This window comes from Methylobacterium amylolyticum (genome assembly GCF_030700245.1).
Classification (GTDB): domain Bacteria; phylum Pseudomonadota; class Alphaproteobacteria; order Rhizobiales; family Beijerinckiaceae; genus Methylobacterium.
In genome coordinates, this window is sequence record NZ_JAUYZI010000022.1 from 1 (window position 1) to 54942 (window position 54942).

A 54942-nucleotide genomic window follows, 5' to 3' on the forward strand; every position below is an offset into this window, starting at 1 on the left:
CGCAGCGCCGTCGGGTAGGCGTCGTTGGTCGACTGCGCCATGTTGACGTCGTCGTTGGGGTGGAGGCTCGCGTAGTCGCCGGGCTTCTTGCCCATCAGCCCGAGCGCGACGTTGGCGATCACCTCGTTGGCGTTCATGTTGGTGGAGGTGCCGGCCCCGCCCTGGATCGCGTCGACCACGAAGCTCCGGGCGTACTCGCCCTCTGTGGCGACCAGGGTGCAGGCGGCGTCGATCGCGTCGGCCTTCTCCGGTTCGAGGTAGCCGAGCCGCCGGTTGGCGCGGGCGGCGGCCTGCTTCACGAGCGCCAGCGCGCGGACGAATTCGGGGAAGTGGCCCACGGGCACGCCGGTGATCGGGAAGTTCGTCACCGCCCGCTTGGTGTGGATGCCCCACAGCGCGTCGGCCGGCACGTCACCGTCGCCCAGCAGGTCGTGCTCGGAGCGGGTCTTCGCCCCCTCCAGCGGCACGCTGTGGACGGTGGCGACCGACATCGCCTCCCCGGCGGTGTCCGTGACCTTCGGGCCCGGCCCCGCGGTCCCCCGCTTTCTCGTCGCCATCCGTCCGCCCCCGCGGTGAGTCGAAGTCGCCGCGCATCGGGCGCGCGGTGCGGGTGCGGTGCAAGCCTCGGTTCGCGGGCGGGCGCGACAGCCGGGCCGCATTGACAGGCGGACGCCGGGCGTGATCGGTGCCGCGAACCCCCAGGACCCTTCGATGCCCGAGATCGCCGACCCCCGCGACCGCCTGATCGTCGCCCTCGACGTGCCCGGCGTGGCCGAGGCGGAGGCGCTGATCGAGCGGATCGGCGACGCCGCGACGTTCTACAAGATCGGCTACCGGCTGGCCTACGCGGGCGGCCTCGCGCTGGCCGAGCGGCTGGCGGCGGGGGGCAAGAAGGTCTTCCTCGACCTGAAGCTGCACGACATCGGCAACACCGTCGAGGAGGGCGTGCGCTCGGCCTCCGCGCTCGGGGCCACCTTCCTCACCGTCCACGCCTATCCGCAGACCATGCGCGCGGCCGTGCGCGGACGCAGGGCGGGCCTCAAGATCCTGGCGGTGACGGTGCTGACCTCCTACGACGACGCCGATGCGGCCGAGGCCGGCTACAGCCTGCCGGTGGCGGACCTCGTCGCGCGGCGCGCGGATCAGGCGGCCGAGATCGGGATCGACGGCCTCGTCTGCTCGGCGGCCGAGGCTGGCGCCGTGCGGGGAATCGTCGGGCCGGACCGGCTGATCGTCACCCCCGGCATCCGCCCGGCGGGCGCGGAAGCCGGCGACCAGAAGCGGGTGATGACGCCGGGGCAGGCGCGGGCGGCGGGCATCGACCACGTGGTCGTCGGCCGCCCGATCACCGGCGCTGCCGACCCGCGAGCGGTGGCGCGGGCGATCGTCGCCGAGATGGGTTGAGGAGGAACGCCATGACCAAGGGCTACTGGATCGCGCGGATCGATGTCCGCGACGCGGAGGCCTACAAGGACTACGTCGCGGCCAACGGCCCGGCGTTCGCCCAGTTCGGAGGCCGCTTCCTCGTGCGCGGCGGCCGCCACGAGGCGGTGATGGGCGAAGCCCGCGCGCGCAACGTGGTGATCGAGTTCCCGAGCTACGACGACGCCCTCGCCTGCTGGCACTCCGACCTCTACCAGGCGGCCAAGGCCAAGCAGCGCGGCGGCGTCGAGGCCGAGATCCTGGTGATCGAGGGCTACGACGGCGCGCAGCCCACCGCCTCGGAGCCGCCGCCGCCCGCCAACCCGGCCTCGGAATAAGTTTTTTCGGACCGCCCGCGGGCTTGGTGCCGGCGGTTGATCCCCTCTCCCCGCCCGGCGGGGAGAGGGAAACGCGCTACCGGACCATGCCAGGCTCCGCCTTCGACCCGCTCTCCGGCGCCAACCCCCGGAGCAGGAAGGCGATCATCGCCGGTAGCGGCGGCACCGGCGGCAGGGTCGGCTGGCTCACCAGCAGGGGGTGGGTGTAGCGGGCGATGCCGGCGTGCAGGCAGCCGGCGGCGAGCGCCGGATCGTTCGTGAAGAACTCACCGCACGCGACGCCGTCGCTCACGATCCGCTCGAACACCGCGGTGATCCGCGCCACGTGGTGGCGGCACACCTCCCAGCTCTCGCCCATCGCCGCCTCGATCATCTCGTGGACGCGGGGGAACTCCTCCAGGCGGCGCAGGCTGTCGTCGTGCAGGGCTTCGATCGCGGCCACGAGGCGCGCCGTGGCGCTCAGGCCCGGCCGGTCGGCGATGCCGGCCACCAGCGCCTCGACCTCGCCGATCAGCCGCTCCAGCACCGCCTCGTTGATCGCCTTCTTCGAGTCGAAGAAGCGGTAGACGTTGGCCGGGCTCATCTTCAGCGCCCGGGCGATGTCGGCCACCGTGGTCTTCTGGTAGCCGATCTCGCGGAAGTGCTCCGTCGCCGTCGCGATGATGCGGCAGCGGGTGGTCGGCGCGGTCTCCTCCGCGAGCGGCAGGGCTGGATCGTCCGGGAACATGCCCCTTCCCTAGTGCGCCCACCGCCGGAGTGGAAGCCGGCTCGCCCGAGGGCGGCCCCCCGCCGGATCAAGGACTTATCCCGGACCGCCCCCGCAACCCCCGCGGGAGGGCGCGCCGTGTCGACACCCGGACGTTTCAGCGCAGCCGGAACCCGGCGGGCGCGCACCGATTGCCCCGGCAACCGGCCGCCCTGCCGCGGCGCACCATCCCGGACCGAGCGATGACCTTCACCGACACCCGCGCGCTGATCACCGGCGCCGATTCCGGCATCGGTCGGGCGACCGCCGAATTGTTCGCGCAAGCCGGCGCCGACGTGGCGATCACCTACCACACCGACGCGGACGGCATCGCCGAGACCGCCCGGGCCGTCGAGGCGGCCGGCCGCCGCGCCGTCGTCGTGCAGATCGACGTCGGCGATCCGGCCTCCGTGGCCGCCGCCTACGACCGGATCGGCAGCGAACTCGGCGTGCTGGACATCCTCGTGGCCAATGCCGGGCAGGCGATGGACGGCATGCCGGTGGCCGAGATGGACGACGCGGTGCTGGAGCGGATCCTGCGGGTGAACCTGATGGGGCCGCTGTTCTGCGCGCGGCCGTTCATCGGCCTGCGCCGGGCCCAGGGCGGGCGCGGCAAGATCGTGTTCGTCTCCTCCGTCGCCCAGCACCTGCCGACCCCGGAGAGCGCGCCCTACGGCATGTCGAAGGCCGGGCTCGGCTCCCTGTGCCGCAGCCTGTCGCGGGAGCTGGCCGGCGACCGGATCAACGTCAACAACGTCGCCCCCGGCCTGATCGAGACGCCGATGACCGCCGACCGGTTCGAGCGGCCCGAGGTGCTGGACCAGTCCCTGGAGCGGATCCCGTGGCACCGGGCGGGCCGGCCGGAGGAGATCGCCAGGGCGATCCTCTACCTCGCCTCGGACGCGGCGGATTACGTTACCGGCCACACCCTGGTGGTCGACGGCGGCCTGACCATGCAGTGGGGCGGGGCCTGATCCCGGGCCGGAGGTATCTCAACCGAAGATTGGATTCTGCGCTGTTACAATTTTCAGGCGCGGAATAAGCGCGCGTTAACCGTGCTCGGCGCGAATCCGGCCATGCTGAGACCGTTCTTCCGCCGCCCGCCGATCGCGCCCGCCTCGGAGCCGGAGGTCCCGGCCGCCGAGCCACCACCCGCCGAGCCACCCCGCGCCGAGGCGCGGCCGGCGACGGGCGGGGCCGCGGTCCTCGACGTGATCGAGACCGACGTGCTGGCCGCGATCGGGGGCGTCAGCGCCTCGATCACGGCCGCCCGGGGCGAGGTCTCGGCGGTGCAGGCGGGGCTCGCCGGGATCCGGGCGCAGATGGGCGGGCTGGCCGCCGCGGCCCGCGAGGCGACCGGCGCCAGCGCCGAACTGACCGGCCATACCGACGCCCTCTCGGCGACCAGCACGCGGATCGGTGCCGCCATGCGCCGGGCGGAGGCGCAACTCGACGCCGCCGACGGGCGCGGCGCGGAGGCGCGGGCGCAGATCGAGGCCCTGGCGCGCGCGGGCGCCGAGATCGCCGGGATCATCGACGCCATGGCGGCGGTGGCGCGCCAGACCAACCTGCTCGCGCTCAACGCCACCATCGAGGCGGCCCGCGCCGGGGCGGCCGGCCGCGGCTTCGCGGTGGTCGCCGCCGAGGTCAAGGCGCTGTCGGTGGAGGCGGCGCGGGCCGCCGAGGCGGTGCGGACCCGGCTGACCGGCCTGTGCGACGGCGCGGCGGCCTCGGCCTCGGCGATCGGCGCGCTGGCCGAGGCGCTCGACGCCGCGCGCCCCTCCTTCGCGGCGGTGCAGGCGATCTCCGCCGAGCAGGCCGACCTCGTCGCCCGCGTGGCGGCGGAGGCGGGCCGGGCCGGCGGCCTCGTGGCGGCGGTCGATGCCGAGGCCGGGCGGGTCGCGGTGTCGAGCGCCGCCCTGGAGACCGGCGCCACCGCGACCGAAGCCTCGGCGCGCGAGGCCGCCGATCAGGCGGCGGGCCTCGGCCGCCGGTTCGTCGCCGTGGTCCGCCAGAGCGAGATCGGCGACCGGCGCCGCCACGACCGCTTCCCGGTGGAGCTGCCGGTGCGCCTCGCCGACGGACGGCGCACCCGCAGCGTCGACCTGTCCGAGGGCGGCATGCTGGTGACCGCGCCGGAGGGGACGGTCCCGGCGGTCGGCGCGCGGATCGATCTGGAGGTCGAGGGCGTCGGCACCCTGCCGGCGACCGTCGCGGCGGTGAGCGCGATGGGCCTGCACTGCGCCTTCGGCGACCTGACGGCGGCCGCGCGGGCCGGGCTCGGCGACCGGCTCGACGCGGTGCGGGCGGAGTACGCGCCGCTGATCGTCCGCGCGCAGGACATCGCCGGGCGGATCGGCGACCTGATGGAGGCGGAATGCGCCGCCGGGCGCCTTCGCGTCGAGGCGCTGTTCGACACCGCCTACCGGCCGCTGCCCGGCAGCGACCCGCGCCAGTTCACGACGGACGGGGCCGCCCCGCTCGCCGCCCTGTTGCAGGATCTTCTCGACCGGGAGGTGGCGGCGGATGCGCGGATGCTGTTCTGCATCGTCACCGACCGCAACGGCTTCATCCCGGTCCACAACCGGGCGGTGTCGCAGCCGCAGCGGCCGGGCGAGCGGGCCTGGAACGACGCCCACTGCCGCAACCTGCGGATCTTCGACGACCGCACCGGCATCACCGCCGCGCGCTCGCAGCGGCCGGCCACCGTGCAGGTCTACCGCCGCACGGTGGGCGAGCGGATCGTGATGGTGCGGGAGGTGGACGCGCCGATCCGCGCGGCCGGCCGCCCCTGGGGCGCCTGCCGCACGGCCTATCGCTACTGAGGTGCGCGTCGGGCCCTACGAGCCGAACTGCGAGCCGAGCCGCTCCAGGTATTCGGCGAGGTCGACGCCGCCGACGCGCTTGCCGTAATCGAAGCGCATGCCCTGGCGGATGTCGACGCTGGCGGCCTTCGTGGTCAGCGTGAACGGCCGCACGCAGACCCAGGCGCCGTCGCGGCGGTGCTCGAAGAAACCGAGGATGTCGTGCTTGGCCATGGCGTCTCTCCCGGGGCTTGACAGTGACATAACGGTCACGCCTGTCCCAGGTTCACGCGTTGCGGCCGATTATCGCGGTCGTCGGGTCGTCTCCCAATGGACGAGCCTGCGGGTGATGCGGACGCAGCGGCGCTGGGGATCGCATCGTTCTGGGTATGGGCTCGTGGATCGTATGACCTTTTCTCGATCGATAGGGTTCACTCATCGAGTGCCGCCATCAGTCGGCTAGCGTGCCGCCATCGGTAGACATCTTGCGTCTCGTTGAAATTTTAATTTGTCGCGGGGCGATATAGTTTTGAAAATCCATATTTGAAAAAATAATCTTGAGTTGATAGGACTAGATCATACGCTCCTTGCGTGTATGAGTGCCGATTTCGCTTCGCGCCGCGCAGAATTTTCTTGATTTTTTGCTCATATTCCTATAGAAGGTAAAAAATCTAGACGGATTTGCGATAATGACGAGACAAAACGAATACATGCGGCTGGGACGGCTACGTTATCGAATTGCTGCAACAAGTGTAAAAATCGAATTGTTAAGGCTCATCGTGGGTCTGAAGGGGTTTAATCCAAATCAACCGCGTGTGCCTGCTGGTAGTCGAGATGGAGGGCAATGGGCGAATGGCCGATTGCATCCTGAACTGGAAGACGCACCCATAAGGCCTTCTGATCGCCCGATTGAACCTCATCGAAGAGAAGACTTTGCACAATCGTATAGCATGGGAGATCTGGTTGCTGAAATACCAAGACATGTGGGACGAGATTGTGTCTATAGATTCGATTTTGGATTGGTAATGGCCCCAGGGCCAACAAATCTCCGCTGCCCTCAGATAGTTCCTTCCTCCGCCGTTCGCCACGGTGTGCTTCTCAATGATAATTAATGAGGTTGGTAAAATGAGAGCGGAGTATTTTGTTCCGATAAACTTTCTAATCTCCGGGAGCGCTTGGGCGGAAATCGGACGTTTGCAGGAGTTCTGGAACGAGACACGCGCCGACACGGCCGACGCCCTGATGATCGGCTGGGGCAGGACCGAGCTTCACTCGGGCGCCTCGTGGGATCATGTCGTGGTGAGTTTCTACGGACGATCGGAGCGGAGCGGCATCGCCGACGCGATCCAGCGTCTCGATGGGCGCGATGTCGTGTTCTTCGTGCTGGAGACGGACAGCCGGCGCTTCGCCGGAAAGGTGATCGATTTCCAGGCCGAACGGGGGTTCTTCCTATCGTGACGGCATGGGTCCCGCCGGGGGGCGGGCCGAACGCGCGCCGTGACGCCAAGCGCATCGTCCTGGATATCGGATCCAGGACGATGCGCTTGGCCTTTGATGTGCGTCATCTTTTCCGAAAGCCGGTGACCACCTTTCGGGACGATGCTCGAGTCCCGGGAGACGTGCGGCATCCGGCATTGCGGTCCGCGGCGCGGACGGATCGGAACGAGGTGCTCCGCGGCGCGGTTGCAGCAGCCGTGACCGGAGCGATGCGCGCGATGCCGGAGGCCGGCCTGTTCCGATCCGATGGGCCGATCCTGCTGATCGGCGATTCTCTGACGGAGAGCTGGGGTCTCGGCCGCCGCGCGTTCTTCCTGCGGCACGGCCTCGTCGCCCACGGCGTCGGCGGCGAGACCAGCGGGCAGATCCGCTTGCGGTTCGATGCGGCGCTGGCCGCGGCGAGGCCGCGCCGCGTCCATCTCTGGTGCGGGCTCAACGACATCTTCGGGCCGGACGGGCCGGTGACGCTCGACGAGATCGCCGCCAACGTCGCCGCGATGCTGGACCACGCCCGCGCCCGCGGGGTGCCGGCGTGGCTCGGGGCGGTGACGCCGACGCGGGCTCGGCTGCGGGCCTCCGACCCGCCCCCGGCACCCCGCATCATCGCCCTGAACCGGCTCCTGCGCCGGCTCGCGGACGCCCGGGGCGTGCCGGTCATCGACTACCACACGCCCCTGCGCACGGGGTCGGGCGGGATCCGCCCCGCCCTCACCTGGGACGGGATTCATCTGAACGCCGCCGGCACGGCCGTCGTCGAGGCCTGCTTCCTGGCCCGGCTCGGCGGCGCGCCCGCCCGGCCCTCGGTGCGCGCCCGCGCCTACCGGTGCCGCGACGCCCTCGCCGCCGGCCTGACCCGGATCGCCGGATCCGCCGCCAGATCCTGAAACCGAGCCCTGACATGCGCGCGGGCGCCCCGGCCGGGACCGGAGCGCCCGCGGCTCATGGCGTTTCCGGGTGAACCGTTCGGGGATTCCGGCCTAAGCCGTCATCGCGAGCCGAAGGCGAAGCGACCCAGGGCAGCGCGCGTTCTCCGGACGTTGGCGCCGCTGGGTTGCTTCGCTCCGCTCGCAAGGACGGGGAGGTTCGATTCCGAACCCTTCAGCCGGAAGCCGTATCAGGCGGCCGCGGCGGTCTTCAGCGCGCCGGTCCGGTCGTGGAAGTCCGGCCCGTTGACGGTCCGCGCCACGTGGCCGGCGCGGATCAGGAAGTCGCCGAAATGCTCGCCTTTCTTGCGGCCCTTCGCGTAGTCCGCGAACAGCGGGTCGAGGGTCTCGACGATCTCGGCGGGCGAGGCGTCCTCGCGGTAGAGCTTGCCCAGCCGCGAGCCGTCGAAGGCGGCGCCGAGGTAGAGGTGGTAGCGCTCGGGGCCGCGGCCGACGAGGGCGATCTCGGCGATGAACGGCCGGGCGCAGCCGTTCGGGCAGCCGGTCGAGCGGATCGTGATGGGCTCGTCCTGGAGGCCGTGGCGGGCGAGGCTCGTCTCCAGCTCGTCCATCAGGCCCGGCAGGAACCGCTCGCTCTCGGACAGCGCCAGCCCGCAGGTCGGCAGCGCCACGCAGGCGATGGAGTTGCGCCGCAGCGCCCCGGCTCCCTTGGTCAGCCCGTACTCGTCCACCAGCGCCTCGATCGCGGCGCGCTGCGCCTCCGGCACGTTGGCGATGATGACGTTCTGGTTGGCGGTCAGCCGGAAGTCGCCCTCGTGCACCTCGGCGATCCGCCGCAGCCCGGTGAGGAAGCGCGGACCGCCCTCCACGTCCTTGATCCGGCCCGAGGGCACGTAGAGCGTCAGGTGGTGGCGCCCGTCCTCGCCCGGGGTCCAGCCGAAGCGGTCGCCGTTGCTCGTGAACGTGAACGGCTTCGGGTCGGCGAGTGTCTTGCCCACCCGCTTCTCGACCTCGGCGCGGAAGGCCGCGAGCCCGTAGCGCTCGATCGTGTACTTGAGCCGGGCGTTCTTGCGGTTGGTGCGGTTGCCCCAGTCGCGCTGGACGGTCATCACCGCCTCGGCGACCTTCACGGCATCGGCGGGCGCGCAGAACAGCATCACGTCGGCGGTGCGCGGGAAGGTGTCGGTCTCGCCGTGGGTCATGCCCATGCCGCCGCCGACCGTGACGTTCCAGCCGGTCACCGCCCCCTTCTTGTCGAGGATGGCGATGAAGCCGAGATCGTGGGCGAACACGTCGACCTCGTTCGAGGGCGGCACCGCCACGACGATCTTGAACTTCCGCGGCAGGTAGGTCTTCCCGTAGATCGGCTCGACCTCGGCCGCGTCCTCGCCGCCGACCACGCGCTCGCCGTCGAGCCAGATCTCGCGCCACGCGTTGGTCTTCGGCAGCAGGCTGTCGGAGATGTCCTTGCCGAGCTGGTAGGCGGCCTTGTGCGCCTGGACCTGGGCCGGGTTGGTGGCGGCCATGACGTTGCGGTTCACGTCGCCGCAGGCGGCGATGGTGTCGAGCAGCGCCGAGTCGATCGCCGCCATCGCCCGCTTGAGGTTCGACTTGATGACCCCGTGGTACTGGAAGGTCTGCCGCGTGGTCGCCCGCAGGGCGCCGCCCGCGTAGGTGGTCGCGATGTCGTCCAGCACCAGCCACTGCTTCGGCGTCACCACGCCGCCGGCGATGCGCAGGCGGATCATGAAGCTGTAGGCCTTGTCGAGCTTCTTCTTGGTGCGCTCGGGCCGCAGGTCGCGGTCGTCCTGCAGGTACATCCCGTGGAACTTGACGAGCTGGCCGTCGTCCTCGGAGATCGCGCCGGTGGCGTGCTTCAGGAGCCCGTCGGCCAGCGTGCCGCGCAGGTAGCCGCTGGCGATCTTGATGTGCTCGTTGGCCGCGAGCTTGGCCGCGCGCGCCGCCTCCGCCTCGGTGATCGGGCGGTCGGTCGGCGGGGTCTCGTAGACGCGTCGCGACGGATCGGGCTTGGCGTCGGTGGGCGCGGCGTCGGTGGGCTTGGCGTCGGTCATGGATCGTACTCGGTTGGTGCTGTCTGCCGGCGCCCGTCCGACCCGCGCACCTCATCCTGAGGTGCCGGAGCGCAGCGGAGGCCTCGAAGGAGCCCTCCAGGGATCGCGCGGCCGGCTGGAGGTCTCCTTCGAGGCCCGCTCGCGCGGGCACCTCAGGATGAGGGCGCGGGTGGGAGCGATGTCCCTCGGGTCAGTAAACGTCCTGCTGGTACCGCTTGGTCCGCTCCAGCCCGGCGACGTGCGCTTCTGCCTCGGCCGCCGACAGGCCCTTGGCGGTCTCGAACGCCCGCACCACCGCGGCGCGCACGTCCTTGGCCATGTGCTTGGCGTCGCCGCAGACGTAGAGATGGGCGCCGCCGTCGAGCCACGCCACCAGCTCCCCGGCGTTCTGGGTGATGCGGTCCTGCACGTAGATCTTCTCGGGCTGGTCGCGCGAGAACGCCACGTCGATGCGCGTCAGCGCGCCCTCCTCCAGGGCCTCCTGCCATTCGAGCTGGTACAGGAAGTCGTGGGTGAAGTGCCGGTCGCCGAAGAACAGCCAGGAGCGACCGACTTCGCGACCGGGCGCCTCGGTCGCGCGGCGCTCCTGCACGAAGGCGCGGAACGGGGCGATGCCGGTGCCGGGGCCGACCATGATGATGTCGGTGGCCGGGTCCTGGGGCAGGCGGAAGTGCCGGTTCGGCTTCAGCCGCACCCGCAGCTTGGCCCCGTCCCGGATCCTGTCGGCGACGTGGGTCGAGGCGACGCCGGTGCGGGCCCGGCCGTGGGTCTCGTAGCGCACCGCCGCGATGGCGAGGTGGACCTCGTCGCCCACCTCCTTGCGCGAGGAGGCGATGGAGTAGGCCCGCGGCGGCAGCGGCCGGGTGATGACCCCGAGATGCTCGGCGGTGAGCTGGGCCGGGAATTTCTCCAGCAGGTCGATCAGGTGGCGGCCCTCGATCCAGGCGCGGACCTCGCCGCCCTCGACGAAGGCCTGCGCGTCGGCCGAGCCGGTGGCCTTGGCGAAGCGCTCGATGGTCGCCGGCGACAGGGTGGTGATGTCGCGCTCGGCGAGCAGCGCGTCGCGCAAGCCCGCGTCGCCGGACAGGCCGGTGGCGGCCAGGATCTCCTCGACGAGCTGCGGGTCGTTCTCCGGGTAGAGTTCCAGCGAGTCGCCGGGCTCGTAGGCGGGCGCGCCGTCCTCGAAGGCGAGCGCGATGTGGATCGTCTCCTTGTCGGAGCGCGAGGAGTTGAGGTTCACGTGCTCGACGACCTCGGCCACCACAGGCTCGCGGCTCGGCTCCTCGTCCTCCCCCGAAGCCTCCCCGGGCGTGCGGGCGAAGTCGACGGCCACGACGTTGTCGGCGGCCGCCTGCGCCGGGGCGAGCGCCTGGAGCGCGCCCTTGATCCAGGCGGCGGCCGGCTTGTCGAAGTCGAGGTCGAGGTCGGCGCGCTCGGCCGCGCGCTTGGCCCCCAGCGCCTCGAACCGGGCGTCGAGCGCCTTGCCGATCGCGCAGAACTCCGCGTAGCTCGTGTCGCCGAGCGCCAGCACCGCGAACTCGACCCCGTCGAGGCGCGGGGCGCCCTCCCCCATCAATTCGCCGTAGGCCCGCACCGCCCGGGCCGGCGGCTCGCCCTCGCCCCAGGTGGCGGCGATGGCGATCAGCTTGCCGGCCTTCGGCAGGGTCGCGAGGTCGAGGTCGGCGAAATCCACGACCTTGGGCTTGAAGCCCTGCTTGCGCGCGAGCTTGGCGACGCTGCCGGCCAGCGCCTCGCAGTTCCCCGATTCGCTGGCGAAGATCACGGTCAGCGGCTCGGCCGCCTTCGGGGGGGCGGCCGGCACCGCCGCCGGCTGGCCGCCCGCCGCGTCGAGCCCGGCGAGGAAGCCCGCGAGCCACGCCCGCTGGAGGGGGGTGGCGGGCCCGAGCACCGCGTCGAGGCTGGCGCGCTCGCCGTCCCCGAACGGGGCGGTGCGCGGCAGGAGGGCTGGGGCTTGGCTGGGTCGAGACATCAGGGGACCATGTCGTGGGGCGCGGGGCCGGTGTCAATCCAAAACGTTCGTTTTGCAGAACGGTCGCGCGCTAGGAGATCTGGTTCGTTGCGGTGCGAAGAAGGAGAAGATCATTCTCCGACCACCGCCAGCACCGGGGCGGTCCCCGGCAGGTGGCGGGTGGTCTTGGGCGGGGCCGGCAGGGGCAGGGCGGTGGTGGACTTCACCTTCTCCATCGCGAAGCGCGAGGTCACGTTCTTCAGCGGCAGCGTGGCGATCAGCCGCTTGTAGAAGGCGTCGTAGGCCTGCATGTCGGCCACGACGACGCGCAGCATGTAGTCGACGTCGCCGGCCATCCGGTAGAATTCCAGCACCTCGGGCATGCTGGCGACGGTGTCGGCGAAGCGCTCCAGCCAGTCCTGCGAGTGGTCCGCGGTCTCGATCGACACGAACACGGTCAGGCCGAGCCCGAGCTTGACGGGATCGAGCACCGCCACCCGGCGGTCGATCACCCCGTCGGCCTCGAGGCGCTGGATGCGCTTCCAGCACGGCGTCTGGGACAGGCCGACCCGCTCGCCGATCGCGGCGATCGACAGGGTCGCGTCCTGCTGGAGGAGCCCCAGGATCTTCAGGTCGATCGCGTCCAACGGCCTCTCCGTGACGGTTTCCGCGGGGAAGATTTCCGCGGCTCTACAGGCGCAGGCAGCCTGATCATAGAAGAATCTTTTACGACGCACAGGATGCGGCCCCGCGCGGTGTGTGCGCCACCGCACCGGACGCCGCCCCGTTATGCCCCGCGGGCCGCCCGTCCAGCCTTGACTTCGTTCGATATAGCGAACATCTCGCCCCCTCGACAACTGCTTCCGCCGGATCTCCCGAAGAGCGCACGTCATGACCCGTCCGGACCGATCCGCGGCCGACGCCCTCGCGGAGCGCCTCGCCGGCCTCGACCTCACCGCCCGGCTGCACGCGATGGCCGCGCAGGTCCCCGGCCGCCTCGTCTTCACGACGAGCCTCGGCATCGAGGACCAGGCGCTGACCCACGCCCTGGCGATGGCCAAGCTCGCCGGCTCCCGCGTCGAGATCGTCACCCTCGACACCGGCCGGCTGTACCCGGAGACCTACGACACCTGGGTGGAGACGGAGAGCGCCTACGGCCTGCGCATCCGGGCCTACGCGCCCGAGCGCGCGGCCGAGGAGGCGTTCGTGCGCGACGAGGGGATCAACGGCTTCCGCCGCTCGGTCGCCGCCCGTCAGGCGTGCTGCGGCTTCCGCAAGGTCGAGCCGCTGGGCCGGGCGCTCGACGGCGCCGCGGGCTGGCTCACCGGCCTGCGCGCCGGGCAGTCGGCCAACCGCGCCGGCACGCCGCTCGCGGAGTTCGACCCGGACCGCGGCCTGATCAAGCTCAACCCGCTGGCCGACTGGACGCGGGCGCAGATCGACGCCTTCGTGCGCGAGAACTTCGTCCCCTACAACGCCCTGCACGATCGCGGCTTCCCGTCGATCGGCTGCGCCCCCTGCACCCGCGCCGTGAAGGTCGGGGAGCCCGAGCGGGCCGGGCGTTGGTGGTGGGAGCAGGAAGAGAAGAAGGAGTGCGGCCTGCATATCGGCCGCCCGGAGGCGTCCGTGCAGCCCGGCCAGGAACCCGCAGCCTTCGAGCGGGCCGGCCTCGAATCCCAGAAGAATCAGCCGGAGTTCGCCCGATGAGCGCCGCCCTCGCCGCGCAGACGATCGCGCCTGCCGCCGCGCCCGCCCGCCTCAGCCACCTGAAGCGCCTGGAGGCCGAGGCGATCCACATCTTCCGGGAGACGGTCGCCGAGACCGAGAACCCGGTGATGCTCTACTCGATCGGCAAGGATTCCTCCGTCCTGCTGCACCTCGCGCTGAAGGCGTTCGCGCCGGGGCGGCTGCCGTTCCCGCTGCTCCACGTCGACACCACGTGGAAGTTCCGGGAGATGATCGCCTTCCGCGACGCGCGGGCGAAGGAGCTCGGCCTCGACCTCATCGTCCACACCAACCCGGACGGGCTCGCCCGCGGCGTCGGCCCGGTCAGCCACGGCTCCGAAGTCCACACCGACGTGATGAAGACGCAGGCCCTGCGGCAGGCGCTCGACAAACACCGGTTCGACGCGGCCTTCGGCGGCGCGCGGCGCGACGAGGAGGCGAGCCGCGCCAAGGAGCGGATCATCTCCCTGCGCACCGCCCAGCACCGCTGGGACCCCAAGCGCCAGCGCGCCGAGCCCTGGCACCTGTACAATCTGAAGAAGAAGCGCGGCGAGTCCCTGCGGGTGTTCCCGCTCTCGAACTGGACCGAGCTCGACATCTGGCTCTACATCGAGCAGGAAAACATTCCGATCGTGCCGCTCTACTTCGCCGCGCCCCGGCCGGTGGTGGAGCGTGAGGGCCAGCTCATCATGGTCGACGACGCGCGGCTGCCGCTGCTGCCGGGCGAGACCCCCGAGGCGCGCGTCGTCCGCTTCCGCACGCTCGGCTGCTACCCGCTGACCGGCGCGGTGGAGAGTGACGCCGCGACGCTGCCCGAGATCATCGGTGAGACGCTGGCCGCCCGCACCTCGGAGCGCCAGGGCCGGGTGATCGACAAGGACGGCGCCGGCGCCATGGAGCGCAAGAAGCAGGAGGGCTACTTCTGATGACCATCCATCAGTCCCCCACGGCCTTCGACCGGGCGCGCGGCTACGAGGCGTTCCTGGCCGCGCACCAGAGCAAGGAGGTGCTGCGCTTCATCGCCTGCGGCTCGGTGGACGACGGCAAGTCGACCCTGATCGGCCGGCTCCTGCACGACACCAAGCAGATCTTCGACGACCAGATCACCGCCCTCCAGCGCGACTCCCGCCGCCACGGCACGCAGGGGCAGGAGATGGACCTCGCGCTCCTCGTCGACGGCCTCCAGGCCGAGCGCGAGCAGGGTATCACCATCGACGTCGCCTACCGGTTCTTCTCGACCGAGAAGCGCTCCTTCATCGTCGCCGACACCCCCGGTCACGAGCAGTACACCCGCAACATGGCCACCGGCGCCTCGACGGCGGACGTGGCGGTGATCCTCGTGGACGCCCGCCAGGGGCTGACCCGCCAGACCCGGCGCCACGCCCTGCTCGTCTCGATCCTCGGCATCCGCCGCGTGGCGCTCGCCGTGAACAAGATGGACCTGATCGGCTGGTCGCAAAGTAGGTTCGACGCCATCGTCGCGGGCTTTTCCGCCTTCACCGCCGGCCTGAACTTCGCCGAGGTCAAGGCGATCCCGCTCTCGGCCAAGAACGGCGAGAACGTGGTCGAGCCCGGCGTCAACGCGCCCTGGTACGCGGGCGGGCCGCTGCTGGCCTTCCTCGAGACGGTGCCGGTCCACGCCGAGGCCGCGCAGGCGCCGTTCCGCATGGCGGTGCAGTGGGTCAACCGTCCGAATTCCGAGTTCCGCGGCTACAGCGGCCGGATCGCCAGCGGCCGGGTGCGCCCGGGCGACGCGGTGACGGTGCAGCCCGGCGGCCGCGCCTCCACGGTCGCGCGGATCTACACCGCCGACGGCGACCTCGCGGAGGCCGGCGAGGACCTGTCGGTGACGCTGGTGCTGGCCGACCAGATCGACGCCTCGCGCGGGCAGGTGATCGCCGCCGCGGGCAGGCCGATGCGGGAGACCGACCGCCTCGACGCCCGCCTGTTCTGGACGGCGGAGACGGCGCTGAGCCCCGGGGCGAGCCTGCTCGCCAAGATCGGCACCGCGACGGTGGCGGCGAGCGTGGAGCGCATCGTCTCGCGCCTCGACCCCGAGACCGGCCGTCCGGAGCCGGCCGAGCGCCTGTCGGCCAACGACATCGCCGACGTGATCCTCGTGCTCGACCGCCCGGTGGCGGTGGACGCCTACGCCGAGAACCGCGAGACCGGCAGCCTGATCCTGATCGACCGCGAGACCACGGACACGGCCGCGCTCGGTCTCGTCCGCGCTCCGGCCCCCGCCGCGGCGACCGAGCCGGACGCGGCGCCGGCCGGCGGCTTCCTGGCCCGCCTGCGCCGGGCCTTCGGCGGCTGAGCCCGGGTTTCGGAAGGGCGAGCCCTTCCGCGGGGGGCGGGGCGGAGCCCCGCGATGCCAGGGCTTTGCCCTGTCCGACCCACCAAAGGGACTCGGTCCCTTTGGAAACCCCGGATCCGGGGCGGGACCGTCACGCGGCGGCAGCCACCCCGAGCCCCCAGGCCCGGGCCAGCAGCGCGTAGGACTCGCGCCGCGCCGCCTGATCGGGGATCGCCGAGACGATCATCAGCTCGTCCGCCTGGACCCGCTCGGCCAGCTCTGCCAGCCGCGCCCGCAGGGTCTCGGGCGCGCCGACATGCAGCCGGTCGCGGCCGCGCTCGATCCGCAGGCGCTCGCTCTCCGCGTAGGGGTAGGCTTCGGCCTCGGCGAGGCTCGGAAGCGGCCGGTACTCGCCGCGCTCCCGCCGCAGGGTCGAGAGCCGGGCGCTCATCGCCAAGCGCTCGGCCTCCGCGTCGGTGGCGGCGCAGATTGCCGCCACCGCGAGGATGGCGTGCGGCCGCTCCCCCAGATGCGTCGGCCAGAACCGGGCGCGGTAGTCCCGCATCGGCCCCTCGGCCGGCATCCCCGAGAAGTGCTGCGCGAAGCCGAAGCCGCAACCGATCTGCGCGGCGAGCGCCGCGCTGTAGTCGGAGGAGCCGAGCAGGAAGAGCGGCGGCAACCTCACGCCCGCGGGGCTCACAGGAATCGCGCCGAAGGGATGCCCCTCGGGAAAGCCCCCGTCCCAGAACAGCAGCTCCTGAAGCCGGTCGAGGAAGTCGTCGCCGCCCGCCTCCCCCGGCGCCTCGCGGCGGCGCAGCGCCCGGGCGGTCAGCCCGTCGGTGCCCGGCGCCCGCCCCAGCCCGAGGTCGATCCGCCCCGGGAACAGCGCCTCCAGCACCCGGAAGCGCTCGGCGACCATCAGCGGCGCGTGGTTCGGCAGCATGATCCCGCCCGAGCCGACCCGCAGGGTGCGCGTCGCGGCGGCGATCTGGCCGATCATGATCTCGGGGGCCGGGCTCGCCACGTTCGGCAGCGCGTGGTGCTCGGCGAGCCAGTAGCGGTGATAGCCGAGGGCATCGACGTGGCGGGCGAGCGCCAGGGTGTCGTGCAGCGCCTGCGCCGGGGTCGAGTCGGCGGAGACGAACGACAGGTCGAGGACGGAGAGCGGGATCATCCGGAAGAGATGGGCGTGCGGGCGGCCGGGTGCGAGGGTGGGGCCAGCATCAGGCGGGCGGGGCGTCGTCCGGTGGATCGCTGCGGAACAGCGCCTCGAAATCCCGGCCGCCGTAGAACACGTTGGTGATCGTCACCCGGTCGGCCTCGACGCGGTAGGCGATGACGGCGGAGCGCTCGAACGGCACCGTCCGCAGGCCGGCTTCCAAGTCGTCGCGGGGGCGACCGCCGCGGGGTGCGTCGCCGATGCGCCGGCATCGCGCGATGATCCGCCGGATGAAGCCTTCGGCGACGCTGTTGTCCTGGCTGACACCGATCACGACGCGAAAGATGTCCGCCAGATCGGCGCGGGCCTCGCGCTTGAACTCGATGCGCAGCCTACGCACGGCGGCGGTCTCTTCGGGTCTCGGCGAACAGCGCTTCCATGTGCGCCTCGACCTCTTCGAGGCTCAGAGACGGTCGTGGATCGTCCAGGGAGCGGCGGATGCGGGCACGGATCGTCTCGAGGTGCTCGGCGTCCTCCCGCCTCTGGCGCTGCCACGCGCGCACGGCAGCGCCCAGGGCGTCGTCGATCGTGGCGTGGGCGCCGGCCTCGACACTCTCGCGCAGGGCACGGAGCATGTCGGGCGGCAGCGTGATCGTGAGCGTCTCGGCCGGCGGCATGGGCGGTTCAGCCTCCTCGGATCGGCGCGAGGCTAGCACGGAATCCGGTGCGCCGCGCCGCTTTCCCCGCGCCGCCTTGCCCGCACCGCAGCATCGGCCTAGGGTCCCGCGCCCCGCGGGCGCACGCGGAACTTGTCCGGAGAACGCACGACAATGGCCTTCCTCGCCGACGTCCTCTCGCGGGTGAAGCCCTCCGCGACCATCGCGATGACGCAGAAGGCGCGCGAGCTGAAGGCGTCCGGCGTCGACGTGATCTCCCTGTCGGTCGGCGAGCCGGACTTCGACACCCCCGAGCACATCAAGCAGGCCGCGATCGAGGCGATCCACCGCAACGAGACCCGCTACCCGCCGGTCTCCGGCATCGTGCCCCTGCGCGAGGCGATCGCCCGGAAGTTCAAGCGCGAGAACGGGCTCGACTACAAGCCGTCGCAGACCATCGTCGCCACCGGGGGCAAGCAGGTGCTCTACAACGCGCTGCTCGCGACCCTGAACCCCGGCGACGAGGTGGTGATCCCCCGCCCCTACTGGGTGTCCTACCCGGAGATGGTCGGCCTGTGCGGCGGCACTCCGGTCTTCGCCGAGACGCGGATGGAGGAGGGCTTCAAGCTCCGGGCCGACGAGCTGGAGCGGGTGCTGACGCCCAAGACCAAGTGGATCATCCTCAACTCGCCGTCGAACCCCTCGGGGGCCGCGTACACGCGCGAGGAAATGAAGGCGCTCACCGACGTGCTGATGCGCTACCCCGACGTCCACGTGCTCACCGACGACATCTACGAGCACCTGACCTACGGCGACTTCGAATTCGTCACCCCAGCAGGGGTCGAGCCCGGCCTCTACGAGCGCACGCTGACCATGAACGGCGTCTCGAAGGGCTACGCCATGACCGGCTGGCGCATCGGCTACGCCGCCGGGCCGGAGACGCTGATCAAGGCGATGGACTTCGTCCAGGGCCAGCAGACCTCCGGCGCCACCACGGTCGCCCAGTGGGCGGCGGTGGCCGCCCTCGAAGGCCCGCAGGACCACCTCGCCACGTTCCGGGCGGCGTTCCAGAAGCGGCGCGACCTCGTGGTCTCGATGCTCAACCAGACGAACGGGCTCACCTGCCCGACGCCGGAGGGGGCCTTCTACGTCTACCCGTCCTGCGCGGACGTGATCGGCAAGCGGACGGAGTCCGGCAAGGCGATCGAGACCGACGAGGATTTCGTCACCGAGCTCCTGATGGCCGAGGGCGTGGCCGCGGTGCACGGCTCGGCCTTCGGGCTCGGGCCGAACCTGCGCATCTCCTACGCCACCTCCGACGCGACCCTGGAGGAGGCCTGCCGCCGCATCCAGCGGTTCTGCGGCTCGCTGCGGTAGGGATCAGCCCGGGGGCGGGTCGCGCCAGGGATTGAGGATCGGGACGCGGGCGCGGGCATAGTCGCTCACATTGCGCGTCACGACCGTCAACCCATGAAGCAGCGCCGTCGCGGCGATGAGCAGATCCGGTTGCGAGAAGGTGTGGCCGGACCGCCGTCCCTCATCGACGAGCAGGCACCAGCGCAGCATCACGTCCTCGCTGACCGGCAGGATGCGCCCGGCGAACATCGGCCGGACCCGGGTCGTGAGCCAGTCCGTCAGGTCGGCCCGCCGGGTGCCGTCGTCCAGCCGCTCGATGCCGAAGCGGATCTCGGCCAGGGTGACGCTGCTGACGTGTAGCCGGTCGAGCGGCTGGGCAACGACGAAATCGATCACGCGCCGCTCAGGCTTCGGCCGGCGCAACTCCGACAGGATGTTGGTATCGAGAAGCCACGCCTCGGGACGAGGCATCACAGGTCGATATTGCGGACCGGCATCGCCGCGCGCTCCGGCTCGATGTCGATCTCACGGTGAGGCGAGGCTTGCAGGGCCTCGACGAGGAGCTGCCCCGTGGCATCGCCGGAGAGGCGGCGGAATTCCTCGGCGGAGATGACCACGATCGTCTCGTCGTCCTGGACGGTGATGTGCTGTGGGCCGATACTCCGAACGCGGCGAACGAGTTCGCTGAACTGCGCCCTGGCATCGTGCAGGCGCCACGTGCCGGATCGCGGAGGTTCGGCAGTTGGTCGGGTCACGGCCCGAGATTATCGTTCTGGCCGATGTGGAGCAAGGCCGGCTTCCGCCCTCCGTAGCCTCCGCTCCGGGACGACCTATGTACCGACAGGCGTCGACCTCGACCGCGCGGTGGCGCGCCGGAGGCCCCCAATGCCCACCATCGCCGTCATCGCCCCCGGCGCCATGGGAAGCGCCATCGCGGGCCGCCTCGTCGCGGGGGGCGCCCGCGTGCTCACCGTCCTCGACGGCCGCGGCGCGGCGAGCCGGGCGCGGGCCGAAGCCGCGGGGATGGCCGACGCCGCGCTCGACGAGATCGCCGGGTCCGACCTGATCCTGTCGATCGTGCCCCCGGCGGAGGCCGCGGCGCTCGCCCGCCGCCTCGCCCCGGCGCTCGCGGCCGCTCCGAAGAAACCCGTCTACGTCGACCTCAACGCGGTCAGCCCCGAGACGGTCGCCGGCATCGCGGCCACGGTCGCCGGGACCGGCGCGCCGTTCCTCGACGGCGGCATCCTCGGCCACCCGCCGAAGCCGGGGACGAAAGGGCCGCGCGTCTACGTCTCGGGGGATCAGACCGGGCCGGCGCTGGTCCTGCGCGACCTCGGCCTCGACCTGCGGGTCTGCCCCGGTGGGGTCGGCGCCGCCTCCAGCCTGAAGATGAGCTACGCCGGCCTCAACAAGGGGCTGACCGCGCTCGCCAGCCTGATGATCCTCGCCGCCCGGCGCTCCGGGGCGGAGGCGGCGCTGCTGGCCGAACTCGCCGAGAACGAGCCGGCGCTGCTCGCCCGCTTCGCCAAGGGCCTGCCGGACATGGTGCCGAAGGCCTATCGCTGGGCGCCGGAGATGGAGGAGATCGCCGGCTTCCTCGGGCCCGACGCCGCCGGCCGGGAGGTGTTCGAGGGCTTCAGCCGCCTCTACGCGCGGCTGGCCGCAGAGCCGGGGGCCGAGGAGACCGCTGCGCTCACCGCCTTCGCCGAGGCGGCCGCCGGCCGTACCTGACCGGGCGGCCGTAGGGCGCGTTCCGCCGCACCCGCCCATGCCGGAAACCGCCGCGCCTCTGTTGCCGGCTCGGACGCCACCCTCTACACGGGCGGTCCCCGCGGCCGATGCGCCTGAAGGTTTCGCGAGCCCGCTCGGGCCTGCATGGTATCGGGGTCGGCAGTGACGGGACGGTCCGGACCAGTTCTCTGGGCCGCGCCTGTGAGGCTCAGTGGGCCGAGTCGCTGCAGGGGTGTCGGGAGCGCGGGGAACAGGAACCGCGGACCCGGCGCATGGCCCACCTGTCTTTCCTCGCTCCCGTGATTAGGGGCCGCTTCCTGCCCCGTTCCGGGACGCCGTTCGCGGGGCCCCTTGCCGCTTCGTTCACGCTCCCGCGCGATGATCCGGGGCGGTCCGGATCCGGCCGCGTGTGACCGCGTTCTCTCGGGCCTGACGACCATGCGAGCCCTGCTCACGAGCGGCATCAAGGCGATCCTGGCGATCGCCGCCCTCTCCACCGCCGCCCACTGGGCCCTGCGCGTGCAGCGCGAGTCTCCGGCGGCCGTCTCGGCGGCGGCGAGCCAGACCGAGCCGTCCACCACCGGTTCGATCGATCGGAGCCGGCTCGACCGGGCAGCCCCGCGGGCCTCCGAGGCGGCACCGGTGGCGACCGCCTTGGCAACGGCGCCGAAGCCGTCCGTCACCGCGGGCCTCGACCAGACGCATCTCGCGGCCCTGATCGCCGGCGCCACGCCGCCGAAGCCGAAGGCTGCCAAGCCCGCGACCACCAAGACCGCGTCCGCCGACAAGCCCGCGGCCGAGAAGCCCGCCGGCGACAAGGTCGCCGCCAAGCGCTGAGCGGAGCCGGCCGACGCGTACCGGGCTCCGCAGGCCGCGCGGGACCGTGCCACCTGCATGGTTCGGTTGCATTGCCGCACGTACCGAAGCGGTCGCAGGCGTGGCAGGAATACGGACCTCGATCGAGGTTCGGCAGGCAGGATCCCGGAACGATGGGCTTACAGGCCAGCACCGCGCAGATCCAAGAAGGGCGCACCGAGACGCGCACCGCGCCGGAGCCGGACACGGCCCGCCGCCGCCGGATCGTCGGTATCGCCCTGATGTGCGGGGCGGTCGCGTTCTTCGCGAGCCTCGATGCCTGCGCCAAGACCCTCGCGCGGGGCGGGGTCGACCCGCTGGTGACCACCTTCATGCGCTACGCCGCGAGCGTCGCGATGATCTCGCTGTTCATCAACCCCGTGGCGACGCCCGGCGTGATGAAGAGCCGCCGGCTCGGGTTGCAGATCGTCCGCTCGCTGCTGCTGTTCGCCTCCACCGCCCTGAACTTCGTGGCCCTGCGCTACCTGCAGATGGCCGAGACGATCTCGATCCAGTTCGCGGCGCCGCTGACCGTCGCGCTGCTCGCCGGGCCGCTGCTCGGCGAGTGGTCGTCGCGGGCGCGGCTCGCGGCGATCGGCGTCGGCTTCCTCGGCGTCTTGGTGATCGTGCGGCCGGGGGTGGGGACGATGCACCCCGCCGCGCTGCTCTGCGTGGCCAACGTCGTGGTCTACGCGTTCTACGCGATCCTCACGCGCAAGCTCGCCGCCCACGACTCGACCGCCACGACGATGTTCTACACCGGGCTTGCCGGCGTGGCGCTGATGGCGCCGCTCCTGCCCTGGATCTGGGCGAACCCCTCCGAGCTGAGCCACTGGGCCCTGCTGCTCGGCGTCGCCCTGTTCGGGACCCTCGGCCACTGGCTGCTGGTGATGGCCCATGCCCGGGCGCCGGCCAACGTGCTCGCGCCGTTCATCTACACCCAGCTCCTATGGTCGGTGACGCTGGGCTTCCTGCTGTTCGGCGACCTGCCGAGCCGCTGGACCATCGTCGGCGCGATGATCGTCGTCGGCTCCGGGCTGTACCTGCTCGCGCAGGACACCCTGCGCCGGGAGGCGCGCAGGCCGGCCGCCTGAGACGGCCGGCCCGGGACCGGCCTCAGCGGCCCATCCGCTCCTGGCGCTCCATCCGCTGCTCGCGGCGGTCCTCGCGGGCGCGGCGGGCCGGATCGGGATCGGTGCCGAGCACACCGCCGACGGTGCCGGTGGCCGCGCCGACCGCCCCGCCGACCACGCCGCCCACCGGACCGGCCGCGGCGTTGCCGTCCTCGACGCCGCGCTGGGCGCCGCGGACCGTGCCCTGGGCCTCGGCCGCGCCGGCGAACACCACCGGCGAGAGGGCGAGGGCGGCGATCAGAAGCTTCTTCATGCTGGATCCTTGTCGTTCCTTGAGAGGATCCGCGACCCGTCGCCGGGACGCGGAGGGCATGCCGGTCAACGAACGAGGCCGGAAAAGGTCCCGGCGCGACGACCTCCGATCGGCCGCGGGACCGCGGCGCGCGCTGGCATCCGGCCGGTGCCGCTGCTAGAGAGCGGGCGATGCGCGCCCTCCGCCGCCCGTTCCGAATTACCAGCCCGGCCTCCGCGTAGGAGCCCGTGCGCGACCGCGCGGACAGGGCCCGCGCGAGAGGCCGGGATCCGCCCCCGCCCCGCCTCACGCCGGCCCGAGACCGGCCCGACCGCCGACTGCGAGATCCGATGACCGCCCCCGAGACCGCCGCGCCGTCCGACGCGCCCGCCCGCGACTATGCGAAGACCCTGTTCCTGCCCCGCACCGAGTTCCCGATGCGCGCCGGACTCCCCGTCCGCGAGCCGCTGCTGCTGGAGCGCTGGGCCCGGATCGGCCTGTACGGGAAGATCCGGGCGGCGGCGGCGGGGCGGCCGAAATTCGTGCTGCACGACGGCCCGCCCTACGCCAACGGCAACATCCACATCGGCACGGCGCTCAACAAGATCCTCAAGGACGTGGTGGTGCGCTCGGCCGGGGCGCTCGGCTTCGACGCCAACTACGTCCCCGGCTGGGACTGCCACGGCCTCCCGATCGAGTGGAAGATCGAGGAGCAGTACCGCGCCAAGGGCCGCAACAAGGACGACGTGCCCGTGATCGAGTTCCGGCAGGAGTGCCGGACCTTCGCGGCGCACTGGCTCGACGTGCAGCGCGCCGAGTTCAAGCGGCTCGGCGTCACCGGCGACTGGGACCACCCCTACTCCACCATGGCCTTCCCGGCGGAGGCGGCCATCGCCGCCGAGCTGATGAAGTTCGCCGTCACCGGCCAGCTCTACCGCGGCTCCAAGCCGGTGATGTGGTCGGTGGTGGAGAAGACCGCGCTGGCCGAGGCCGAGGTCGAGTACGAGGAGCACGTCAGCGACACGATCTTTGTCGCGTTTCCGATCCGCGGCGGGGGCGACGGGCTCGACGGCGCCCGGGTGGTGATCTGGACGACCACCCCGTGGACCATCCCCGGCAACCGCGCGGTCGCGTATTCCAAGAAAATCGGCTACGGGCTCTACCGGGTCACCGGGGCGCCGGAGGACAACTGGGCCAAGCCGGGCGAGACCTACCTGCTCGCCGACACGCTGGCGGCCGGGGTGTTCAAGGCGGCCCGGGTGGAGGCGTTCGAGCGCGTGGCCGACGTGCCCGCCGCCGCGCTCGCCGGCCTCACCCTGTCGCACCCGCTCTCCGCCCTCGGCTACGACTTCGCCGTGCCGATGCTCGACGGCGACCACGTCACCGACGAATCCGGCACCGGCTTCGTCCACACCGCGCCGGGCCACGGCCGCGAGGATTTCGAGATCTGGATGGCCGCCGGCCGGGTGCTCGCGGGCCGCGGCATCGAGACCGCGATCCCCTACACGGTGGACGCGGACGGCGCGCTGACCAAGGCCGCCCCCGGCTTCGAGGGGCGGCGCGTCTACACCGACAAGGGCGAGAAGGGCGACGCCAACAAGGCGGTGATCGCCGCGCTGACCGAGGCTGGGGCGCTCGTCGCCCGCGGGGTGCTGCGCCACCAGTACCCGCATTCCTGGCGCTCGAAGAAGCCGGTGATCTTCCGCAACACCCCGCAATGGTTCATCGCCATGGACCGGCCGGTGCCGAGCCTCGACGGGCGGACGCTGCGCGAGGTCGCCCTGCGCGCCATCGACGAGACCCAGTGGGTGCCGCCCCAGGGGAAGAACCGCATCGGCGGCATGGTCTCGGGGCGGCCGGACTGGGTGGTCTCGCGCCAGCGCGCCTGGGGCGTGCCGATCACCGTGTTCGTCCACCGCGAGACCGGCGAGATCCTGCGGGACGCGGCCGTGAACGACAGGATCGTCGCGGCCTTCGCCGCCGAGGGCGCCGACGCGTGGTTCGCCGAGAATGCGGCCGCCCGCTTCCTCGCCCCCGACCACGACCCGGCGCAGTACGAGCGGGTCACGGACGTGCTCGACGTGTGGTTCGATTCCGGCTCGACCCACGCCTTCGTGCTCGACGACCCCGCGCAGTTCCCCGGCCTCTCCGGCGTGACGCGCGTGCGCGACGGCGGCCGCGACCGGGTGATGTACCTGGAGGGCTCGGACCAGCACCGGGGCTGGTTCCAGTCCTCGCTGCTCGAATCCGCCGGCACCCGCGGGCGGGCGCCCTACGACATCGTCCTCACCCACGGCTTCGTGCAGGACGGCAAGGGGCTGAAGATGTCGAAGTCGCGCGGCAACGTCGTCGCGCCCCAGAGCGTCATCAAGGATTCCGGCGCCGACATCCTGCGCCTGTGGGTGGCGGCGTCCGACTATACGGACGACCTGCGCATCGGCCCGGAGATCATCAAGACCTTCGCCGAGACCTACCGCAAGCTGCGCAACAGCCTGCGCTGGATGCTCGGCTCGCTCGCCCACCGGGTCCCCGGCGACGACGTCGCCTACGCGGACATGCCGGAGCTGGAGCGGCTGATCCTGCACCGTCTGGCCGAGCTCGACGGCGAGATCCGTGAGGCCTACGCCGCCTACGACACCAAGCGGGTGGTGGCGCTGTTGAACGGCTTCATGACCGGCGACCTGTCGTCGTTCTACTTCGACGTGCGCAAGGACGCGCTGTACTGCGATCCGATCTCCTCGGTCACCCGCCGGGCGGCGTTGCAGGTGATCGACGCGGCCTTCTCGCGCGTCACGGTCTGGCTCGCCCCCGTCCTCGCCTTCACGGCGGAGGAGGCGTGGCTCGACCGCTACCCGTCCGAGGACGGCTCGGTGCATCTCCAGACCCTGCCGGACACACCCGCGTCCTGGCGCGACGCCTCCCTCGCGGAGCGCTGGCAAAGAATCCGGCGGGTGCGGCGGGTGGTGACCGGGGCGCTGGAGATCGAGCGCGCGGCCAAGCGCATCGGCGCAAGCCTGGAGGCGGCGCCCGTCGTCCACATCGCCGACCCGGACCTCCTGGCCGCGGTCCAGGGGCTGCCCGACGGCGCCTTCGCCGACGCCTGCATCACCTCGGGCGTCGCGGTCGTCGCGGGCGAGGGCCCGGCCGAGGCCTTCCGCCTGGACGAGGTGCGCGGCGTCGCCGTCGTCCCCGCGCTCGCCGAGGGCCGCAAGTGCGCCCGCTCCTGGCGGGTCAGCCCGGAGGTCGGCGCGGATCCGGCCTACCCGGAGGTGACGCCCCGCGACGCGCGGGCCCTGCGCGAGTGGGACGCGGCGCATCCGGAGGCCAGCGCGGCGTGATGAGGTCCGCCACACATCCCCCTCCCCCCTCTGCGGGGGAGGGTGGCCCCCGAAGGTGGTCGGGAGAGGGGAGCGCGGCCTCCGGAGAGGTCGCAACGCGAGCCGCATCCCGAGGCGTGGCGCTGCCCCTCTCCCCCCCTGCTGCGCAGGCTACCCTCTCCCGCAGAGGGGGGAGGGACGCGCGCGCCCGGCGGTGGTCGTCCGGCCCTCGCCCATGACCCCCGCCCGCGCCGGCCTCACGGCCCTCCTCCTCACCCTCCTCCTCGATCAGGCCTCGAAGCTCTGGTTGTACTTCGGCACCGACCTCGTGCTGACCCAGCCGTGGCGGCTGGCGCCGTTCGCCGACTTCGTCGTCGTGTGGAACCGCGGCGTCTCCTACGGGCTGCTCCAGCAGGAGGGCGATCTCGGGCGCTGGCTGCTGGTGGCGGTGTCGCTCGCCGCGGCGCTCGGCCTCGGGATCTGGATGATCCGCGCCGGGACGCGGCTGCTCGCCGTGGCGCTGGGCCTGATCGTCGGCGGGGCGCTCGGCAACGCGATCGACCGGGCCGCCTACGGGGCGGTGTTCGATTTCGTCCACCTGCACGCGTTCGGCTGGTCCTGGTACGTGTTCAACGTCGCCGACGCCGCGATCGTGGCCGGCGTCGTCGGGCTGGTGCTCGACAGCCTGCGCGGCGCCGGTCGGGAGGCCCGGGACGGGGCCGGCGACGCCGCCCCGCGCCCGTGATCCGCGCAACACACAGCGGGTTCCCGCCTCACCGCCCTGGTGCGATGCGGTCAAGGCGCCATACGATCGCCGGAAACCGGCCTCAGGCCGGGATCCGTCGGATCGGGCCGCGCCGCGGCCGCCCCCGCGCCGGGGTTCCCGGCCGGAACCCGTGAGGCAGCATGACCGCGCACAGGCTTCGTCTCGTTTCCGCCGCGGTGGCCGGCGCGCTCCTCCCCTGGCTCGCGGTCGGCGCGGCGCAGGCGCAGGAGCGCGGCGAGCTGATGCGCGACGCCCTCTCCGGCATCGGCCTCCTGGAGAAGCGCCAGGCGCCGATCGACTACCACGAGCGCCCGCCGCTGGTGATGCCGCCCAAGCTCGACGGCCGCGCCCTGCCCGCGCCCCGCGCCCGCTCCTCCAACGCCGCCTGGCCGAAGGAGCCGGAGGTCGTCGAGCGCGAGCAGGCCGAGCGGCGCGCCCCCGCGGGCAACCAGACGCAGGGGCGCTACAACGACAACAACGCCACGCTCTCGATCGACGAGATGCGGGCCGGCCGCCGGGCCGGCGCCAACCTCACCACCGAGATCACCGACAAGCCCGGCGACAACACCCGCCGCGACACCTGGGTGAACCCCCTCGACCTCCTGAAGGGCAAGAGCGCCGACGCCGAGCCCTCCGACGTGGAGCCGACCCGCGACACCCTCACCCAGCCGCCCACCGGCTACCGGCAGTCGCCGAAGAAGCTCGCCAAGCCCGCCTCCAGCGAGCCGATCAAGAACGCCTCCCAGGAGCGGGAGGAGGCCGACCCCGGCACCTATATCCGCTCGCGGGCCCGGCAGTAGCGCGTTTCCGCGCCGGTGTGGCGCCGTTGCAACGGCGCTCCCTCGTGACGACATGAGAATGGCGACGCGGGAGCCGGCGACACGAGATTTCAGGCCCGGTACGGCTCTTGCCGCGCCGGAGCCGGGACGGCCCGAGATGCCTGCCCCGCCACGGGGCCGGGGCGCCGGGAGCCGGGACCGGCGGAAGGATAGCGGTATGCACCTGTTCAGGACGGCGATGCCCACCCTCTTCCCGCGGCGCCCGGGCACCCCGATCGGCGCCAGTGCCGGACGGGCCGAGGCGGCCCCGTTCGGGCGCTCCGAGGCGGGCGGGCCGGAGGTGACGGCCTTCACCCTCGACAACGGCCTCGACGTCGTCGTCGTCCCCGACCGCCGGGCGCCGGTGGCCACCCACATGATCTGGTATCGCAACGGCTCGGCCGACGATCCGCTCGGCCAGTCGGGCATCGCCCACTTCCTCGAGCACCTGATGTTCAAGGGCACGGAGAAGCACCCCGTGGGCGCCTTCTCCAAGGCGGTGTCGGGCCTGGGCGGCCAGGAGAACGCCTTCACCAGCTACGACTACACCGCCTATTTCCAGCGGGTCGCCCGCGACCACCTCGGCACGATGATGGCCTTCGAGGCCGACCGGATGAGCGGCCTCGTCCTCGACGACGCCGTGGTCGCCCCCGAGCGCGACGTGGTGCTGGAGGAGCGCCGCATGCGGGTCGAGACCGACCCCAGCGCGCAGCTCTCCGAGGCGATGGCGGCGTCGCTGTTCGTCCACCACCCCTACGGCATCCCGATCATCGGCTGGATGCACGAGATCGAGGGGCTGAACCGCACCCACGCGCTCGACTACTACAAGCGCTTCTACACCCCCGAGAACGCGATCCTGGTGGTGGCCGGCGACGTGACCCCGGACGAGGTGCGGCGGCTCGCCGAGGACACCTACGGCCGGGTCGCGCCCCAGGGCGCCCGTCCGGAGCGGGTCCGGGCGCGCGAGCCGGAGCCCCGGGCCCTGCGCCGGGTGGCGGTGGCCGACCCCAAGGTCGAGCAGCCGACCCTGCAGCGGCTCTACCTCACGCCCTCCTGCATCACCGCCCGCGACGGCGGCTGCCACGACCTCGAGCTGCTGGCCGAGGTGCTGGGCGGGGGCTCGACCTCCTACCTCTACCGCAAGCTCGTCCTGGAGAGCGGGCTCGCCGTCAACGCGGGCGCCTGGTACATGGGCTCGGCGATCGACGACACCCGCTTCTCCGTCTACGCGGTGCCCGCCGAGGGCGTCAGCCTGGAGAAGCTGGAGGCCGCCGTCGACCGGGTGCTCGCCCGCGCCCCCGCCGAGGCGCTGTCGCCCGACGCGATCGAGCGCGCCAAGACCCGGCTGGTCGCCGAGACCGTCTACTCGTCCGACAGCCAGTCCTCGCTCGCCCGCATCTACGGCTCGGCGCTCGCCATCGGCGAGACCATCGAGGAGGTCCGCCGCTGGCCAGCCGACATCGAGGCGGTGACGCAGGCCCGGCTCAAGGACTCGGTCGAGCGCTGGCTCGTGCCCGCCCGCTCGGTCACCGGCTACCTCACCAAGGCCCAGGACCCCGACGCCCCGGTCGCCATGGCGGCGGAGTGAGGCTCTCCCCCGAGACCCCGCCCCGCGCCCGACCGCACGAACAGAACACGAGGCTCCCATGAACCTGGCCGACACCGACACGCGCAGTGCCACGAGCCCGACCACGGCGCTCCCCGTCGCGAGCGTCCCCGGCGTCGAGGCGTGGCACGTCGAGTCCCCCGTGGTGCCGATGATCGCCCTGTCCTTCACCTTCGAGGGCGGCGCGGCACAGGACCCGGCGGGCAAGGCCGGCTGCGCCCAGATGCTCGCCCGCCTGCTCGACGAGGGCGCCGGCGACCTCGGCTCCGACGCCTTCCAGGAGCGGCTCGCGGCGCGGGCCATCGAGCTGTCCTTCCACGCCGGCCCCGACGCGCTGGGCGGCTCGCTGAAGATGCTGCTCAAGCACGCCGACGAGGCGATCGACCTGCTGGCGCTGGCGCTCGCCAAGCCGCGCCTCGATCCCGACGCGATCGAGCGGGTGCGGGCGCAGGTGATCGCCGGCCTGCGCTACCAGCAGAACGATCCCGGGGTGATGGCCTCCCGCCGCTTCTTCAAGGAGGCGTTCCACGGCCACGCCTACGCCCGCCCCTCCTCGGGCACGGTGGAGAGCGTCACCGCGATCACCCGCGACGACCTGCTCGCCATGCACGCCCGGATCATCGGCCGCGGCCGGATCAAGGTCGCCGCGGTCGGCGCGATCAACGCCGAGAAACTCGCCGAGAGCCTGACCCGCGCCTTCGGCGGCCTGTCCGAGGCCGGCGCCCTGAAGGCGGTGCCGCGCACCACCGTGCAGGATCTCGGCAAGCGCATCGTCGTCGATCTCGACGTGCCGCAATCGGTGATCCGCTTCGGCATGGCCGGCGTGCCCTGGCGCGACCCGGACTTCATCCCGGCCTACGTCCTCAACCACATCCTCGGCGGCGGCGCCTTCACCTCGCGCCTGTTCCAGGAGGTGCGCGAGAAGCGTGGCCTCGCCTACTCGGTCGGCACCTCGCTGGTGAGCCACCGGGCCGCGGCGATGACCTGGGGCTACACCGCCACCAAGAACGAGCGCGTGGCCGAGGCCCTGTCGGTGATCGGCGACGAGATCGGGCGGCTCATCACCGACGGCCCCTCCGACGAGGAGTTGCAGAAGGCCAAGGACTACCTCACCGGCTCCTACGCGCTGGGCTTCGACACCTCGACCAAGATCGCCCACCAGATCGTGCAGATCGCGTTCGAGGATCTGGGCATGGACTACATCGCCCGGCGCAACGCCATGGTGTCGTCCGTCACGCAGGCCGACATCCGCCGCGCCGCCGGCCGCACCTTCGCGGACGGGCGCATGCTGGTGGTCGCCGCCGGCCGGCCGACCGGGTTCTGACGAGACGGGGTGTCGAGAGGGCGAGCCCTCTCGCGGGTGCCGGGCCGCGCCCAGCGATCTTCGGGGCTCCGCCCCGAAAACCCCGCCGAAGGGACACGTCCCTTCGGGATCCCGTTTCCGATGCAGGGCTGATCTGCGCCCGCGCGGGCGGCGCTGCGCTTATCTGTGGCGTGGACTCCCCGAAGCGAACGCCATGCAACTCACCGGCCTCCACCACCTGACCGCGGTCACCGCCCGCGCCGCGCAGAACGTCGCGTTCTACACCGGCACCCTCGGCCTGCGGCTGGTGAAGAAGACCGTCAACCAGGACGACGTCTCCGCCTACCACCTGTTCTACGCCGACGGGCTGGCGAGCCCGGGCAGCGACATCACCTTCTTCGACTGGCCCGCCCCGCCCGAACGGCGCGGCTCGAACAGCATCAGCCGGGTCCACCTGCGCGTGCCGGGCGACGCCCTGCCCTGGTGGCACGCCCGCCTGACCGGGGCGGGCGTGCCCTGCACCGCTCCGGAGACCCGCGACGGCCGCCTCACCCTCGCCTTCGAGGACCCGGAAGGCCAGCGCCTCGCCCTGGTCGCCGACGCGGACGGCCCCGCCCACCCCTACGGCCGCTCGCCGGTGCCGGTCGCCCATCAGATCCGCGGCCTCGGTCCCGTGCGCCTCTCGGTCCCGCAGCCCGAGCGCACCGCCGCGGTGCTGACCGACGTCCTGGGGATGCGCCCGGCCCGGAGCTTCGAGACGCCGGAGGGATCCGTGGCGGTCTTCGCCATGGGGCCGGGCGGCCCGGCGGCCGAGGTGCAACTCCTCGCCGACCCCGCGGGTCCGGCCCGCCAGGGCGCGGGCGGCGTCCACCACGTCGCCTTCCGGATCCCCGACGCGGATTACGGCGCCTGGGCCGACCGGCTGCGGGCGGCGCGGGCGCCGACGAGCGGCCCGGTCGACCGCTACTACTTCCGCAGCCTCTACTTCCGCGATCCGAACGGGATCCTGTTCGAGATCGCCACCGACGGGCCCGGCTTCACCGCCGACGAGCCGCTGGAGAGCTTGGGCGAGCGCCTCAGCCTGCCGCCGTTCCTGGAAGGGCGGCGCGCGGAGATCGAGGCGGGGCTGGCGCCGCTCGCGGCCGCGACGCGCTGAGCGGTCCGGGCTCGGACGGCCTCACGAATGCCAAAAAAATATTCGAATGATTCCAGGACGTTCACTTCTTCGGCCGCTGTGGCGTCCTGCGCCTTGACCTGCGTGCCGCAGGTGCGAAAAGACCCCCGGCCGAGCGACGATAGGATTCGAGGACTGACCCGGCGATGAGCAAGTACTACGAGGAGCGGGTGCTGTCGGTGCACCACTGGACGGACAATCTGTTCTCGTTCCGCACCACCCGCGATCCGGCGTTCCGCTTCCGCAACGGCGAGTTCACGATGATCGGCATCGAGGTCGAGGGTCGGCCGCTGCTGCGCGCCTACTCGGTGGTCTCGGCCAACTACGAGGAGGAACTCGAGTTCTTCTCGATCAAGGTGCAGAACGGCCCGCTCACCTCGAAGCTCCAGCATCTCAAGGTCGGCGACCCGATCATCGTCGGCAAGAAGCCCACCGGCACCCTGGTGCTCGACAACCTGCTGCCCGGCCGCCACCTCTACCTGCTCGGCACCGGCACCGGGCTGGCGCCGTTCCTGTCGATCATCAAGGACCCGGAGACCTACGACCGCTTCGAGAAGGTGGTGCTGGTCCACGGCTGCCGGCAGGTGCAGGAACTCGCCTACGGCGAGACCATCACCGAGACGCTGCCGACCCATGAGTTCCTGGGCGAGATGATCGCGAACCAGCTCGTCTACTATCCGACCGTGACCCGCGAGCCGTTCCGCAACCGCGGCCGGATCACCGACCTGATGGTCTCGGGCAAGCTGTTCGAGGATATCGGCCTGCCGCCGATGTCGATCGAGGCCGATCGGTTCATGCTGTGCGGCAGCCCGGAAATGATCCGCGACACCCGCGAGCTCTTGTCGTCGCGCGGCTACGAGGAGGGCAACCACGGCGAGGCGGCCCACTACGTCATCGAGAAGGCCTTCGTCGAGAAGTAGTTTTTTCGGGATTTGGCGTCGTGCCCGGTGCGGTCCGCTGCGCCGGGCTTTTCTGTGCGCCGCTCTCGTCACCGCGAACGAAGCGAGGCAGCCCGGCGCGGCGCGCGATCACGGGACGGGGCGCTCCGGGATGTCCCCGGCGGGCCGATGACCGGCCTGCCTCCTCGGCGCGCCGAAGGGCCGCCGCGCCTCAGCGCTCCCCGGCCGGCACCGGCGGCACGCCCTCGGCGAAGGGGCCGCCGCCCGCGCTGAACAGCTTGCGCAGGAAGCCGGGGGCCACCGCCGAGAGCGGGTTCACGGTCACGTCCGGGTTCCCGAGCCGGCCCGAGACGCGGAAGTTGACCGCGAACAGGCCCTCGTTGTGCCCGCCCGCCAGCAGCGGCCCGAACAGGGGCACCTGTGCCACCACGTTGTTGAGCCCGTAGAGCGGCACGAAGGTGCCGTTGATGTCGGTGCGATCGCGCCCGGTATCGAGCCAGCCCGACAGGGTGAAGCCCATTGCCGCGTTCGAGATCGCCGCGTCGGTGAAGTCGACCCGGCTTCCGCTGCGGACGAAGTTCGCGCGCATCCGGTCGAAGCTGACGGAACTCTGGGCCTGCGCAGGGGCCCCGCGCCGCCCGCGGCCGGCCTCGGGCTCGGGCTCCGGGCTCTGCGCCATGATGCTCGACAGGGCCGGCTCGTTGCGCAGGGTGAAGTCGCGGATCTGGACGACGCCGGCCTGCGGGCCGTCGTTGAGGCCGATCCCGGCGCTGAGCCGGCCGCCGTACATCCGCCGGTACACGTCGGTGAAGCGCAGGGTCGCCCCGGCATCGGCCGACTCGACGCTGAGCACCGGCACGCCGCGCTCGCCGCGGGCCACGTTGGCCGTGAACGGCGCCGCGCGGAACCGGCCGGTGATGCTCGCCGCGCGCAGGTCCCGCCCGCGCAGCGACAGCTTCAGGGCGGCCCCCGTCATCGCCTCGTCGTTGAAGCCGGTGAGGATCGGCAACTGGATGTCGGCCTCGATGTCCTTCGGGCTCGCCTCCTTCGCGTCCCTGCCCCCCTTGCCCTCGGGGCCGGTGAGCGACTTGAGGAAGGGGCGCGCGTCGGCCACCGCGCCGCGCACGCTCACCCGGTAGCCGCTGCCGGCCTTGTCGAGGCTCACGCGCATGTCGTCGCCGGGCGACAGCTTGAGGCTCGTCAGGTCCGCGTGCTCCAGGCCGCCCTCGGTGGAGATCGTGGCGCTGCCCCGGGCGCTGGCCGGTGCGGCGTCGAGGACGACGTCGCGGAGGTCGAAGCCCCCGGCGGTCTCGGTCAGGGTGAAGGCGAGCCGGCCGGGCTTGCCCGCCGGCTTGGTGAAGCCCGGCAGCAGCCCGTCGATGCCGGCCCGGGCGAGGTCCGCCTCGACCCGGATCGGCGGCTTGCCCGACCGGCCGATCGGCACCACCGCCCGGACGGGGATCGTGCCCGAGAGCTGCGGCGCGGTGGGCAGGCCCTTCTTCGCCCGCAGGGCGTCGTCGAGGGCGAGCGTCACGGTCGCCTCGCCGGGCGCGCCCGGCTTGGGCTGGCGCAGGTCGATCCCGATGGGCGCACCCGCGACCCGGCCGTCGCCCTTCAGCGCGAAGTTGCCGCGGTCGTAGGACAGGGTGAACCGGCCGGCCTCCAGCCGGTCCTTGCCCACGACCTTGTCGACCGCGAGGTCGCTGAGCGTGCCGGTCAGCGTCAGCGGCAGGTCGGGCAGATCGGGGATGTGCCGCAGGTCGAGGGGGAAGTCGACGCGCAGGTCGGCGGCGCCCTTGATCGTCGCCGGGTCGAGATCGACGCTCATCACGCTCTTGAACAGCTTGGCCTGGAGCACGCTCGCCATCCCGTCGGCGCCGCCGGTGAGCCGCATGCCGATCTGGGCGATCACTCGGTCCGGGGTGATCTCGGGGATGACGAAGCTGCCGTCGGAGATCGCCATCCCCCGCCCGTCCGGGCCGCGGACCTCGGCGGTCACCCCGCGCACCGTCGTCGTGCGGCCGGTGATGACGCCCGAGACCCGGCCCTTGGTCACCGGCGGCGCGTCCGCAGAGACATCGATCGCCGCGTTCGACACGCGGAAGTCGATGTGCACCGCCGCGTCCGGCATCGGGTCGCCGCGCGTGGCGGCGGCGAGTTCCGAGCCCGACATGTCGACCTTGATGTCGACGCCGTCGATGTGGCCGGAGCGCAACTGATCGACGAGGTAGCCCCGCGCCGCGGGCGCGATGTTCTCCGGCCACAGGCGCAGGCCGGTGCGCACCTCGCCCTCGGTGGCGACGACGTGGAGCGTCAGGCCGCCGTCGTCGGCGGTGGTGTCGACCGTGCCGGTGATGTGGCCCTTCACCCCCGGGCCGGTCACGGCGAAGTCGTCGATGGCGATGCCGCCCCCGCGCCCGGTGAGGTGCGCGTCGACGGTGTCGAGCTTCACCGGCGCGTCGGCCGGCGCCGCGCCGCGCAGGACGGCGTCGCGGCCGGTGAGGGTGGCGGTCCAGTCCGAGCCGGATCCCGGCGGGCTCTGGGCCCAGCTCCCGGTCAGGCGCACGGCGTTGCCCGCGCCGGCGTAGTCGAGCCCGGTGAGCGCCATCGTGCGGGCGGCCTCGTCCCAGCTCAGGGAGGCGGTGAGGTTCTCGACGGTGACGGGGTTGAAGTCCTTCTCCTCGATCAGGACCGTGCCGTCGCCGGTGCGGAGCTGGGCGGTCATCGCCGCGAGGCGGCCCCCCGCCAGCCGCACCTCGGCCCGGGCCGAGAGCTTCAGGTCGGTGGTCACCGGCAGCGTCGAGTGGCCCGTCAGCAGCAGCAGGTCGGTCACCGGCAGGTCGTCGAGGGTGATGGTGCCCGATCGCCGGGTCGGCCCGGGCCCGTCCTCGACGGCCTCGCGCACCGATCCGCCGAAGCGCCACTCGCCGTGCGGCCCGTCGAGGCGCAGCTCGAAATTGCGCGCGCCGCTCACCGGATCGCGCCCGAACAGGCCGTTGACCCGGGCGAACACCGCCCGCTCGCGGCCGTCGTCGTCGATCAGGCGCAGGCGCGCGTCGGTGACCCGGGCGCGGTCGAGGGCGCCGACCACGCCGCCGGGATCGAGCACCACGCCGAAGATCGAGGCGAGGGCCGTCGAGAGCGGCGAGGCCTTGCGGGGACCGTCCGCCGCGTCCGGCGGCGCGGGGGGCTCGACGTCGACCGGGTGGGCGGCCTCCGAGGCGGCGAAGGCGATCGAGCCGTCCCGGTGCACCAGCGCCGTGGTCTGGGTCTCGCGGAACTCGATGGAGCGCGGCTTGAGATCGAGGCGGAGCAGGCCCCACGGGTCGAGGCTGACCAGCGCCAGCGGCGCGCGCACCACCAGCGCGCCTTGCGGGTTGCGGATGTCGAGGCCGGTGAAGCGGAGCGCCAGCGCGTTCTCGCGGTCGAGTTCCAGGCTGCTGCCGCGGATGCCGATGGTCCAGCCCGGGCCGATCCGCTCGGCGACCGCGGCCGCGACCCGGCGCGACAGGCCGTCGATGCGCAGCGGTCCGTTGGACAGGCGCAGCGCCGCGGCGCCGATCCCGGCACCGGCCAGGACCACCACGACGAGCAGGCCGACGAGGCAGAACCCACCCCAGCGCCGTGCCCGCCGCCCGCCTCCCGAGGTGTTCCCGTCCGCCATCGAGGCCCTTGTCACGGGTGTCGCGCGGGACTCTCCTGCCCCGCGACCGCTGGATCGGAGCGCGGCCGGCCTTTACAGCGGGCGGCGCTCCGGGCTTGGCTGTTTCGTGCGACGGCGTCGCGACACGCGCGGGCCGCCGGCCACCCACACCAGCAATCGGCCGAAAGGAAGGCACCATGCCGCTGACGGAGGGCGAGCCCGCCCCGGATTTCGACCTTCCCGGCTCCGGCGGCGCGCGGATCGCCCTCGCCGCGCTGAAGGGTCAGACCGTGGTGCTGTACTTCTACCCGAAGGACGACACGAGCGGCTGCACCCTGGAGGCGCAGGGCTTCAACGCCCTGCTGCCGGCCTTCGCCGAGGCGGGGGCGCAGGTGGTCGGGATGTCGCCGGACCCGGTCAGGAGCCACGACAGGTTCTGCGGCAAGTACGGACTGGCCTTCCCGCTCGCCTCCGACGAGACCAAGGAGACGCTCCAGGCCTACGGCGTCTGGGTCCAGAAGAGCATGTACGGGCGCACCTACATGGGCGTCGAGCGCACCACGGTGCTGATCGACCGCGCGGGCCGGATCGCGCGGATCTGGCCGAAGGTGAAGGTGCCGGGCCACGCCGAGGAGGTTCTCGCGGCAGCGCGCACGATCGCGTGATCGCCGTGTCCCGCGTCCGGACGGTCGGCGGCGCTCCGGCATCGCGCGGACCCACGGATCCTTAACCTTACCGGATGCTCAATGGCGGCCCGCGCGACGGGTTGTGTCATGAGTCGTTCGATCAGTCCTTCGAGCCCGCCTCCGAACCCCGCGGATCCCGCCGAGCCGCGGCGCCGGCGGGTGCCGTGGCTCGCGGGCGGCCTCGCCCTCGCCCTCCTCTGGGCCCTCGGGGCGAGCGGCATCCTCCTGTTCCACGACGACGTGCTCGCCCGCTTCGTCGCCCGGCAGGCGGCGATGCGCGGCGCCTACGAGGCGCGGATCTCCGAGTTGCAGGAGCAGATGGACCGCGGCCGGACCGACCGGGCCGGCACCGAGGTCGCGCTCGCCGCCCGGGTCTCGGCGGCCCTGGAGCGTCAGGCCGAGCTGGAGCGGCGCCAGACGGTGCTCGCCGGGCTCGCCGAGCCGGCGGTGACCGGCACCCTGTCCGCGCCTGCGGGCCAGCCGGCGGCCCTCGACGGCTTCAGCCTGCGCCCGGCCGAGGCCGCACCCCGCCCCTCCCCCGCCCTGGGGCGGCGCAGCGCCCGCGAGGCGGAGACCGGCCTGATCCGCCTGGAGGCGCGCCTCGAAGGCCTCGGGGCGGCCCAGGGGGAGCGGCTGGAGCGGCTCGCCGCCCGGGCCGACGCGGAGGTGGCCCGCCTGCGCGGCGTGATCGGCCGCACCGGCCTCGACCCGGCCCGGTTCGACGTGCCCGCCGCCGCCGACGGCCTCGGCGGTCCCCTCGTGCCCCTCGACGGGCGCGCGCTCGCCGGGGCGGACTTCGACGGCGCCCTCGCGCTGGCCCGCCGGGCGCTCGGCGACGGCCGGCGCCTGCGCCGGCTCGCGGCCGAACTGCCCCTGCGCCGCCCGACCCGCGGCGAGGCGCCGGTGTCGAGCCCGTTCGGCAGCCGGCTCGACCCGTTCACCCGCGGCCTCGCCCTCCACACCGGGCTCGACCTGAAGGCCGAGTACGGCGCCCCCGCCCGCGCCACGGCGGCCGGCGTGGTGACCGCCGCCGAGCGCTCGGGCGGCTACGGAAACATGGTCGAGATCGATCACGGGCACGGCCTCACCACCCGCTTCGGCCATCTCGCCCGCATCGGCGTGCGGCCGGGCCAGCGCGTGGCGGCCGGCGAGACGATCGGCCTCGTCGGGTCCACCGGCCGCTCCACCGGCGCGCACCTGCACTACGAGACCCGCATCGACGGCGATCCGGTCGACCCGCAGCGCTTCCTCGACGCCGGGCGCAGCCTCGACACGGCGGAGGCCGAGCCCGAGTAGCATCGGGGTGTCGCGCCGGGGTGTCGCGCCGCGGTCCGGAGCGCGACAAAACGCGACGCCCCGCGCCCTCCGATTGCAACCGCATCGGCGGCGGTTCTACAGTGCCGCCCCATGAAGCGAGCACCCGCGCCGCCGCCGGACTCCGTCGCGCTCACGGTGCGGGCGCTGACCGGGCTGAAGGAGATCGGCGCCGCGGCCTGGGACGCCTGCGCCCTCTCCCCCGAGACGCTGGCGGCCGGCGACGAGACCTTCAATCCGTTCGTCTCCCACGCCTTCCTCTCGGCGCTGGAGGAATCCGGCTGCGTCTCCCGCAAGACCGGCTGGCTGCCGCTGCACGTGGCGGTGGAGCGCGACGGGCAGATCCTCGGGCTCGCCCCCTGCTACCTGAAGTCCCACAGCCAGGGCGAGTACGTGTTCGACCACGGCTGGGCCGACGCCTACGAGCGGGCCGGCGGCAGCTACTATCCCAAGCTCCAGGTCAGCGTGCCCTTCACCCCGGTCACCGGCCCGCGCTTCCTGATCGCGCCGGGAGCCGACGCGGCCGAGGCCACCGCCGGGCTCGTGGCGGGCCTGCGGGCCCTGCGGGCGGAGACCGAGGCCTCCTCGATCCACGTCACCTTCATGCAGGAGGCCGAGTGGGAGCGCGCGGGCGCCGCGGGCTTCCTGAAGCGCACCGACCAGCAGTTCCACTGGGAGAACGCCGGCTACGCCACCTTCGACGACTTCCTCGACGCCCTCGCCTCCCGGAAGCGCAAGACCATCCGGCGGGAGCGGCGGGACGCGCTGGGGCCCGGCATCACGATCGAGCCCCTCACCGGCTCCGACCTGACCGAGGCGGTCTGGGACGCGTTCTTCGCGTTCTACATGGACACCGGCGCCCGCAAGTGGGGCCGCCCCTACCTCAACCGCCGTTTTTTTTCGATCCTCTCCGAGCGGATGGCGGACCGGGTGCTGCTGGTCATGGCGCGGCGCGGGGACACGTACATCGCCGGGGCGATCAACCTGATCGGCGACACGGCGCTGTACGGGCGCAACTGGGGCTGCGTCGAGGACCACCCGTTCCTGCACTTCGAGGTCTGCTACTACCAGGCGATCGAGTTCGCGATCGCCCGCGGCCTCAAGCGGGTCGAGGCGGGGGCTCAGGGGGAGCACAAGCTCGCCCGCGGCTACCGGCCGGCCCTGATGCACTCGGCCCACGACATCGCCGACCCCGCCCTGCGCCGGGCGGTGGCCGCGTACTTGCAGCGCGAGCGCGCCCACGTGGCCGAGGCGGTCGATGCCCTCGACACCCTCACCCCGTTCCGGCGCGCCTGCCCGGACGCCCCCGAGTCCTGACGTCCCTTCCGCGAGTTCCAGAAACCGTGAGTCCCACCGCCATGAGCCCGATCGACCGCATCAGCACCTTCGCCGACGAACTGACGGCGCTCCGCCGCGACCTGCACGCCCACCCGGAGCTCGGCTTCGAGGAGACCCGCACCGCGGGCATCGTCGCCGACCTGCTCGAATCCTTCGGCTGCGAGGTGCACCGGGGGGTGGGCGGCACCGGCGTCGTCGGCCTGCTGAAGGGCCGCACCGACAGCGGCCGCCGCATCGGCCTGCGCGCGGACATGGACGCCCTGCCGATCGAGGAGGAGACCAACCTCCCCTACCGCTCGACCTATCCGGGTAAGATGCACGCCTGCGGCCACGACGGCCACACGACCATGCTCGTCGGCGCCGCCCGCTACCTCGCCGAGACCCGCGACTTCGACGGCACCGCGGTGTTCATCTTCCAGCCGGCCGAGGAGGGCCGCGGCGGCGCCCGCGCCATGCTGAAGGACGGCCTGTTCGAGCGCTTCCCCTGCGACGAGATCTACGGCCTGCACAACCAGCCGGGCGGCCAGCACGGCCACATCAAGCTGCGCCCCGGCCCGATCATGGCCGCGGCGGACTTCTTCGACATCCGCATCCGCGGCAAGGGCATCCACGCCGCCCAGCCCCACAAGGGGATCGACCCGATCGTGGTCGCCACTGGGCTCGCCCAGGCGCTGCAATCGATCGTCTCGCGGAACGCCGACCCGCTGAAGTCGATCGTGCTGTCGATCACCCGGATCGAGGCCGGCTCGGCCTACAACGTCGTGCCCGAGACCGCGCACATGGCCGGCACGATCCGCACCTTCGACGCGGACGTGCGCGCCATGGCCGGAACCCGCATGCGCGAGCTCGCCGCGGGCTTCGCCGCCGCCTACGGCGCCGAGATCGCGGTGGAGATCCAGGACGTGTTCTCGGTGCTGGAGAACGCCCCCGCGCAGGCGGCCGCCGCCGCCGAGGTCGCGGCCGAGCTCGTCGGGCCCGGACAGGTCGATGCCGACGCCGTGCCGCGCATGGGCAGCGAGGACTTCGCCGACATGACCATGGTGGTCCCCGGCGCCTATGTCTGGCTCGGGGCCGGGCCGGGCCCGGGCCTGCACAATGCCGGCTACAACTTCGACGACTCGATCATCCCGATCGGCAGCGCCTTCCTGGCGCGGATGGTGGAGGCCCGCACCGCCGCCTGAGGCGGGCGCCGCACGGCGAGGAACACGGGGCCCGGCTGTTTCCGCGGGGATGGCCGGGCCCCGCGCGCGGCTCGACAGGGCCGGGCTTCGGTGCGAGGTTCGGCCCGGAGCGAACGTTGCGGGGGACGCCGATGTCGCCGGAATTGCGGGAATCGCGCGCGGCCCTGATCCTGCTCGCGCTCTCGGTGGCCTCGGTGCTGATCTTCGGTGCCCTCACCCTGCTGACGCAGCTCGGCTGAACCGCCCGGCCGCGCCGGAATGCGCGGTGCTCGGCCATCCAAATTGCAACCTGCGCGGGTTGTGATGGGCTCGCCCGACAGATCGGAAGGCGGGTTTGAGCCCGAAAATGCCTGCCGGATCGGTAGAATGCACCCGAGAAGTGCCGGGGCGACCGGTTGAGTTAACCACTCATTAATTCCATTTTTGGTTGTATGTCTGCGAAAGGCGCGCAGGGGCGCACCGTTCTCGGAGATCGCCCATGCACGTCGATGCGATCAAGCGACCGCGCAACCAGCCGGTCGACCTCACCGCGGCGCTGGACGCGTCCGGCGTGGTCGGTGCGTGGTCGTGGTCGTCGAGCCCGGACCGCTGCATCCTCGACGCCGGGGCGGCGGCGGTGCTGGCGGGGGACCCGGGCCTCGCCGGGCGGCCGGTGTCCCTGGAGACCGCCAAGGCCCGCGTCCATCCCGACGACCGCCCCGCCCTGTTCCGGCATTTCCGCGCCCTGAGCGAGCACGGCGGCCTGCTCGTGGCCGAGTACCGCACCCTCTCGCCGACCGGCGAGATCCGCCGGATCCTCGACCGCGGCCGGGTCTCCCGCGGCGCCCGTCGGCGCGAGGGGCACGGCATCATCATCGACATCACCGAGGCCGCGCCGCGCGACGCGGCACCCGCCCGTACCCTGGCCCAGAACCTCGCCGATCCGGGCGACGCGCTGGCCGCCGCCGTCGATCACGCCCTCGAATGCCGCGATGCCCTGGAGCGGATCGAGGATTCGGAGCTGCGCCTGCTGATCGACATGCTACTGCTGCGGCTCGGCCAGAAGGCCGCCCGGCTCTCGGCGGGTGGGCTGACCCCCGGCCTCGGGGCGCGCCGCGACCATTGACGGCGCGACCCGCCACACCGCACCCGTGGATGCCGGGCCACCGCGCCGGACCGGGATGACGCGTCGGGCGGCTTGCACGGCTCTTCGCCCCCGGAGGCCCGTTCCGAAGGCTCGGGTCCGTGCCGGGGTGGGCGCCGGGCTCCTACCAGGTTCTGATGTCCGACGACGGCGCGACCCTGCGCGGTTCGGGCGCGTCGCTCATCCCGCCGGCGACGATGAGGGCCCAGGTCGAGGCGACGAGGGCGGTCAGCAATCCGGCCGCGAGGCTGAGCACAATCGGAATCATACGCTTGCGATCTCGACGATGAACACGGCCGACACGTCGGATCTCGCGACACCGATGGGCTGGACGATCTGTTCGAGCCCCACGGGCCGAGCCGGTTGTAGACCGGAGATTGCGCTCCCGGCTTAACGTGAGATGGTATGACAGATTGCGCGCGTAGAATGTGTCTAAACAGCAACAGTTCGACCCGTAGACACTGGAGCTTCCTCGGCATCGACTCGGAGGGTCGCCGGTGACAGAGGTCACATCAATTTGTTTGCTGCATATTTTCGCACTTTCTCCGTCAATGGTCGAGAAATTAGAATAAAAAACGGATAAATCGACGTTTTTCTGATGAAAATACACCTGCCGTGCGGCGATCCGACAAGATCACGTACCGGCACGGCTCGGCTGCTCGGTTCTAACCGTTGGCGCGTGCCGCGGTAGTGGAGACGATGTCCATCACCGGCAATGGCGGCCCCGCGAGCCCGCGCCCCGGCGTCAGCGCCACCTCGCGCCCGTGCCAACGCCCGCACAGACCGGCACCGGCGGCCGGGCGGGTGCCCGGTCACAAACCGCCCCGGCGGACGCTGACGGTGCTGCGCATCAGGTCGGGCACCAGCGGCAGCAGGCGGGAGAAGGCGTTGAGCCCGAGGGTCGTCGCGTCGAGCCGCACGGTGACGGTGTAGACGTCGGCGTCGGTGGGATCGGACCCGACCTCGACGTCGACGCTGCCGGGGCGGAACATGGCGCCGGCGGTGAGGCTGCGGTTGACCGTGTTGCGGGCGAGGGTGGCTCGCTCCGTGTCGGTCACACCGGCGATCGAGGCCCGCGCGGCCTCCGCCGCGATCAGCCGCAGGTTGTGGGCCGCGCCGAGGCAGATGCCGAAGACGGTCACGCCCGCGAACAGCGCGAGCAGCAGCGGCATGATCAGCGCGAACTCGACCGCCGCCCCGCCGCGTCGGCACGACAGGATGCGTCGCGCGCGGTGCTTCGGCCGGGCGTGAGCGCAGCGGAGCCGTGAACGCCTTCCCATCCGCTTCGTCCTCCGGACCGCACCACGCAGCGGCACAACCGAAGGTGGAGGACGAATCCTAATTTACGGTTGTGTTTCTGTCCCAGGTTGTATCCGGCGATCGTCAGATCTCGACGCCCGGCTGCGCCGTGCCGAAGCCGGCGGGATCGAAGGCGGCGCTCTTGATCACCGCCAGCACCGGCCGGCCGGGCTCCAGGGCGAGGTCGCGGACCGCCGCCGCGGTCAGCCGCGCGACGAGCGTCGCCCCGCCGCACTCGATCGTCACCATCACCCCCGCGTCGGACGGCGCCAGCGACCGGACCCGTCCCGGCAGGACGTTGCGGGCCGAGAGGCCCCGCGGCGCCTCGGTCGCCACCAGCACGTCGCGGGCGGGCACCCGCACGCGGACCCGGGCCCCCGGCGGCCGGGCGAGTCCCGGCACCAGCAGCCCCCCGGCCGGGCCCGCGAGGCGGGTGAGCCCGGTCTCGGTGTCGGGCCCCTCCACGGTCATGTCGAGCAGGGCGCCGGCCTCCTCCCGCACCGGCACGAGGTCGGCCCGGCGCAGGATCTCCCCGGCCGGCCCCGCGGCGGCGACCCGGCCGGCGTCGAGGACCACGATTGTGGCGGCGAGCCGCGCCACCTCCGCCACCGCGTGGCTGACATAGACGATCGGCACCCCGGCCGCGTCGCGCAGGCGCTCGATGTAGGGGAGGATCTCGGCCTTGCGGGCCTCGTCGAGGGCGGCCAGCGGCTCGTCCATCAGCAGGAGCCGCGGCCGCGCCAGCAGCGCCCGGCCGATCGCCACCCGCTGCCGCTCGCCCCCCGACAGCCCGGCGGGCTGCCGGTCGAGGAGCGGGCCGATGCCCAGCATTTCCGTCACCGCGGCGAATTCGGCCAGATCCGGCCGGAGCCGGGCCATCCACCGGCCGTAGCCCAGGTTCTTCCGGACGCTGAGGTGCGGGAACAGGCGCGCGTCCTGGAACACCACGCCGATCCGGCGGCGGTGCGGCGGCAGGAAGACCCGCGCCGCCGTGTCGACGAGGACCGTGCCGCCGGCCGCGATCCGCCCCCGGTCGGGCCGGGCGAGGCCGGCGATCAGGTCGATCAGGGTGGTCTTGCCGGAGCCCGATCGGCCGAACAGGGCGGTGAGCCCCGGCCCCGCGTCGAAGGCCGCCTCCAGCGCGAAGGCGCCGCGCCGCAGGGTCACGTCGACGGAGATAGTCACTAGCGCCCCGTCGCGGAGCGTCGGCACGGCTCGGGCCCCTGCGCGTTGCCCACGGCCACGGAGACCCCGCGATGATCGTCGTCCACCACCTGGAGAACAGCCGCTCGCAGCGCGTGCTCTGGCTCCTGGAGGAACTCGGCCTCGCCTACGAGGTCCGGCGCTACGCCCGCGACCCGAAGACCCTGCGGGCGCCCAAGGCGCTCCAGGCGGTGCACCCCCTCGGCAAGGCGCCGGTGATCGCGGACGACGGCGCGGTCGTCGCCGAGACCGGGGCGATCGTCGAGCACCTGACGACCCGGGCCGGTGGCGCCCTGGTGCCGGCGGCGGGCACGCTCGAGCGCTCCCGCTACACGCATTGGCTGCACCATGCCGAGGGCTCGGCGATGCCGCCGCTCGTGCTCAAGCTGGTCTTCTCCCGCCTCGCCCCCGGCAGCCCGTGGCCCCTGCGCCCACTGGTGGCCGGCATCGCGCGAACCGTCCAGGACAGGTTCGTCGATCCCGAACTGACCCGGAACGCCGCCTACTGGGAGGCGGAACTCGCCGCCCGCCCGTGGTTCTGCGGCGCCGACTTCACCGCCGCCGACGTGATGATGAGCTTTCCCGTCGAGGCCTTCGCCGCCCGCGGCACCGGCGCGGGGCCGCGCCTGCGGGACTGGCTGGCGCGGATCCACGCCCGTCCTGGCTACGGGCGGGCGCTCGCCCGGGGCGGTCCCTACGCCTACGCGTGAGCGCATCACCCCGCCTCCAGCCGCCGCCCGGCCCGGCTCGCCAGGAACTCCGAGACGAGCAGCGCCGTCACCGACAGGGCGACCGAGATCAGGGTGAGGCGTAGCGCCGGCCCCTCGCCGCCGGGGACCTGCGTCAGGGTGTAGATCGCCGAGGGCAGGGTCTGGGTCTCGCCGGGGATGTTCGAGACGAAGGTGATGGTGGCGCCGAACTCGCCCATCGCCTTGGCGAAGGCCAGCACCGCCCCGGCGATGCAGCCGGGCAGGCTGAGCGGCAGCGTCACGGTGAGGAAGGTCGCCAGCGGCCCGGCGCCGAGCGTGCCCGCCGCCTGCTCCAGCCGCCGGTCCACCGCCTCGATCGACAGGCGCATCGCCCGCACCATCAGCGGGAAGCCCATCACCGCGCAGGCGAGCGCCGCCCCGGTCCAGCGGAAGGCGAACACGATCCCGAGCTCGGCGAGCGGGGCCCCCAGGAATCCGCGCCGGCCGAAGGCGATCAGCAGCAGGTAGCCGGTGACCACCGGCGGCAGGATCAGCGGCAGGTGCACCAGCCCGTCGAGGAGCGCCCGGCCGGGGAAGCGGCGCCGCGCCAGCAGCCACGCCACCGCCAGCCCCGGCAGCAGGCTCGCGAGCGTCGCGACCGCCGCCACCCGCAGGCTCAGGGCGACGGCGGTCCACTCCTCCGGGGTGAGGCCGGACAAGGGGCCGCTACTGGCTCGCCCGCGGGCCGTCGATCACCGTGAAGCCCTGCCGCTCGAAGAACGGCTTCGCGGCGGGGCTGCGCAGGTAGCCGAGCAGCGCCGCGGCGTCGGGGTTCTTGCCCGCCTTCGTCTGCGCCGCCGGGTAGACGATCGGCGGGTGGCTGTCGGCGGGAAACGTCGCCACCACCCGCACGCTCGGATCGGCGGCGGCGTCGGTGGCGTAGACGATCCCGAGCGGCGCCTCGCCGCGGGCGACGAGCAGCAGGGCGGCGCGCACGTTCTCGGCCTGCGCCACCTGCCCCTTCACCGCATCCCAGCCGCCGAGCGCCTCCAGCGCCGCCTTGCCGTACTTGCCCGCCGGCACCGCGTCGGTGTTGGCCATGGCGATCTTGCCTCCGCCGAGCAGCTTGGCCAGCCTGCTGCCGAGGTCCGGTGCCAGCGCGAATTGCGGGTCCGCGTTTCCCGTCCCGGCGGCGGGGGCGATCAGCACCAGGGCGTTGCGCAGGAAGTCGAAGCGGCTGCCGGGCTTCAGGCTCCCGCCTTTCTCGGCATAATCCATCCAGGCCTGGTCGGCGGAGATGAACACCTCGGCCGGCGCCCCCGCCTCGATCTGCTTGGCCAGCGCGTTCGAGCCCGCGTAGGAGATCCGCGCGGTCTTGCCCGTCTCCTTCGTCCAGGAGGCCGTGGCGTCGTCCAGGGCGTTCTTCAGGCTCGCGGCCGCGAACACGAGCACCGGCTCGGCGGCCCGAGCCGGGGCGGCTGCCAGGACGGCCAGCGCCGCCGCCACCAGGATTCTCCGCGAGACGCGCATCCGAACTCCCCCGCGGCCGCGTTATATCCGGCCGGCTACGACGCCGATCATAGGCGCAGGTCCCCGCCGGGCAAGGGGCACGGATCAGGCGCTCGGATCGGGGGCGCTTCGGCTACCGTTCGGGCGCGGGGGACTTCTGGACGGTGCGCGCGGACTCGGCCCGGTGCAGGCGGCTCAGCAGCACCAGCAGGCGGCCCGGCAGCGGCCCGTCCGGCATCGCGCCGCCGAACGGATGCTCCGGCCGGCGGCTCGCGACCTCATTGAGGACGACCGGACCGTGCCGACGGTGCGGCCGCTTGAACGTGGGGCCGCCGGGGGTGGAATGCCTGGACCGAGACACGCCTGTACGCACCTTGTGAAGAACGCGCTTCGCGGGCGAAGCACGCGGGAACGCCGAGCCCGACCCGCGGGTTCCGGCCATACTGGTTAACGCGCGGGCACGGTGCCGCATTCCTGCGCAATGCGAGGCGCGCGTCGCGGCCGTCCCGCGGGACGGACCCGCTCTCCCGCCAGCCCGCGGCGCGTTCGGTGCCCCGCCCCGCGGCGAACCGGCTTCCCCTTCGCCGGGCGGCACTCTAGAGCCGGACCATGCTCGAAGGCCTGCCGCCCCACCGCCCGACCCACATCCTGCGCCTGACCACCGACGAGGCCTCGGCGCGGGCGATGACCGACCTGCTCGGGGAGATGTTCGACCCCACCGAGACGGCGGTGGCCGCGTTCGAGGACGCGGACGGGCGCACGTGGCGGCTCGAGGCCTACTTCGCCGACGCGCCGGACGAAGCCTTCGTCCGCAACCTGATCCGCCCGGTGATCGGCGCGGAGGCCGACGCGGCCGAGTTCCGCACGATCGAGCAGCAGGACTGGGTCCGCGCCTCCCTCGAAGGGCTGAAGCCGGTGCGCGCCGGCCGCTTCGTGATCCACGGGTCCCACGACCGGGCGGCGGTGCGCGCGAACGACCTCGCCATCGAGATCGAGGCGGCGCTGGCCTTCGGCACCGGCCACCACGGTACGACGCTCGGCTGCCTGCGGGCGCTGGTCGGCGAGCTGAAGCGCGGCCGGCCCGCGAGGGTGCTCGATGTCGGCACCGGCACCGGCATTCTCGCCTTCGCCGCGGCGAAAGCCCTGCGCGCGCCGGTGATCGCGGGCGACCTCGACCGGGAGGCGGTGCGCACCGCCCGCGAGAACGCCCGTGCCAACGGGCTCGCACCGTATCTCAAGCTCTACGAGGGGCCGGGGGTGCGCCACGCGATGGCGGCCCGCCCGCGCCGGTTCGACCTCGTCTTCGCCAACATCCTCGCCAAGCCCCTGCGGCTGCTGGCACCCAGCCTGTCCGGCGTGGTCGCGGGCGGGGGCGTGCTGGTGCTGTCGGGGCTGATCGCCCGCGACGTGCCGGGGGTGCTGTCCGCCTACCGCCACCAGGGCTTCGCCCTCGTGCGGCGAGGGACGATCGAGGGCTGGGTCCACCTCGTCCTGCGCCGCGGGGGCGCGGCGGCGCGGCCGCGCTGAAACCGGCGGGCGAATCCCGCATTCTCCCGCCATGAGCGAGACGCGCGACGAGCCCCGGGCCGACCGGACCTCCACCGACCCGATCGCCGAGGGCGCCCGGGCCCGGGCACAGGGCCGCCCGAAGGATGCCTGCCCGTATCCGGCGGACTCGCCCGAGCGCGCCGCGTGGCTGGAGGCCTACGACGGCACCCCGGCCGGCCGGGCCCCCGACCTGCCGATGGAGGGCGGCTGAGGCGGGGCTGCATCGTCGCTGCGGTTGCCGCCGCCCGTCCCGCGACGATAGGCTCGGGCCATGACCGAGCCCCGCACCCGCTTCCAGAGCTTCGACGACCCGAGCCATCGCAAGGGGCCGGAACGGATCGCGGCCCTGCGCGCGGGCTTGCGCGAGGCCGGCCTCGACGGCTTCGTCGTGCCGCGGGCCGACGAGCACCAGTCGGAATACGTGCCGGCCGACGCCGAGCGGCTGGCCTGGCTCACCGGCTTCACCGGCTCGGCCGGCACCGCAATCGTGCTGGCGGACTCCGCCGCGCTGATCGTCGACGGTCGCTACATCCTCCAGGCGCCGGAGCAGGTCGAGACCGGGATCGTCGCCGTCGTGCCGCTGGCCGAGACGAGCCCGGAGGCCTGGATCACCGCCCACTTGAAGCGCGACGGCGTCCTCGGCTACGACCCGTGGCTGCACACCTCGGACGGGGTCGCCCGCCTGGAGCGGGCCGCGGCCAAGGCCGGCGGATCCTTGCGCGCCGTGCCGAACGCGGTGGACGCCTGCTGGGCCGGCCGGCCCAAGCCGCCCGCCGGCCCGGTCGTCGTCCAGCCCGACGCGCTGGCGGGCGAGGCGGCGGCGGACAAGCTGGCGCGGGTGCGCGCGGCGCTGGCCGAGGGCGGCTGCGACGCCCTGGTGATCTCCGATCCGCACGCGCTCGCCTGGGCGTTCAACCTGCGCGGTGGCGATGTCGGCCACACCCCCCTGGCGCTCGGCTACGCCGTGCTGCCGCGCGAGGGCCGGGCGCGCCTCTATCTCGTCTCCCCGAACGTCGCGCCCGACCTGCGCGCGGCTCTGGAGCCCGTGGCCGACATCCACCCCCGCGCCGACCTCGACGACGGTCTCGCGGCGCTGACCGGTGCCCGCGTGCGGCTCGACGCGGCGACGGGGGCCGTCGCGCTCAGGGAGCGGATCGAGGCGGCCGGCGGCACCGTCGATGTCGGCAAGGACCCGATCGCGGCGATGAAGGCGGTCAAGAACGCCGCCGAGATCGCCGGGGCGCGCGCCGCCCACCTGCGCGACGGCGCCAGCATGACCCGCTTCCTGGCGTGGCTCGACCGGGCGGCGGCGGGCGGCGGGCTGACCGAGATCGCCGCGGTGGAGGCCCTGGAGGAATTCCGCGCCGCGGGCGGCGACCTGCGGGACGTGTCCTTCCCGACCATCTCGGGCTCCGGGCCCAACGGGGCGATCGTGCACTACCGGGTGACCCGGGGGAGCGACCGCACCGTGCGCGCGGGCGAGCTGTTCCTGATCGATTCCGGCGCCCAGTACCCGGACGGCACCACCGACATCACCCGCACCGTCGCGGTGGGTGCGCCGACCGACGCGATGCGCGACCGCTACACCCGCGTGCTGAAGGGGCACGTCGCCATCGGCCGCGCCGTGTTCCCGCGGGGCACGACGGGGGCGCAGATCGACGCCTTCGCCCGCGCGCCCCTGTGGCAGGCGGGACTCGACTTCGACCACGGCACCGGCCACGGGGTCGGCGCCTTCCTCTCGGTCCACGAGGGGCCGCAGCGCATCGCCAAGACCGGCACGGTGGCGCTGGAGCCGGGCATGATCCTGTCCAACGAGCCCGGCTACTACGCGCCCGGCGCCTACGGCATCCGCATCGAGAACCTCGTGCTGGTGGAGGATCGCGACGTGCCGGGGGGCGAGCGGCCGGTGCTGGGCTTCGAGACCCTGACCCTCGCCCCCTACGACCGCCGCCTGATCGCGTCGGAGTTGCTCGACCCCGGCGAGCGGGCCTGGATCGATGCCTACCACGCCCGCGTGCGCGAGGCGCTGGCGCCCCTGCTCGACCCGGAGGCGCGAGGCTGGCTGGAGCGGGCGACGGCGCCGCTCGGTGCGTGAGGCGGGTGATCCCGTCCCCGACCATCCCGGAAGGATCCGATGGCCGACTTCACTGCGGACGAATTGCAGGCGGCGAGCGCCTTCGTGGCCGCGCGGATGCCGCCGACGCCGCTCCACCTGTGGCCGCAGCTCTCCGGGCCGACGGGGGCGAAGGTCTGGATCAAGCACGAGAACCACGCGCCGACCGGCGCCTTCAAAGTCCGCGGCGGCCTGACGCTGATCGACTGGCTGCGGCGGGAGCGGCCCGCCTGCCGGGGCATCGTCACGGCCACGCGGGGCAACCACGGGCAGAGCCAGGCCCGGGCCGCGACCGCGGCGGGCCTGCGCGCCGTGATCTACGTGCCGCGCGGCAACTCGCCCGAGAAGAATGCCGCCATGCGGGCCTACGGCGCCGACCTGCGCGTGTTCGGCGACGACTTCGACGAGGCCCGGCTCGAAGCCATGCGCGTCGCCGCCGAGGAAGACCTCTTTCCCGTGCCGCCCTTCCACCGCGAGCTGGTGCGCGGCGTCGCCACCTACGCCGTCGAGATGTTCCGGGCCAAGCCCGACCTGCACACGGTCTACGTGCCGATCGGCTGCGGCTCCGGCATCTGCGGCACCATCGCCGCCCGCGACGCGCTGGGCTTGCGCACCCGGGTCGTCGGCGTCGTGGCGGCCGGCGCGCCGGCGGCGCTCCTGTCCGTGCAGGCCGGGACCGTCGTGGAGAGCCCCGCCGCGCGCACCTTCGCCGACGGGATGGCGGTCCGCGTGCCGGTGGCGGAGGCGCTCGCCATCTACGCCCGCGGCGCGGACCGCATCGTGAGCGTGGACGACGACGCGATCGCCGAGGCGATCCGGCTCCTGTTCCGCGCCACGCACAACGCCGCGGAGGGATCCGGCGCGGCCGGGCTGGCGGCCCTCCTGCAGGAGCGGGACGACATGGCCGGCCGCGAGGTCGGGCTCGTCCTCTCGGGGGCCAACATCGACACCGAGCGCCTGCGCGCCGTGCTCGCGGGCGAGACGCCCGAGCCCTGACCGGGGCCGACGGTCGCGCCGCGGGGCCTGCGCGCGCGGGCCCGCCCTGTGCTAAGGCTCGGTGCTCAGGCTCGACCGCCCCACAAACGCCCCCGCGGCGGGCGAGAGACCGCGCCCGCGTCCAGGGGACCGGCCAAGGGACAGCATGATCGCCCGCCTCGCCCTCCTCGTCCTCGCCTGCCTCGCCGGCCCCCTCGCCGCCGGGGCCCAGGGCCTGCGCACGCCGCCGGACCTCGTGCGGGCGAGCCTCGTCGCCGAGCCCGCCGCGGTGGCGGGGGCGCAGCCCTTCACGCTGGCCGTGCACATGCGGCTGAAGGCCGGCTGGCACGTCTACTGGCGCAACCCCGGCGATTCCGGCCTGCCGCCGGAGGTGACCTGGACGATGCCGGCGGGGTTCAGCCCCGGGGCGATCCGCTGGCCGGCGCCCGAGCGCATCCCGATCGCGACGCTCATGAACTACGGCTACGAGGACGCGGTGACGCTCCTCGTCCCCGTCACGCCGCCGCCGAGCCTCGACCCGGCCGAGCCGGTGCGGATCGGCGCCAAGCTCACCTACCTCGTCTGCGAGACCGAGTGCGTGCCGGGCTCGGCCGACCTGAGCCTGACCCTGCCGGTGGGCGAGCCCCGGCCCGACCCCGCCAACGCCGCCCTGTTCGCCCGCGCCCGCGCCGCCCTGCCCGTCCCCCCCGTGTGGCCGATGCGCCTGTCGAGCCAGGGCGACCGCCTGCGCCTCGACTTCGCCGCGCCGGGCCTGAAGCCGGAGGCGATCAAGTCCGCGGCCTTCTTCCCCTACTCCGAGAACGCCATCGACAACGCCGCCGAGCAGGTACTGAGCGTCGATGCCGAGGGCCTGCACCTCATCCTCGCCCGCGACACGACCAGCCCGGCCCCGGGCACGCTGCCCGGCGTGCTGACGGTGGAGGAGGATCTCGGCGGCTCCGTCACCCGCCTCGCCTTCGCCTACGGCGACGAGCCCGCGGCCCCGGCCCCTGCCGTCGCGCCGCAGCCGCCCGCGCCGGTCGCGGCGCCGGCCGAGACGCCGACGCTGCTGGTCGCCGCCGCGCTCGCCTTCCTCGGCGGGCTGATCCTCAACCTGATGCCCTGCGTCTTCCCGGTCCTGTCGATCAAGGTGCTGGGGCTCGTGCGGCACGCGGGGGAGAGCCCGGCCCGGCTGCGCGGCCACGGGCTCGCCTACACCGCGGGTGTGCTCGCGAGCTTCCTGGGGCTCGCCGGCCTGCTGATCGCCCTGAAGGGCGGTGGCGCGGCGGTGGGCTGGGGGTTCCAGCTCCAGTCGCCGATCGTGGTGGCGGGGCTCGCCTACCTGCTGTTCGCGATGGGGCTGAGCCTGTCCGGCGCGGTTGCGTTCGGCGGCCGGCTCGCCGGGATCGGCGACGGGCTCGCCCGCCGCTCCGGCTACGCGGGCTCGTTCTTCACCGGCGTGCTCGCCACGGTGGTCGCCACCCCCTGCACCGCGCCGTTCATGGGCACGGCCGTGGGCTTCGCCCTGACCCAGAGCCCGGGTGTGGCGCTCGCCGTGTTCGCGAGCCTCGGCCTCGGGCTGGCCCTGCCCTTCCTGATCCTCACCCTGTGGCCGGCGGCTTTGCGGGCGCTGCCGCGGCCGGGCGCCTGGATGGAGACCCTGAAGCAGGTGCTCGCCTTCCCGGTCTACGCCACCGTCGCGTGGCTGGTCTGGGTGCTGGCGCAGCAGGTCGATCCGCGCGGGCTGCTGATCGCCCTGTTCGGCCTCGTGGGCGTCGGCTTCGCCGCCTGGGCGTGGGAGCGCGGGCGTGCGGCGGGGGCGTCCGGCCGGGTCGGGCAGGCGGCGGCGCTCGCCGCCCTCCTCGCCGTCGGGGTCGCCGCGTCGGGTTTGCAGACCGGACGCGCCGCCGGACCGGCGCTCGCCGCCGCGGACGGGATCGAGCCGTACACGCAGGCGCGCCTCGACGCGCTGGTCGCCGAGGGGCGGCCGGTCTTCGTGAACCTGACGGCGGCGTGGTGCATCACCTGCGCGGTCAACGAGACCACCTCGCTCTCCACCAAGGCGGTGCGGAATGCCATGCGGGCGCGCGGCGTGACCTACCTCAAGGGCGACTGGACCAACGCGGATCCGGAGATCACCCGCCTGCTGGAGCGCTACGGCCGCAGCGGCGTGCCGCTCTACCTGCTCTACGCGGGCGGAGGAGCGCCGCCGCAGGTGCTGCCGCAGATCCTCACCGAGGGCACCGTGCTCGCCGCCCTCGACGCGGTCGTGCCGGCGCCCAGGAGCGCGGCGCTGTCGCGCTGAAACGGGGTTTCGAAAGGGCTCGCCCTTTCGCGGGGGCGGGGCGGAGCCCCGCGAACAGCCAGGGCTTCGCCCCGGCACCCCACCAGAGGGCACGCCCTCTGGACGCCCCCTGCTCACGCCTCCGCGAGGAACGTCTCGTCGAAGGCGTAGCCCGAGCCGCGCACGGTGCGGATCGGGTCGGTCTGGCGGGGGCCGTTGAGCGCCTTGCGCAGGCGCCCGACATGGACGTCCACCGTGCGCTCGTCGATGTAGACGTCGTGGCCCCAGACCCCGTCGAGGAGCTGCTCGCGGGAGAAGACCCGGCCGGGGCTGAGCATCAGGAATTCGAGCAGGCGGAACTCGGTGGGGCCGAGATGCAGCTCCTCGCCGCCGCGGCGGACGCGGTGGCCGGTGCGGTCGAGCTCGATGTCGCCCGCCGCGAGCCGGTCGGCGACGTGGGCCGGCTTGGCCCGGCGCAGCAGCGCCCGCACCCGGGCGAGCAGTTCCGGCACCGAGAACGGCTTGACGATGTAGTCGTCGGCCCCCGTCCCGAGGCCGCGGACCCGGTCGCCCTCCTCGCCCCGGGCTGTGAGCATGATCACCGGCAGGCGCTCGGTCTCGCGGCGCGCCCGGATGCGGCGGCACAGCTCGATTCCCGACAGGCCGGGCAGCATCCAGTCGAGCAGCACGAGGTCGGGGACGCGCTCGGCCAGCAGGATCTCGGCCTCGTCGCCGCGGGCGGCCGCATCGACGGCGAAGCCCTCGGCCTCCAGGTTGTAGCGCAGGAGCGTCGCCAGCGCCTCCTCGTCCTCGACGATCAGGACACGCATCTCACGCACCCCCGGCGCGGATCATCTCACGCCCCCGGCGCGACGGTCGCGTAGTTCGAGGCGTCGTTCTTCGGCCGGTCGCCGGCCAGGGCCTCGCCGGTGGCGAGATAGTAGATCGTCTCGGCGATGTTGGTGGTGTGGTCGCCGATGCGTTCGACGTTCTTGGCGCAGAACAAGAGGTGCGTGCAGAACGAGATGTTGCGCGGGTCCTCCATCATGTAGGTCAGGAGCTCCCGGAACAGCGAGTTGTACAGGGCGTCGATCTCGTCGTCGCGGGCCCACACGTCCTGGGCGGCGGCGGTGTCGCGGCTGGCGTAGGCGTCGAGCACGTCCTTGAGTTGCGCCTCGGCGAGGTCGCTCATGTGGCGCACGCCGAGCACGATCTTCTGGGCGGCCGATTGGTCCGAAATCGCCACCACGCGCTTGGCGACGTTCTTGGCGAGGTCGCCG

At 72.9% G+C, this 54942-nt stretch carries 52 protein-coding genes (1 of these 52 only partly in view); 31 read left to right on the forward strand and 21 right to left on the reverse strand.

From position 1 onward, the window contains the following. Nucleotides 1-491: lyase family protein (locus Q8W71_RS16350; RefSeq protein ID WP_305526451.1), on the reverse strand; the 491-nt coding region annotated here is incomplete at its 3' end. A gap of 220 nt (nt 492-711) precedes the next feature. Here Q8W71_RS16350 and pyrF point away from each other — a divergent pair. Together pyrF and Q8W71_RS16360 are read left to right on the forward strand one after the other, a co-directional pair. Then, entirely contained in the window at nt 712-1404 is a 693-nt protein-coding gene (gene pyrF / locus Q8W71_RS16355) for an orotidine-5'-phosphate decarboxylase (protein WP_305526452.1), read from the forward strand. Nucleotides 1405-1415: 11 nt separating this feature from the next. Then, nucleotides 1416-1760, forward strand: a complete 345-nt coding sequence (locus tag Q8W71_RS16360) for a DUF1330 domain-containing protein (protein ID WP_305526453.1) — start codon at nt 1416-1418, stop codon at nt 1758-1760. Between the two features lie 76 nt (nt 1761-1836). Here Q8W71_RS16360 and Q8W71_RS16365 read toward each other — a convergent pair whose 3' ends face one another. Continuing rightward, entirely contained in the window at nt 1837-2487 is a 651-nt protein-coding gene (locus Q8W71_RS16365; RefSeq protein WP_305526454.1) for a TetR/AcrR family transcriptional regulator, read from the reverse strand. Between the two features lie 221 nt (nt 2488-2708). On the opposite strand from Q8W71_RS16365, the gene Q8W71_RS16370 reads away from it, so the two are divergent. Next, nucleotides 2709-3479: an SDR family NAD(P)-dependent oxidoreductase gene (locus Q8W71_RS16370; RefSeq protein ID WP_305526455.1), complete on the forward strand. Its 771-nt coding sequence runs from the start codon at nt 2709-2711 to the stop codon at nt 3477-3479. A 102-nt stretch (nt 3480-3581) separates the two neighbouring features. Continuing rightward, nucleotides 3582-5330, forward strand: a complete 1749-nt coding sequence (locus Q8W71_RS16375) for a methyl-accepting chemotaxis protein (RefSeq protein WP_305526456.1) — start codon at nt 3582-3584, stop codon at nt 5328-5330. Between the two features lie 15 nt (nt 5331-5345). On the opposite strand, the gene Q8W71_RS16380 is transcribed toward Q8W71_RS16375, so the two are convergent. After that, on the reverse strand, nt 5346-5543 hold the full coding sequence (locus Q8W71_RS16380) for a hypothetical protein (RefSeq protein WP_305526457.1): 198 nt from the start codon (nt 5541-5543) through the stop codon (nt 5346-5348). 960 nt (nt 5544-6503) lie between these two features. Between Q8W71_RS16380 and Q8W71_RS16385 the strand changes: the two genes are divergently transcribed. Continuing rightward, nucleotides 6504-6767, forward strand: coding sequence for a hypothetical protein (locus Q8W71_RS16385; protein WP_305526458.1), 264 nt, complete (start codon nt 6504-6506; stop codon nt 6765-6767). A 236-nt stretch (nt 6768-7003) separates the two neighbouring features. Continuing rightward, entirely contained in the window at nt 7004-7690 is a 687-nt protein-coding gene (locus tag Q8W71_RS16390; protein WP_305526459.1) for an SGNH/GDSL hydrolase family protein, read from the forward strand. Between the two features lie 230 nt (nt 7691-7920). On the opposite strand, the gene Q8W71_RS16395 is transcribed toward Q8W71_RS16390, so the two are convergent. The 3 genes from Q8W71_RS16395 to Q8W71_RS16405 form a co-directional block, all read right to left on the reverse strand. Further along, a complete protein-coding gene (locus tag Q8W71_RS16395) occupies nt 7921-9762 on the reverse strand; it encodes an NADPH-dependent assimilatory sulfite reductase hemoprotein subunit (protein ID WP_305526460.1) in 1842 nt (613 codons plus the stop codon). 190 nt (nt 9763-9952) lie between these two features. Continuing rightward, a complete protein-coding gene (locus Q8W71_RS16400; protein ID WP_305526461.1) occupies nt 9953-11752 on the reverse strand; it encodes a diflavin oxidoreductase in 1800 nt (599 codons plus the stop codon). 110 nt (nt 11753-11862) lie between these two features. Further along, nucleotides 11863-12378 carry an Lrp/AsnC family transcriptional regulator gene (locus Q8W71_RS16405; RefSeq protein WP_305526462.1) on the reverse strand — a complete coding sequence of 172 codons (516 nt, stop codon included), beginning with the start codon at nt 12376-12378 and terminating at the stop codon, nt 11863-11865. 244 nt (nt 12379-12622) lie between these two features. Here Q8W71_RS16405 and Q8W71_RS16410 point away from each other — a divergent pair, with 244 nt between their 5' ends. Genes Q8W71_RS16410 through Q8W71_RS16420 form a run of 3 tightly spaced genes read left to right on the forward strand, consistent with a single transcriptional unit; the run spans nt 12623 to nt 15773 of the window. Continuing rightward, on the forward strand, nt 12623-13438 hold the full coding sequence (locus tag Q8W71_RS16410) for a phosphoadenylyl-sulfate reductase (protein WP_305526463.1): 816 nt from the start codon (nt 12623-12625) through the stop codon (nt 13436-13438). After that, nucleotides 13435-14382, forward strand: coding sequence for a sulfate adenylyltransferase subunit CysD (cysD, locus tag Q8W71_RS16415; RefSeq protein WP_305526464.1), 948 nt, complete (start codon nt 13435-13437; stop codon nt 14380-14382). Before Q8W71_RS16410 ends, cysD begins: the two co-directional genes overlap by 4 nt. Then, nucleotides 14382-15773, forward strand: coding sequence for a sulfate adenylyltransferase subunit 1 (locus tag Q8W71_RS16420; protein ID WP_305526465.1), 1392 nt, complete (start codon nt 14382-14384; stop codon nt 15771-15773). Before cysD ends, Q8W71_RS16420 begins: the two co-directional genes overlap by 1 nt. A gap of 130 nt (nt 15774-15903) precedes the next feature. On the opposite strand, the gene Q8W71_RS16425 is transcribed toward Q8W71_RS16420, so the two are convergent. From Q8W71_RS16425 to Q8W71_RS16435, 3 genes are read right to left on the reverse strand one after another with little or no spacing between them, the layout of a single operon-like run. Then, nucleotides 15904-16926, reverse strand: a complete 1023-nt coding sequence (locus Q8W71_RS16425; protein WP_305526466.1) for an LLM class flavin-dependent oxidoreductase — start codon at nt 16924-16926, stop codon at nt 15904-15906. Nucleotides 16927-16975: 49 nt separating this feature from the next. Further along, nucleotides 16976-17311: a type II toxin-antitoxin system RelE/ParE family toxin gene (locus Q8W71_RS16430; protein ID WP_305526467.1), complete on the reverse strand. Its 336-nt coding sequence runs from the start codon at nt 17309-17311 to the stop codon at nt 16976-16978. Next, complete coding sequence (locus Q8W71_RS16435) at nt 17304-17588, reverse strand: ribbon-helix-helix domain-containing protein (RefSeq protein ID WP_305526468.1); 285 nt, start codon at nt 17586-17588, stop codon at nt 17304-17306. The genes Q8W71_RS16430 and Q8W71_RS16435 overlap by 8 nt, the downstream gene beginning before the upstream one ends. Before the next feature lie 153 nt (nt 17589-17741). On the opposite strand from Q8W71_RS16435, the gene Q8W71_RS16440 reads away from it, so the two are divergent. Next, nucleotides 17742-18944 (forward strand): pyridoxal phosphate-dependent aminotransferase, encoded by a 1203-nt coding sequence (locus tag Q8W71_RS16440; RefSeq protein ID WP_305526469.1) that lies wholly within the window; start codon nt 17742-17744, stop codon nt 18942-18944. Nucleotides 18945-18947: 3 nt separating this feature from the next. Here the strand turns inward: Q8W71_RS16440 and Q8W71_RS16445 are convergent, their stop codons facing one another. Together Q8W71_RS16445 and Q8W71_RS16450 are read right to left on the reverse strand one after the other, a co-directional pair. Beyond that, complete coding sequence (locus tag Q8W71_RS16445) at nt 18948-19394, reverse strand: type II toxin-antitoxin system VapC family toxin (RefSeq protein WP_305526470.1); 447 nt, start codon at nt 19392-19394, stop codon at nt 18948-18950. Next, nucleotides 19394-19678 (reverse strand): type II toxin-antitoxin system prevent-host-death family antitoxin, encoded by a 285-nt coding sequence (locus tag Q8W71_RS16450; RefSeq protein ID WP_305526471.1) that lies wholly within the window; start codon nt 19676-19678, stop codon nt 19394-19396. Before Q8W71_RS16450 ends, Q8W71_RS16445 begins: the two co-directional genes overlap by 1 nt. Before the next feature lie 130 nt (nt 19679-19808). Here Q8W71_RS16450 and Q8W71_RS16455 point away from each other — a divergent pair, with 130 nt between their 5' ends. The 3 genes from Q8W71_RS16455 to Q8W71_RS16465 all read left to right on the forward strand — a co-directional run bounded on the left by Q8W71_RS16455 (nt 19809) and on the right by Q8W71_RS16465 (nt 22603). Next, the gene (locus tag Q8W71_RS16455; protein WP_305526472.1) at nt 19809-20654 is read left to right on the forward strand and encodes an NAD(P)-dependent oxidoreductase; all 846 of its coding nucleotides are present in this window, start codon (nt 19809-19811) and stop codon (nt 20652-20654) included. Nucleotides 20655-21092: 438 nt separating this feature from the next. After that, on the forward strand, nt 21093-21491 hold the full coding sequence (locus Q8W71_RS16460; protein ID WP_305526473.1) for a hypothetical protein: 399 nt from the start codon (nt 21093-21095) through the stop codon (nt 21489-21491). A 152-nt stretch (nt 21492-21643) separates the two neighbouring features. Then, entirely contained in the window at nt 21644-22603 is a 960-nt protein-coding gene (locus tag Q8W71_RS16465) for a DMT family transporter (protein ID WP_305526474.1), read from the forward strand. Nucleotides 22604-22625: 22 nt separating this feature from the next. Here Q8W71_RS16465 and Q8W71_RS16470 read toward each other — a convergent pair whose 3' ends face one another. Further along, the gene (locus tag Q8W71_RS16470; RefSeq protein ID WP_305526475.1) at nt 22626-22895 is read right to left on the reverse strand and encodes a hypothetical protein; all 270 of its coding nucleotides are present in this window, start codon (nt 22893-22895) and stop codon (nt 22626-22628) included. A 329-nt stretch (nt 22896-23224) separates the two neighbouring features. On the opposite strand from Q8W71_RS16470, the gene ileS reads away from it, so the two are divergent. The 7 genes from ileS to Q8W71_RS16505 all read left to right on the forward strand — a co-directional run bounded on the left by ileS (nt 23225) and on the right by Q8W71_RS16505 (nt 32778). Beyond that, a complete protein-coding gene (ileS, locus tag Q8W71_RS16475) occupies nt 23225-26212 on the forward strand; it encodes an isoleucine--tRNA ligase (RefSeq protein ID WP_305526476.1) in 2988 nt (995 codons plus the stop codon). 214 nt (nt 26213-26426) lie between these two features. After that, nucleotides 26427-26936: a signal peptidase II gene (lspA, locus tag Q8W71_RS16480; protein WP_305526477.1), complete on the forward strand. Its 510-nt coding sequence runs from the start codon at nt 26427-26429 to the stop codon at nt 26934-26936. A 161-nt stretch (nt 26937-27097) separates the two neighbouring features. Then, nucleotides 27098-27757: a hypothetical protein gene (locus Q8W71_RS16485; RefSeq protein WP_305526478.1), complete on the forward strand. Its 660-nt coding sequence runs from the start codon at nt 27098-27100 to the stop codon at nt 27755-27757. A gap of 196 nt (nt 27758-27953) precedes the next feature. Further along, on the forward strand, nt 27954-29363 hold the full coding sequence (locus Q8W71_RS16490; protein WP_305526479.1) for a M16 family metallopeptidase: 1410 nt from the start codon (nt 27954-27956) through the stop codon (nt 29361-29363). Between the two features lie 58 nt (nt 29364-29421). After that, nucleotides 29422-30705: a M16 family metallopeptidase gene (locus tag Q8W71_RS16495; protein WP_305526480.1), complete on the forward strand. Its 1284-nt coding sequence runs from the start codon at nt 29422-29424 to the stop codon at nt 30703-30705. 193 nt (nt 30706-30898) lie between these two features. Beyond that, nucleotides 30899-31840, forward strand: coding sequence for a ring-cleaving dioxygenase (locus tag Q8W71_RS16500; RefSeq protein ID WP_305526481.1), 942 nt, complete (start codon nt 30899-30901; stop codon nt 31838-31840). Between the two features lie 164 nt (nt 31841-32004). Next, complete coding sequence (locus tag Q8W71_RS16505) at nt 32005-32778, forward strand: ferredoxin--NADP reductase (RefSeq protein ID WP_305526482.1); 774 nt, start codon at nt 32005-32007, stop codon at nt 32776-32778. A 190-nt stretch (nt 32779-32968) separates the two neighbouring features. Here the strand turns inward: Q8W71_RS16505 and Q8W71_RS16510 are convergent, their stop codons facing one another. Then, nucleotides 32969-36421 carry a hypothetical protein gene (locus Q8W71_RS16510; RefSeq protein ID WP_305526483.1) on the reverse strand — a complete coding sequence of 1151 codons (3453 nt, stop codon included), beginning with the start codon at nt 36419-36421 and terminating at the stop codon, nt 32969-32971. A 176-nt stretch (nt 36422-36597) separates the two neighbouring features. Between Q8W71_RS16510 and Q8W71_RS16515 the strand changes: the two genes are divergently transcribed. From Q8W71_RS16515 to Q8W71_RS16535, 5 genes are all read left to right on the forward strand, one after another. Beyond that, entirely contained in the window at nt 36598-37065 is a 468-nt protein-coding gene (locus Q8W71_RS16515; RefSeq protein ID WP_305526484.1) for a peroxiredoxin, read from the forward strand. 108 nt (nt 37066-37173) lie between these two features. Continuing rightward, nucleotides 37174-38382 (forward strand): M23 family metallopeptidase, encoded by a 1209-nt coding sequence (locus Q8W71_RS16520; protein WP_305526485.1) that lies wholly within the window; start codon nt 37174-37176, stop codon nt 38380-38382. Nucleotides 38383-38493: 111 nt separating this feature from the next. Further along, nucleotides 38494-39717: a GNAT family N-acetyltransferase gene (locus Q8W71_RS16525; RefSeq protein ID WP_305526486.1), complete on the forward strand. Its 1224-nt coding sequence runs from the start codon at nt 38494-38496 to the stop codon at nt 39715-39717. A gap of 41 nt (nt 39718-39758) precedes the next feature. After that, nucleotides 39759-40919, forward strand: coding sequence for a M20 aminoacylase family protein (locus Q8W71_RS16530; protein ID WP_305526487.1), 1161 nt, complete (start codon nt 39759-39761; stop codon nt 40917-40919). Nucleotides 40920-41397: 478 nt separating this feature from the next. Beyond that, nucleotides 41398-42024 carry a PAS domain-containing protein gene (locus Q8W71_RS16535; protein ID WP_305526488.1) on the forward strand — a complete coding sequence of 209 codons (627 nt, stop codon included), beginning with the start codon at nt 41398-41400 and terminating at the stop codon, nt 42022-42024. Between the two features lie 142 nt (nt 42025-42166). On the opposite strand, the gene Q8W71_RS16540 is transcribed toward Q8W71_RS16535, so the two are convergent. The 3 genes from Q8W71_RS16540 to modC all read right to left on the reverse strand — a co-directional run bounded on the left by Q8W71_RS16540 (nt 42167) and on the right by modC (nt 44526). Beyond that, a complete protein-coding gene (locus tag Q8W71_RS16540) occupies nt 42167-42298 on the reverse strand; it encodes a hypothetical protein (protein WP_305526489.1) in 132 nt (43 codons plus the stop codon). Nucleotides 42299-42854: 556 nt separating this feature from the next. After that, the gene (locus Q8W71_RS16545) at nt 42855-43322 is read right to left on the reverse strand and encodes a TadE/TadG family type IV pilus assembly protein (RefSeq protein ID WP_305526490.1); all 468 of its coding nucleotides are present in this window, start codon (nt 43320-43322) and stop codon (nt 42855-42857) included. A gap of 103 nt (nt 43323-43425) precedes the next feature. Continuing rightward, nucleotides 43426-44526 (reverse strand): molybdenum ABC transporter ATP-binding protein, encoded by a 1101-nt coding sequence (gene modC, locus Q8W71_RS16550; RefSeq protein WP_305526491.1) that lies wholly within the window; start codon nt 44524-44526, stop codon nt 43426-43428. A 71-nt stretch (nt 44527-44597) separates the two neighbouring features. Between modC and Q8W71_RS16555 the strand changes: the two genes are divergently transcribed. Then, a complete protein-coding gene (locus Q8W71_RS16555; RefSeq protein ID WP_305526492.1) occupies nt 44598-45254 on the forward strand; it encodes a glutathione S-transferase in 657 nt (218 codons plus the stop codon). 5 nt (nt 45255-45259) lie between these two features. Here the strand turns inward: Q8W71_RS16555 and modB are convergent, their stop codons facing one another. The 3 genes from modB to Q8W71_RS16570 all read right to left on the reverse strand — a co-directional run bounded on the left by modB (nt 45260) and on the right by Q8W71_RS16570 (nt 47103). Further along, nucleotides 45260-45952: a molybdate ABC transporter permease subunit gene (gene modB / locus Q8W71_RS16560; protein ID WP_305526493.1), complete on the reverse strand. Its 693-nt coding sequence runs from the start codon at nt 45950-45952 to the stop codon at nt 45260-45262. Nucleotides 45953-45959: 7 nt separating this feature from the next. Further along, nucleotides 45960-46763: a molybdate ABC transporter substrate-binding protein gene (modA, locus tag Q8W71_RS16565; RefSeq protein WP_305526494.1), complete on the reverse strand. Its 804-nt coding sequence runs from the start codon at nt 46761-46763 to the stop codon at nt 45960-45962. 112 nt (nt 46764-46875) lie between these two features. Then, on the reverse strand, nt 46876-47103 hold the full coding sequence (locus tag Q8W71_RS16570; protein ID WP_305526495.1) for a hypothetical protein: 228 nt from the start codon (nt 47101-47103) through the stop codon (nt 46876-46878). Nucleotides 47104-47351: 248 nt separating this feature from the next. On the opposite strand from Q8W71_RS16570, the gene Q8W71_RS16575 reads away from it, so the two are divergent. The 5 genes from Q8W71_RS16575 (at nt 47352) to Q8W71_RS16595 (ending at nt 53683) form a co-directional block, all read left to right on the forward strand. Next, entirely contained in the window at nt 47352-48269 is a 918-nt protein-coding gene (locus Q8W71_RS16575; protein WP_305526496.1) for a 50S ribosomal protein L11 methyltransferase, read from the forward strand. A 31-nt stretch (nt 48270-48300) separates the two neighbouring features. Then, on the forward strand, nt 48301-48501 hold the full coding sequence (locus Q8W71_RS16580) for a ribosome modulation factor (RefSeq protein ID WP_305526497.1): 201 nt from the start codon (nt 48301-48303) through the stop codon (nt 48499-48501). 60 nt (nt 48502-48561) lie between these two features. After that, entirely contained in the window at nt 48562-50385 is a 1824-nt protein-coding gene (locus Q8W71_RS16585) for an aminopeptidase P family protein (RefSeq protein WP_305526498.1), read from the forward strand. A gap of 39 nt (nt 50386-50424) precedes the next feature. Continuing rightward, the gene (locus Q8W71_RS16590; protein WP_305526499.1) at nt 50425-51399 is read left to right on the forward strand and encodes a threonine dehydratase; all 975 of its coding nucleotides are present in this window, start codon (nt 50425-50427) and stop codon (nt 51397-51399) included. 145 nt (nt 51400-51544) lie between these two features. Then, entirely contained in the window at nt 51545-53683 is a 2139-nt protein-coding gene (locus Q8W71_RS16595) for a protein-disulfide reductase DsbD family protein (protein ID WP_305526500.1), read from the forward strand. Between the two features lie 113 nt (nt 53684-53796). On the opposite strand, the gene phoB is transcribed toward Q8W71_RS16595, so the two are convergent. Next, entirely contained in the window at nt 53797-54492 is a 696-nt protein-coding gene (gene phoB, locus Q8W71_RS16600; RefSeq protein ID WP_305526501.1) for a phosphate regulon transcriptional regulator PhoB, read from the reverse strand. A 26-nt stretch (nt 54493-54518) separates the two neighbouring features. Beyond that, nucleotides 54519-54942, reverse strand: the 3' portion of a protein-coding gene (gene phoU, locus Q8W71_RS16605; RefSeq protein ID WP_305526502.1) for a phosphate signaling complex protein PhoU. It continues 290 nt past the right edge of the window; the window shows 424 of its 714 coding nt (coding positions 291-714); the start codon falls outside the window, past its right edge — the gene reads right to left on this strand; the stop codon is at nt 54519-54521.

Excerpts from the sequence above, each read along its gene's own strand:
- pyrF (WP_305526452.1), top strand. The coding sequence starts at position 712 with ATGCCCGAGATCGCCGACCCCCGCGACCGCCTGATCGTCGCCCTCGAC.
- Q8W71_RS16360 (WP_305526453.1), top strand. The coding sequence starts at position 1,416 with ATGACCAAGGGCTACTGGATCGCGCGGATCGATGTCCGCGACGCGGAG.
- Q8W71_RS16365 (WP_305526454.1), bottom strand. The coding sequence starts at position 2,487 with ATGTTCCCGGACGATCCAGCCCTGCCGCTCGCGGAGGAGACCGCGCCG.
- Q8W71_RS16370 (WP_305526455.1), top strand. The coding sequence starts at position 2,709 with ATGACCTTCACCGACACCCGCGCGCTGATCACCGGCGCCGATTCCGGC.
- Q8W71_RS16375 (WP_305526456.1), top strand. The coding sequence starts at position 3,582 with ATGCTGAGACCGTTCTTCCGCCGCCCGCCGATCGCGCCCGCCTCGGAG.
- Q8W71_RS16380 (WP_305526457.1), bottom strand. The coding sequence starts at position 5,543 with ATGGCCAAGCACGACATCCTCGGTTTCTTCGAGCACCGCCGCGACGGC.
- Q8W71_RS16395 (WP_305526460.1), bottom strand. The coding sequence starts at position 9,762 with ATGACCGACGCCAAGCCCACCGACGCCGCGCCCACCGACGCCAAGCCC.
- Q8W71_RS16400 (WP_305526461.1), bottom strand. The coding sequence starts at position 11,752 with ATGTCTCGACCCAGCCAAGCCCCAGCCCTCCTGCCGCGCACCGCCCCG.
- Q8W71_RS16410 (WP_305526463.1), top strand. The coding sequence starts at position 12,623 with ATGACCCGTCCGGACCGATCCGCGGCCGACGCCCTCGCGGAGCGCCTC.
- cysD (WP_305526464.1), top strand. The coding sequence starts at position 13,435 with ATGAGCGCCGCCCTCGCCGCGCAGACGATCGCGCCTGCCGCCGCGCCC.
- Q8W71_RS16420 (WP_305526465.1), top strand. The coding sequence starts at position 14,382 with ATGACCATCCATCAGTCCCCCACGGCCTTCGACCGGGCGCGCGGCTAC.
- Q8W71_RS16425 (WP_305526466.1), bottom strand. The coding sequence starts at position 16,926 with ATGATCCCGCTCTCCGTCCTCGACCTGTCGTTCGTCTCCGCCGACTCG.
- Q8W71_RS16435 (WP_305526468.1), bottom strand. The coding sequence starts at position 17,588 with ATGCCGCCGGCCGAGACGCTCACGATCACGCTGCCGCCCGACATGCTC.
- Q8W71_RS16440 (WP_305526469.1), top strand. The coding sequence starts at position 17,742 with ATGGCCTTCCTCGCCGACGTCCTCTCGCGGGTGAAGCCCTCCGCGACC.
- Q8W71_RS16445 (WP_305526470.1), bottom strand. The coding sequence starts at position 19,394 with ATGCCTCGTCCCGAGGCGTGGCTTCTCGATACCAACATCCTGTCGGAG.
- Q8W71_RS16455 (WP_305526472.1), top strand. The coding sequence starts at position 19,809 with ATGCCCACCATCGCCGTCATCGCCCCCGGCGCCATGGGAAGCGCCATC.
- Q8W71_RS16460 (WP_305526473.1), top strand. The coding sequence starts at position 21,093 with ATGCGAGCCCTGCTCACGAGCGGCATCAAGGCGATCCTGGCGATCGCC.
- Q8W71_RS16465 (WP_305526474.1), top strand. The coding sequence starts at position 21,644 with ATGGGCTTACAGGCCAGCACCGCGCAGATCCAAGAAGGGCGCACCGAG.
- Q8W71_RS16470 (WP_305526475.1), bottom strand. The coding sequence starts at position 22,895 with ATGAAGAAGCTTCTGATCGCCGCCCTCGCCCTCTCGCCGGTGGTGTTC.
- ileS (WP_305526476.1), top strand. The coding sequence starts at position 23,225 with ATGACCGCCCCCGAGACCGCCGCGCCGTCCGACGCGCCCGCCCGCGAC.
- lspA (WP_305526477.1), top strand. The coding sequence starts at position 26,427 with ATGACCCCCGCCCGCGCCGGCCTCACGGCCCTCCTCCTCACCCTCCTC.
- Q8W71_RS16485 (WP_305526478.1), top strand. The coding sequence starts at position 27,098 with ATGACCGCGCACAGGCTTCGTCTCGTTTCCGCCGCGGTGGCCGGCGCG.
- Q8W71_RS16490 (WP_305526479.1), top strand. The coding sequence starts at position 27,954 with ATGCACCTGTTCAGGACGGCGATGCCCACCCTCTTCCCGCGGCGCCCG.
- Q8W71_RS16495 (WP_305526480.1), top strand. The coding sequence starts at position 29,422 with ATGAACCTGGCCGACACCGACACGCGCAGTGCCACGAGCCCGACCACG.
- Q8W71_RS16500 (WP_305526481.1), top strand. The coding sequence starts at position 30,899 with ATGCAACTCACCGGCCTCCACCACCTGACCGCGGTCACCGCCCGCGCC.
- Q8W71_RS16505 (WP_305526482.1), top strand. The coding sequence starts at position 32,005 with ATGAGCAAGTACTACGAGGAGCGGGTGCTGTCGGTGCACCACTGGACG.
- Q8W71_RS16510 (WP_305526483.1), bottom strand. The coding sequence starts at position 36,421 with ATGGCGGACGGGAACACCTCGGGAGGCGGGCGGCGGGCACGGCGCTGG.
- Q8W71_RS16515 (WP_305526484.1), top strand. The coding sequence starts at position 36,598 with ATGCCGCTGACGGAGGGCGAGCCCGCCCCGGATTTCGACCTTCCCGGC.
- Q8W71_RS16520 (WP_305526485.1), top strand. The coding sequence starts at position 37,174 with ATGAGTCGTTCGATCAGTCCTTCGAGCCCGCCTCCGAACCCCGCGGAT.
- Q8W71_RS16525 (WP_305526486.1), top strand. The coding sequence starts at position 38,494 with ATGAAGCGAGCACCCGCGCCGCCGCCGGACTCCGTCGCGCTCACGGTG.
- Q8W71_RS16530 (WP_305526487.1), top strand. The coding sequence starts at position 39,759 with ATGAGCCCGATCGACCGCATCAGCACCTTCGCCGACGAACTGACGGCG.
- Q8W71_RS16535 (WP_305526488.1), top strand. The coding sequence starts at position 41,398 with ATGCACGTCGATGCGATCAAGCGACCGCGCAACCAGCCGGTCGACCTC.
- Q8W71_RS16545 (WP_305526490.1), bottom strand. The coding sequence starts at position 43,322 with ATGGGAAGGCGTTCACGGCTCCGCTGCGCTCACGCCCGGCCGAAGCAC.
- Q8W71_RS16555 (WP_305526492.1), top strand. The coding sequence starts at position 44,598 with ATGATCGTCGTCCACCACCTGGAGAACAGCCGCTCGCAGCGCGTGCTC.
- modA (WP_305526494.1), bottom strand. The coding sequence starts at position 46,763 with ATGCGCGTCTCGCGGAGAATCCTGGTGGCGGCGGCGCTGGCCGTCCTG.
- Q8W71_RS16575 (WP_305526496.1), top strand. The coding sequence starts at position 47,352 with ATGCTCGAAGGCCTGCCGCCCCACCGCCCGACCCACATCCTGCGCCTG.
- Q8W71_RS16580 (WP_305526497.1), top strand. The coding sequence starts at position 48,301 with ATGAGCGAGACGCGCGACGAGCCCCGGGCCGACCGGACCTCCACCGAC.
- Q8W71_RS16585 (WP_305526498.1), top strand. The coding sequence starts at position 48,562 with ATGACCGAGCCCCGCACCCGCTTCCAGAGCTTCGACGACCCGAGCCAT.
- Q8W71_RS16590 (WP_305526499.1), top strand. The coding sequence starts at position 50,425 with ATGGCCGACTTCACTGCGGACGAATTGCAGGCGGCGAGCGCCTTCGTG.
- Q8W71_RS16595 (WP_305526500.1), top strand. The coding sequence starts at position 51,545 with ATGATCGCCCGCCTCGCCCTCCTCGTCCTCGCCTGCCTCGCCGGCCCC.
- phoB (WP_305526501.1), bottom strand. The coding sequence starts at position 54,492 with ATGCGTGTCCTGATCGTCGAGGACGAGGAGGCGCTGGCGACGCTCCTG.